A 56858-nucleotide genomic window follows, 5' to 3' on the forward strand; every position below is an offset into this window, starting at 1 on the left:
ATGCGTCCCATCTCTTCAAACCGGAGTTGCGGACCGCGATCCGCCCTTGCCGGTGAGTGGGGCTTCAATTCTCGGGTGAGCGCGTCCGCTCGCGGATACTCGGAAAGATTTTATTTTTTCCATTTTCAGCGTCTTCCCCTGCCGACCGGTTGGCCTGTTTCTGTTGGAAGATCATCAGGAATGCTTGCGCGATCTGCATTTGATGTTTTCAACGTTACCAGAACAGCAGGACCGGTAAATACGCACTTCGATGCAAGGTTGTGATGGGGCCGCGTTTTAGTCCGTACTCATTTCGGCGCCCTTCAGGCCGTGTTTCCCAGGGCGCGTACGCCTTTGTGCGGATGGGGGCGGTGTAGACCGTGCATCCCGCCGCATCTTGGGACCGGGCCGGATGGGGCTGCCGACGCCCCATGTCTCCTTCGCATCCGAAAGAACAGGCCCAAATGGTGCAAGTCAGGGTGCGATATGCTCTGACCAATGGAAAGATCAGAGAGACCAAGCGCTGCGCTTCAGGATGTGCACCACCCGAACCCCTCCGGAATACACGGGGTTCGATGGGAAATATTTCAAATAGGAGGTAAAGACCAAGGCCGACTTGGCTAATTCTGCGCGGGATTGACGTTGACGGTGGACAGGGTGCAGTGCAGCATCAGGTTCGAATAATGGGTCGGGAGACATCCTTCATGGCATCGTACGGGACGGCGGCTCCATCACCCCATGGCGGCGCACACGCTCCCGGACCGGCAAACGGGCACCGGGGCATCGCGGCCCTTCTTCTCGACGAAAGCCCGTTGACCCGCGAATGCCTGTCCGCCGGTCTCAGCCTGCGTGATCCGTCCCTCCAGGTGCGGACCGCGGCGTCCCTGGACGAGGCGAGGACGATCCTTGCCGCCGGAACCCCTCCCGCCGTCGTGCTGTGCAACGTCGCCAGCCTGACCCCGCCCGGGGGCAGCGTCCTGGCGACGCTGCGCGGTCTTGCCGGGGCCTTCGGCGGAACGCCGTTGGTCGTGCTGACCGATGGGGAGGAGACGGATCTGCCGCGGGAGGCCAGCCGGTTGGGCGTGCGGGGGTGCCTGCCGACCAGCGTCGGCCTCGCCGTCGCCCGCGAGGCGGTCCGTCTGGTGGCCGGCGGCGGGACCTTCTTCCCCTCCCCCTTCCTGAACCGCCCGCTGCATCATGGCGAGGCCGTGGAGGACGACCCGCCCGCGCCGACCGGCGGGGCGGCGCTGACCGCGCGCCAGCGCGGCGTGCTGCAACGGCTTCGCGAGGGGAAATCGAACCGCGTCATCGCGCAGGAACTGGGGATCAGCGAGAACACGGCGAAGGTCCATGTCCGCGGCATCCTGCGGGCGCTGGGCGCCGCCAACCGCGCCGAGGCCGTGCGCAAGGCGTGGCAGCCGGCCGAACCGTCCGCCCGGGAGTCGATCAGCGGGAGTCGGGATCAGGGTCCGGATCTGGACTGACCGTCCCGCCGCCGTGGATCAGCCGCAGGGCAGCGATCACCTCGGCCAGCGGCATCCGTCCGCTCAGCACCCCACGCAGCCCGAGACGCGCCGCGGCGGCGGCCACCGCCGCGCCGGGCCGGTCGGCGAGAACCGCCACGGGGGGATGAGGACCACCACCGGACAGCGCGTCCAGCAGGTGGCCGACCCCGCCTTTCGCCGGGTCGGCGCGCCCGATGCTGACCAGGACCACGTCGGCGCCGCGCAGGGCGGCGGGAAGGTCGGCCAGCGCCGTGGTGCTGCGCTGGTGGCTCACCGCCACGTCCGGCGCGAAGGCGGTGATCGCCGCGGCGAGGCTTTCGCCGAACAGCGCGCGGTCGTCGATCAGCAGCACGGCGATCGGTGCCCGCCCGCCGGTCCGCGCATCGGAACGGGGAGGACGGGCACCGCCCCGCGCGCCGGCGGGCGCACGGGGCATGAAGTCTCGACGGATGCCGGCCAGCGCGTCCAACCCGAACATGGCTGTGTCTTTCGGAATCGGGAGATCCCAGCCGGCTCCCCGCGCCGGGCCGCCATCGCCGGAGCGGGGACGGCCCGGTCAGGGCACCGCTGCGTGGCCGGAGTGCACGGGCACCGCGCCCGCGTCAATCCGCCAGGTCGGAAGCGGCGGCCGCAAGCTGTCCGGAGAAGGGCAGGACACAGGCGTCGCCCGCGAAGCTGTTGCTGAGCAGCATCGCCTCCGCCGCCTTGCGCCGCTTCGCCGCGTCGGGCCGCACATCGCGCCGGCCAACGGATCCGTAATGGAACCCCGCAGCCGCCATGGCCGCCGGGTCGTAGACGTTGCGCAGATCGACCATCACCGGGCGGCGCATCAGGCCGCGGACGCGGCCCAGATCCAGCGCGCGGAACTCGTTCCATTCCGTCAGGATGGCGACGCAGTCGGCCTCGGCGAGCGGGGCGTAGGCGTCGTCGTGCCAGACCACGCCGGGCAGCAGATGGCGCCCCTCCTCCATGCCGGCGGGGTCGTAGGCGTGAACCGTGGCGCCGGCCTGCTGAAGCAGCGGGATGATCTCCAGGCTCGCCGCCTCGCGCATGTCGTTGGTGTCGGGCTTGAAGGTGATGCCCAGCACGGCGATCCTCTTGCCCGCCGCGTCCGATCCGCAGGCCTGGAGAATCCGCGCGGCCATCAGCCGCTTGCGCGCCCGGTTCACGTCCACCACCGTTTCGATCAGCCGGACCGGCGCGCCGTGCTGCCGCCCGGTGCGCACCAGCGCCTCGGTGTCCTTGGGGAAGCAGGAGCCGCCGAAGCCCGGCCCGGCGTTCAGGAACGGCCGCCCGATGCGCCCGTCCAGCCCCATGCCCGCCGCCACGTCCTGCACGTCGGCCCCCACCCGTTCGCACAGGTCGGCCACCTCGTTGATGAAGGTGATCTTGAAGGCCAGGAAGGCGTTGGCCGAGTATTTGGTCAGCTCCGCCGTCTCGATGCCGGTATGCACGAAGGGCGTCCCGGCGCGGATCAGCGGCTGGTAGAGAGCGTCCATCACCGCCCGCGCGCGGTCAGAATCGGCACCGATCACCACGCGGTCGGGCTGCATGAAGTCGCCGATGGCCGAGCCTTCGCGCAGGAATTCCGGATTGGACACCACGTCGAACTCGGCGCGCGGGTTGATGTCCCGCACGATGGCGGCGACTTGGCGGCCAGTGCCGACCGGCACCGTCGATTTGGTCACGATGACCGTGTAGCGGGTCATCGTCCGCGCGATCTCCGCCGCCGCCGCGTGAACGTAGGTCAGGTCGGCCCCGCCGTCGCCGGGTCGGGAGGGGGTTCCGACCGCGATCAGCACCACGTCGGCCCCCTCCATGGCGACCGCGAGGTCGGACGTGAAGGACAGACGCTCCGCCGCCATGTTGCGCGCCACAAGGACGTCCAGGCCGGGTTCGTAGATGGGGATCTCGCCGCCCCTCAGGCGCCGGATTTTCGATTCATCCTTGTCCACACAGCACACGTCGATGCCGAATTCGGCAAAGCAGGCGCCGGACACGAGACCGACATAGCCGGTCCCCACAACAGCGATCCGCATCATTCCACTCCTGTTGCTTGATGGCGTTGCCGAAGCCATCCCTGGCCGGCTCGAAGGTTGGCCGGCTTGAAAAATGACCGTCAGGCCACGGCGCGCTCCGCCATGCCGCTTGATTGGCCGCTCGATTGGACATCGTCCCGGCCGTTCTCGCGCAGCGCCCAGCGCACGGTTTCCGCCAGCCCCTGCTCCAGACGCGTGCGCGGCGTCCAGCCGAGCACCGCCCCGGCGTAGGCCACGTCCGCCTGCACGCTGCGCTGCTCGCCCGGACGTTCGGGGTGGTAGAGCACGGGATGGTCGGCCCGCGTGCGCCCCAGGGCCCCCAGCGCGAGGTCGGCCAGTTCGCTGATGCTGGTCTGCCGCCCGCTGCCGAGGTTGAAGATCCTGCCGTGGCTGGCCGGGTTGTCGAGCGCGCCGACCCAGGCGTCCACCACGTCGTCGATGAAGACGAAATCGCGGGTCTGCTTGCCGTCGCCATAGATGCGGATCGGCTCGCCGCGGATGATGTTGCCCAGGAAGATGCCCAGCACCCCCTGGTAGGGGTTGTCCACCGCCTGCCGCGGCCCGTAGACGTTGTACATGCGGAAGGAGGTGACGGCCAGACCGCCCGGCAGGTCGGGCCGCTCCGCCGTCAGATGCACGTAGCGCTCGCCCGCGTATTTCGTCACCCCGTAGTAGGACACCGGGGAACAGGGCGTGTCCTCCGGCGTCGGCACCACCGCGGCGTTGCCGTAGGCGCTCATCGAGCTGGCGTAGAGCAGGCGCTTCACCCCGCGCTCGACGCACTGCTGGAGGACGTTCACCGTCCCCTCCACGTTGGTGCGCAGGTCACCGACCGGGTTGCTGAAGGCGCGGATGATCGACACCTGCCCGGCGATGTGGATCACCGCGTCGGGCACCTCCTCGAACGCCGCGTCGAGGTCGGCGGGGTTGGTGACGTCGCCGCGGATGTAGCGCACCTCCGCCGGCACGTTGGAGCGCAGCCCGGTGGACTCGTTGTCGATCACCGTCACCCGATGGCCGAGCGACACGAGGCGGTGCGTGATGTGGGAGCCGATGAATCCGGCCCCGCCCGTTACAAGCACGTTCATTGGTTCCTCCACCGCACAGGGGTCGGGTTACGCGCTGAGGGCGATGCGGCCCGGTTCGAGCTGGGTCTGGTCCGTGGGCAGGCCGTTCTGCGCGAGGTAGCGTTCCGCCCAGTCCCACAGGCGGCGGATGCCGGTGTCGCGGTCGACCTGCGGGCGCCAGCCGAGGACCTGCTCGGCCTTGCGGATGTCGCTGACGTAGCAGGGCTGGTCGCCGGGCCGCCAGTCGGAGAAATCGGCCTCCACCGGCGCGCCGCGCAGGGTGGACAGCATCTCCCCGAACTCGCGCCAGACCGAGATGGTGTTCTCTGGACCACCGCCGATGTTGAAGACCTGCCCGCGGCTGACCTCGATCTTCTCGGTGGCGAGGCGGAAGGCGCGCACGAGGTCCTCGACGAACAGCACGTCGCGCACCTGCATGCCGTCGCCGTAGATGTGGATGGGCCGCCCGCTCAGCGCCGAGATGATGAAATGCGCGACCCAGCCCTGGTCCTCGTTGCCGAACTGGCGCGGGCCGTAGATGCAGCTCATCCGGAAGACGACGGTCGGCAGGTCGTAGATGCGGGCGTAGTCGCGCACATACTGGTCCGCCGCCCCCTTGGAGCAGCCGTAGGGCGAATGGAAGTCCAGCGGCTCCGCCTCCGAGACGCCGAGCGGACGGTCGACAAAGCGGTAGCGGCTGCCGGTCTGCTCCACCGCCACATGCTCCAGCCCGCCATAGACCTTGTTGGTCGAGGTGAAGACCACCTTCGGCGGAGTCTTCATGCGGCGCGCCGCCTCCAGCACGTTGAAGGTGCCGAGCGCGTTGATGTCGAAGTCGGTGCGCGGATCGTCCAGCGACGAGGTCACCGCGACCTGCCCGGCGAGGTGATAGACCTCCTCCGCCCCGGCCATGCAGGCTTTGACGGCGGCGAAATCGCGCACGTCGGCCTTCATGAAGGTCAGGCGGGAGCCGGCGTTGAGGGTTTGCAGCCACGCCGCGTTCCGCTCGCTGCCCGGCCGCAGCAGGGCGTCCAGGACGACGACGTCGCGCCCGTCCTCCAGCAGGTTCTTGACCAGATTGCAGCCGACGAAGCCGGCCCCGCCGGTCACGAGCGTTTTGCCTTCCATAGGTGTCTTCTCCATTGCTGCGGCTTTTACCGGTTGGGCAGGGGGTGTTTGGCAGGGGTTCAGGCGGCCTTGAGGACGGCGGCGCCCGACGGGCGGCGGACCACCGCCTCGTAGAGCCGGTGGGTGTCGGCGGCGGCGGCGGCCCAGTCGAAGCGCTGGGTGGCGCGCAGGCGGCCGTGGCGGCCCATCCGTGCCCGCCGCTCGGGGTCGGCGGCCAGCTGCTCGACGGCGGCGCGCAGGGCCAGCGGGTCGCCCGGCTCGACGATCACCGCGCAGCCGTCGTCAACCTGATGGGGGATGCCGCCGACCCGGGTCGTCACCACCGGGACACCGAAGGCCATCGCCTCCAGGATCACGTTGGGGAAGGTGTCGGCCAGGGTCGGGAAGACGAACAGGTCGGAGCGGCGGAACATGGCGGCGACCTCCGCCTCGGCCAGATTGCCGGTGAGGTGGATGGTCTGGCCCGGCCCGCAGCGGCGCTGGTACGCCTCGTAATCGACGAAGTCCCGCTTCTCGCCGCCGACGATCAGGCGGAACGGCATCGACAGCCCCACGAAGGCGTCGAGCAGCACGCCCAGCCCCTTGTTGGCCGTGTGGTTGGCCAGGAAGAAGGCGGTGAACGGGCCGCCGTCCTCCTCCCGCTCGGGGATGCCGAACTTGCGGTGGATGTCCTGGTCCGCCGCGGTCGGCGTCCCCCATTCGGTCGGTCGGTCGACGCCATAGGGAATGACGGCGATGTCGTCCCCCGTGAAGCCGAAGCCGCGGACGATGGGCAGGTCGACGGGCGAGATCGCGCAGATCGCCGCGGCGTTGCGGACGACGTAGCGGACCGGGCGGTCGATCAGCAGGTCCCAGGCCAGCCGCCGCGCCGCGTCCATGCGCCGGAAGGCCGCCGGGTTGCCGATCTCCACAAAGCCGTGGGTGGACACCACGTAGGGCACGCCCTTCGCCACGCAGGCGCGGGCCACCCGCATCATCTCCAGCGCCGGGATCGGGTTGTGGATGTGCACCAGATCGTAGGAGCCGTGGCGGATCAGCGCCGGGATGCTCGACTGGTAGAACAGGGTCTTCGCACGGTTGGGCAGCATGGAATCGAGCCCGGCGAAGGGGCTGGAGGTCCGCACCTCGATGCGCTCGCCCGGCTTGCTCAGATCCATCGGGACCCGGCTCGCCATGCCCATGTTCGCGATGTCGATGCGGTCGTGCGCCTGCAGCGCGACGCTCAGCTTCTCCGCCGCCTTGCTGGCGCCGCTGACCGCCAGATGCGGCGGCACGACGATCGCCGACAGGATCTTCAGGCTCATTGCAGGAATCCCCGACTGTCATGGAAGCGCGGGCCGCATCGGTCGCGGTTCACGGCGCTGTTCCGAGGTCGTTCAGGAAAATCCGCCGATGCAAGGCCGTTTCATTTTAAAAACGGCACTCACAGACACAGCATCGGAGGCGTTTTCATTTTTAATAACGGCGCTTCTCTTTGGCAATCACCAAACAACCGTCGCGTCTAGCCAAATCGAAGCTCTCCTTTCGGACGGCGCGCCTGGCCGCTGCGGACCAGCGGCATCTGCACCGCCTGGCAGGCCAGCAGGAACAGGAAGGCCGGATTCAGCATGACGTAGCGCCGCCACAGCCGCCGCGGTTCGGTGGACAGCCGGAACAGCCATTCCAGGCCGTTGTTCTGCATCCACATCGGCGCCTGCGGCTGTTTCCCGGCGATGAAGTCGAAAGCGGCGCCGACCGCGATCAGCGGCATCGACAGCGCCGCCTTGTGCTCGTAGACCCAGGTCTCCTGGCGCGGGCAGCCCAGCCCGACGAAGACGATCCGCGCGCCGGACTCGATGATCTCACGGTCCACCGCCGCGCGCTCCTCGCTGCTCAGGGTGCGGAAGGCGGACGGGCGGGCGCCGGCGATGATCAGGCCGGGGAAGCGCTCCGTCAATGCCGCGGTCAGCGTGTCGAGCAGCGCCGCCGTGGCTCCGTAGAGGTAGATGGGCAGTCCCTTCGCCGCCGCCGCCGCGCAGGTGCGCAGCATCAGGTTCGGACCATAGACGCGGTCCGGCAGGGCGGCGCCGTGCAGCCGGTTCAGCGCCCAGCGCACCGGCTGGCCGTCCGGGGTCACGAGGTCGATGGCGTTCAGGCGGTAACGGTGCTCCGGATCGAGCGCCCCGGTCATCACCCCGTGTACGGCGAGCGCGCTGACCGCAAAGGGTTTTTGCTGTTCCGCCGCGTCGATGATGGCGCGCACGCCGGCCTCGTAATCGACGGCGTTGACATAGACGCCGAGCACTTCCTTTTTCCCATGGTCGATCATGCCACGGCCTCCACGCGCCAACGGCGCCGATTGCTGTCGTGAATGTCGGTGAGGATGTTGCGCACGTCGTGCCGGATGTCCCAGGACGGGTAATGGGAGCGGAACCGGTCGAGCGCGCTGACCCACCAGATGTGGTCGCCGATGCGGTTGGCCTCCTTGAAGGCCAGATCCATCGGGCGCCCGGTGATCTCCTCGCACAGCGCCACCGCCTCCAGGATGGAGCAGTTGCTCGCGCGTCCGCCGCCGATGTTGTAGACCTCGGCGCTGCGCGGCGCGTCGTGGAACGCCTGGAAGGCGGCGATCAGGTCGTTGCTGTGGATGTTGTCGCGAACCTGCTTGCCCTTGTAGCCGATCACGTCGTAGCGGGTGCCGGTGACGGCGCAGCGCATCAGATAGGCCAGGAAGCCGTGAAGCTGCGTCGGCGAATGGTTCGGCCCGGTCAGGCAACCGCCGCGGAAGCACACCGTCTTCATCCCGAAATAACGGCCATACTCCTGGACCAGCACGTCGGCCGCCACCTTGGAGGCGCCGAACAGGCTGTGCAGGGTGGCGTCGATCGACATGTCCTCGGCGATGCCGCCGGCGTAGCGGTGGGACGGGTCGATCTCGTAGCGCGTCTCCGTCTCGATCAGCGGCAGGCGGTTCGGCGTGTCGCCGTAGACCTTGTTGGTCGAGGTGAAGATGAACACCGCGTCCGGGCAATGGCGCCGCGCCGCCTCCAGCATGTTCAGCGTGCCGTTGGCGTTCACCGAGAAATCCATCTGGGGATCACGCGCCGCCCAATCGTGCGAGGGCTGGGCCGCCGTGTGGATGACCAGGGAGATGGCGGACCCATGCCGCTCGAACAGCGCGTCGATGGCCGCGGCGTCGCGGATGTCGATGGCGTGGTGGCGGTAGCGCTGGCGCAGCGTCTGCTCCAGGGTCTGGCGCTGCCACGCGGTCGAGGCCTCGTCGCCGAAGAAGATGCGCCGCATGTCGTTGTCGATGCCGACGACGTCCATTCCCAGCGCACCGAAATGCAGGCAACTCTCCGACCCGATCAATCCGCAGGAACCGGTGACAAGGGCGACGGACATGACGTCAAACTCCTTCGCGGTTTGTTTGTTGGTTCGGCAGGGGGGCTTCGTCAGTAGGCGTTGCGGTCCCAGAAAAGGAGGAGGGCGGTGCGCACCATGATCTCGGCGTCCAGCCCCAGGGACCAGTTGTCGACGTAGTAGAGGTCGTGCTCGACGCGGCGGGCGGCGGTGTGGAGGTTGTCGATCTCGCCGCGCAGCCCGTTCACCTGCGCCCAGCCGGTGATTCCGGGGCGGACGCGGTGGCGGCAGGCGTAGTTCTCCACCGCCTCGTGGTACAGCACGTCCCCGGCCTTCATGGCGACGGGATGGGGCCGCGGCCCGACGATGGACATGTCGCCGCGCAGCACGTTGAAGAGCTGCGGAAGCTCGTCGATGCTGGTGCGGCGCAGGAAGCGCCCGACACGCGTCACCCGCGGGTCGTTGCGCACCGTCCGCTGCGCGCCCGACTGGTCGCCGCGGTCGGTGTGCATCGTGCGGAACTTCCAGATCTCGAATTCCTCGTTGTTGAAGCCGAAGCGCTTCTGGCGGAACAGCACCGGGCCGGGGCTTTCCAGCTTGATCGCCGCCGCAGCCAGCAGCAGGACCGGCGCCAGGACCGCCAGGGCCGCGCCGCCGATCAGCAGATCCTCCGACCGCTTCAGCACGCCGCGCCAGCCGGCCAGCGGGTGATGGATGACGCCCAGCAGCGGAATGCCCGCCGTCGCATCGACCGACAGGCCGGCGGTGCGGGCGATCAGCCGGTGCGGCAGCAGGCGGACGTCCACCGCAAGGACGCGCAGCCGCTCCAGGATGTCGGTGATCTCGGCCTCGGCGCTCCAGGGCAGGGCCACCACCACGAGGTCGACGCGGTTCTTGCGCACCTGCTCGACCAGCCCGGCCACGCCCCCCAGCACCGGCACCCCGGCCAGCCGGGCGGTGGTCAGGGGTGGCGCGGCGACGGACGACGGCCGGTCCGCCCCGGTGGACACCGCGCCGATCACCTGATAGCCCGCCCCCTCCGTCCGCTGGAGGCGGTCCAGCCATTCGAAGGCCAGATCGTTGGTGCCGACCAGCAGGGTCCGCTGCCGCGACCCGCCGGCCAGATTCCAGTCGCGCGCCAACCGCAGGAACAAGGTGCGCAGCGCGGTCAGCCCGAACAGGCCGAGGCCGTACCACAGCCACAGCGTCCCCGCCGCCGCCGTGTCCAGCCGCCGCAGGTCCCCCGTCACGCCAAGCAGAAGGACGAGCACCAGGAAAGCCGCCGTCCAGGCCCCGAACAGCGGCCCCGCGTGCGCACCGATGGTCCGCCGCACCGCCTTGGGGCGCAGGTTGCGGTAGCAGCCCGCGCTGTAGAAGCACATCAGCGACAGCACCGCCAGCGGACCGACCGCCGCGTTGAAGACACCCGCCAAGGAGGTGACGGCACCCGTGAACAAGGCCGGATCAGCCGGGGCGGCCCGCAGCAAACGGGCGGCGATGCCCTCCGCCGCCAGCCCCGTCCCGACGACCATCAGCGCGTCCGCGGCGACCAGCCCGCACAGCAGGGCCGGGGCGGAGGCCGCGGCGGCAACCGGCGAGGCGGAGTCCGGCCGCGGGCCTTGGAAGGCCATCCCCACGCGCGCGCCGTAGTCCGGCTTCGCCGGGCTGTTTCGTGAAGGGAGTTCGAACATCCGCCGTTCCCTGTTGGCCCATTCCCTGCCGCCGCACCCCAGCGATGCGGCGGCGCTGCCGGCTGCCGTGCCGCGCTCAGAAATAGGTCTTGGCGAAATAGGCGATGGTGCGCTCCAGCCCCTCTTCGAGCGGCACGTGCGGCATCCATTTCAGGTAGGCGTGGGCCTTGGTGATGTCCGGCTTGCGCTGCCGCGGATCGTCCTGGGGCAGCGGGTGCCGCTCGATCCGCGAGCGTGAACCGGTCATCCGGATGACGGTCTCCGCCAGTTCCAGGATGGTGAACTCGCCGGGGTTGCCGAGGTTGATCGGGCCGGTCACCGTCCCGTCCGTTTCCATCAGCCGGTGCAGCCCCTCGACCAGATCGTCGACGTAGCAGAAGGATCGCGTCTGCGAGCCGTCGCCGTAGATGGTGATCGGGTCGCCCTTCAGCGCCTGGACGATGAAGTTCGACACCACGCGCCCGTCGTTCGGATTCATGCGCGGCCCGTAGGTGTTGAAGATGCGCGCCATCTTGATCGGGACCTTGTGCTGCCGGTTGTAGTCGAAGAACAGCGTCTCGGCGCAGCGCTTGCCCTCGTCGTAGCAGGCGCGCGGGCCGATGGGATTGACGTTGCCCCAGTAATCCTCGCGCTGCGGGTGGACGAAGGGATCGCCGTAGACCTCGCTGGTCGAGGCCTGGAGGATCGTCGCCTTCACCCGTTTGGCCAGCCCCAACATGTTGATGGCGCCGTGCACCGACGTCTTGGTCGTCTGCACCGGGTCGAACTGGTAATGCACCGGCGAGGCCGGGCAGGCGAGGTTGTAGATTTCGTCCACCTCGACATAGAGGGGGAAGGTGATGTCGTGGCGCACCGCCTCGAACTTCGGGTTGTCCAGCAGATGCGCAATATTCGAACGCGCTCCCGTGAAATAGTTGTCGACGCACAGGACCTCTTTCCCGGCGGCCAGAAGACGCTCGCACAGGTGCGATCCGATGAACCCGGCGCCACCTGTCACAAGAACGCGCTCAGTCGTGGACGTCATTGAGCCTCTCCATGGAGTTTGACCGGGGAATTCGACCGGACGGCGGCGGCACGCGGAGACACCGCGCCATCCCGCTGTCGCGAATATTTTAAAATCCGGAGACGAGGTGCGGCGCGCCACCATACGAATTGGACGGGTATTCCGTCTGTACGCGGGACTGCACGACCATGTCTGGAGTTGTTCGGCGTTTTGAAGCCAGAGCCGGCTCCGCTGCACCCGGCGAACTGTGACCGGCGCGGAGTTGACCGTCAAACACGCGGACGGGGTATCGGATATGATTATTTATGAGGGCCGCCGTCGTAAGCACAGCGACGGATGGGCCTTCTTTTTTTCAATTGTTGAGCGACGCCATTCACGGTACTCGAAGTCTGTCCGGCAACGGTTGCCGCAGCGGAACATCACGGACCATTTGGCCCCGCTCCTTAAAAAGCGGCCGAATTCTCAGTTATCTTCAAAGAAAACAAAAAGGCGCAGCGCGTCCTTTTGCAGCCATCCGCCACGCCCATCCCGGGCCGGACCGCCAGCCAGCAAGACGAAAGGGGCGACGACGTGAATTCTTCGATCGGCAAAGGCGGAACGCTTCCAGGCCACGAAGCGCACGCCAGCGTCCTTCCGGACAGTCTTCTGCAATCGGCCGCCGGGGAGTCCACCGACGTGCGCAGCCGGCAGGAGGCGACCGTTTTCGCCACGCTGGCCGTGCTGTGGCGGCGCAAGCTGCTGCTGCTCACCGTCATCCTGCTGGGGACGGCGACGATCACCTACGTCATGCAGTCGCTGAAGCCGATGTACCGGGCCACCGCGATGGTGCAGCTCGACTCCCGGCGGGTCGAACTGGCGGAGTTCAAGTCGGTGGTGTCCAACCTGACGCCCGAAGCGCCGGCGGTGCGCAGCGAGGTGTCCATCGTCGGTTCGCGCGCCCTGGCGGAGCGGGTGGTCGAAAAGCTGGGCCTGCTCAACGACCCTGAATTCAACCCGACGCTCAAGGCGCCGGACGGCGCGGACGAGCATTGGCTGAAGCGCGTCACCAGGGCCGGCGTCGGCGCGCTGCCGCCGGAAGGCAACGACGTCCTGCGCCGGATCGTGCAAGAGACGACCGCGCTGTTCCGCGCCGACGACGGGCCGGTCGCCCGCGACCCGGACCAGGCCCGCCTGCTGACCATCGACACGCTGCTGCGCCGGATCGAGGCGCGCAACGACGACCGCTCCTTCACCATCATCATCGAGGCGTCGTCGGTCGATCCCGCCAAGGCCGCGGCCATCGCCAACGCCTTCGGCCAAGCCTATCTGGACTACCGCACCGAGATGAACCGCGACATGACCGAGCGGGTCAACCAATGGCTCGGCGGGCGGCTCATCGAGGCGCGCGAGGCGGTGCGCGGCGCCGAGGAGGCCATCCGCGGTTTCCGCAAGGAGAACAGCCTGCTGGAGCTGCCGCCCGACGGGCGCAACATGGTCCAGCAGCAGATGAACGAGCTCGCCACACAGCTGACCGCGGCGCAGGCGCAGAAGGCGGCGGCCGAGGCGCGCGTGCGCCAAGCCCGCGACCAGACCGCCGCCAACAACGCCGCGGCGATCCCGGAGGTGCTGGCCTCCCCGCTGATCCAGAAGCTGCGCGAGGCCGAGGCGATGCTGGAGCGCCGGCTGGCCGAGCTTCAGCAGGTCTATGGCGACAAGCACCAGGACATCGTGAATCTGCGCCGCGGCATCGGCGAGCTGAAGGCGCGCATCCGCGACGAGGTCGGCAAGATCCAGAAGGGACTGGACGCCGATCTGGAGGTCGCGCGCATCCGCGAGGCCACCTTGCTGAAGAGCATCGCCGACCTGCAGGAACAGCAGAAGGGCATCGAGGCGACCGGCATCCAGCTCCGCGACCTGGAACGCTCCGCCGACGCGCACCGCACGCTCTACCGCAGCCTCGCCGAACGCTACGAGCAGACGATGGCGCTGAAGAACACCGGCGCGCTGGACGCGCATCTCAGCGCCCCCGCCCTGCCGCCGATCCGCCCGGCCTTCCCGCAGCTCCGCATGTCGCTGGGCGTCGGGCTGGTCGGCTCCACGGCGCTGGCGGTGGCGCTGGTGCTGCTGCTGGAACGGCTCAGCTCCGGCCTGCGCACGCCGGCCCAGGTGGAGCGGGCGACCGGCGTGCCCTGCCTCGGCATGGTCCCGTCGCTTCCCCGCAACGAGGCGACCTGGAACCTGCCCCTGTACCCTGAAAATCGGCCCGACAGCCGCCGCGCCCGCGAGATCGGCGCTTTCCGCGAGGCGATCCAGACCGTCCGCACCATGGCCTGCATGCCGCGCAAGCGGGGGACGCCGCCCAAGGTGCTGCTCGTCACCTCCTCCCTTCCCAAGGAAGGCAAATCGGTGCTGGCGGCCAATCTGGCGCGGTCGCTGGCCGGGTTGGGGCTGAACACGCTGCTGATCGACGCGGATTTCCGCCGCCCCTCCATCGCGACGCTGCTGGGCTACCAGCCGCAGGGCAGCGTCGCCGATCTGCTGGACGGCCGTGTCGGCATCGACGACCTGATCCACCAGGAAACCACCAACCTCGGCGTCCTGGGCAACACCGTCGGCACGCCCGACGCGCACGACCGCATCAGCTCCCAGGCGATGAGCGACCTGATCGCGTGGGCGCGCCACAATTACGACGTGGTGGTGATCGACTCCGCCCCGGTGATGCTGTTCTCCGACGCGCTGGCCCTGTCCTTCCTGGCCGACAGCGTGATTTACGTCGTCCGCTGGCAGCACACCCCGCTCGACACCGTGACGGCCGGCTTCAACAAGCTGAAGTCGGTCGACAGCGCGGTCGGCGGCGTCGTGCTGTCGCGCGTCGTCGCGTCCAAGCACGTCAAGTACGGCCACAAGGACGACGCCTACTACTACGCCCTGCACGCGCCCGCGCGGCATTGACGCGCCGATGATCGGCGCCCACGCGACGGCAATCCCAAAAGCGAGGATTCCATGACCAACGCCGAGTTCCCGCGGCTCGCCATCATCGGCTGCGGCAGCATCGTGAGCCATCACCTGTTGCCGGCGCTGCTCCGCCTGGGCTGGCGGCCGAGCGTGCTCGTCGATCCGACGCCGGAGCGGCTGGAGGCGGTGCAGGCCCTGCTCGGCCGCAACCGCGCCCCCGTCGCCGTGGCCGACTGGCGGGAGGCGGCGGACCAGTTCGACGCGGCGCTGGTGGCGGCCCCTCCGATGGTCCACGCGCCGGTCGGCCAAAGCCTGCTGGAGGCCGGCAAGCACGTCTTCATGGAAAAGCCCCTGGCCGTCACGCTGGCCGACGCCGAGCGCATGGTGCACACCGCGGAAGCGAGCCAACGGGTGCTCGCGGTCGGTCTGATGCGCCGCTACGTCAACGGTGTGCGCTGGCTGAAGGCGCTGGTGGACTCCGGCCAGCTTGGCCGCATCCTGCGCTTCGAGGCGCGGGAGGGTTTCGTCTACAACTGGGGCATCAGTTCCCCGTCGATGCTGCGCCGCGACGGGGCGGGCGGCGGCGTCCTGCTGGACACCGGGTCGCACACGCTGGACCTGCTGCTGTGGTGGTTCGGGGAGGCGACGGAGGTCGATTACAGCGACGACAGCCACGGCGGGCTGGAATCCGACTGCCGGCTGTCCCTGACCATGGCGTCCGGCGCCACCGGAACGCTGGAGCTGAGCCGCACCCGCGCCCTGCGCAACACCATCCGCGTCTACGGCACCAAGGGCAGCGTCGAGGTCCATCTCTACGAGAACCAGATCGCGTCGGACGTGCCGCAGATCCTCGATTTCGTCCATGACGGCTTCTCCGCCAACCACATCCCGCCGCAGATCTTCGGCGACCTGTTCCAGGCGGAGCTGAGGGACTTCGCCGATGCCATCCGCGACGGCCGCCCGGCCACCGTCGGCGGGCGCGAGGCCCTGCCCTCCACCGCCTTGATCGAGCGCTGCTACGCCAGCCGCAAGCCGCTGATCCTGCCCTGGGTGGACGGAAACGCAGCGGCGTCACCCCGCACCGAAGGCCCCACCGTGGTGGTGACCGGCGCCGCCGGCTTCATCGGCGGGCGGCTGGTCGAGCGGTTGTGCCTGGAGCATGGCGCCAAGGTCCGCTGCATCGTCCGCGACATCGCGCAAGCGGTGCGTCTGGCCCGCTTCCCGGTGGAGATCATCCGCGCCGACCTGCTGGACCGCGAGGCCATCGGCAAGGCGGTGGCCGGCGCCGACTGGGTCTTCCACTGCGCCTACGACGTGCGCTCGCGCCGCCAGAACATCGACGGGATGACCGCGCTGATCGACGCCAGCCTCGCCAACAGGGTGGAGAGTTTCGTCCATCTCAGCACCTTCTCGGTCTACGAACCGCTGCCCGACGGCCCGCTGTCGGAGGAGACGCGCGACGGCGACCGGACCTGGAGCTACGTCCAGAACAAGCTCGACCTTGAAGCCATGGTGCTCGACGCGGCGCACAAGCGCGGCCTGCCGGGGGTGGTGCTCCAGCCCTCCATTGTCTATGGCCCCTTCTGCAAGCCCTGGACGAACGCCCCCGCCGAGATGCTGCTGAGCGGCACCGTGGTGCTGCCGCAGGAGAGCGGCCTGTGCAACGCCGTCTACATCGACGATCTGGTGGACGCGATGATCGCGGCGACCCGCAGCCCGCAAGCCATCGGGGAGCGCTTCGTGATCTCCGGCCCCGACGCCCCGCCCTGGGCCGCCGTCTTCGGGCGCTTTCAGGAGGCGCTGGGCGTGGACAGCCTGCGCTTCCAGCCCGCCGAGGCCATCCGCAAGGAGATGAAGAGTCTGCGGCGCGACATCGCCATGGTGCTTCAGGACCCTAAGAAGATCATTCAGATCATCGTGCGCTGGCGCCCGGCCCGCCGGCTGCTCCAGGGCGGGTTCGACAGCCTGCCGCCGAGGCTGCGCCATCTCGTGATGGTCCATTACTTCCTCAAGAAGAAGGCCAGCCGCAACCAGCTCTGGCTGCCCGACGCGCAGAAGCTGGCGCTCTATCAGGCCAAGGCGCTCATCGACCTGACCAAGGCGCGGCGCCTGCTCGGCTACGCGCCGCGCTTCCCCTTCGAGGACGGCATGGCGCTGACCGCGGACTATCTGCGCTGGGCCTACCGCGACGTGCCGCGCACCGCCCCGGCCGCCAATCGGCCCGCCAACGAGGACCGGCATCCCCTGCCCGCTTCCACCGAGACGACGCGGGTCGGCAACGCATGACAATGATCCCGGCCTCGCTGGTCCGCAGCTTCTGGACCCTTGCCGACCAGGGCGTGGTCAGCCTGGGCATGTTCGCCATCAACATCCAACTCGCTCGGACCTTCCCGTCGGAGGAATACGGGACCTTCGTCTTCTTCCTGTCGGTGCTGCTGGCGCTTCAGGTCGTCAATGTCAGCCTGATCCAGTACCCGCTGTCGGTGGAAGGCGCGGTGCTGGACCGCGCCGAACGCCGGACCCTGGCGGGCCGCGCCGTCCTGATGACCGCCGGCTCGATCCTGCCGCTGTCCGGCATCGTGGCGCTGGTCGGCTATGGGCTGGGCATGCCGGACCTGGTCGGCCCCGCCGTGCTCTACTTCATCGTCTGGCAGGTGCAGGAGATCGGGCGGCGCGGGCTGATGTCCGGGCTGAAGCACGACAAGGCGCTGTGGGGCGACAGCGTCACCTACCTGGGCCAGATCGCCGTGCTGAACCTGATGGCGCTGGGCGGCCACCTGACGCTGGAGCGGGTGTTCATCGCCATGACCGGTCCGGCGCTGGCCGGGGCGGTCGTCCATTTTGCGATCCTGCGCCCGCGCTTCGACGGCCTGTCCGATTTGCCGGCGGTAATCCGCCGCTTCTGGTCGATCGGGCATTGGGCGCTCGCCAACAACCTGTTCCTGATGCTGCGGGTGCAGAGCCTCGTCTGGCTGATGGCGGCGATGGACGGCATGGCGTCAACCGCGGCGTTCCAGGCGGTGGTCAATCTGGTGAACATCGCCAACCCGATCATCATCGGCATGGGCAACCTCGTCCCGCAGATCGCCGCGCGCGGGCGCAGCACCCTGGCGTCCGGCACCGGCGGGCTCCATCCGGACGAGCAGGCGTGGCTGGCGATCCGCGGTTACGTCGTCATCGGGGCGGCGCCGCTGCTGGTCTATTACAGCCTCGGCCTGCTGATCCCCGACCAGATGCTGCACATCGTCTACGGCGCCATGTCGCCCTACGCCGACCAGGAATGGCCGCTGCGCCTGCTCTCCATCGGGGCGCTCAGCGGCTATCTGGCGGAGATGGTCTGCAGCTACTTCTACGGCGTGCAGCGCAGCCAGTTCGCGCTGGTGGTGAACGTCACCGGAACGCTGGCGGTGTTCGCGGTGGTCGGCCCGCTGGCCGCGATGTACGGCGTCGCCGGGGTGTGCATGGCCCTGCTGTTCTCCAGCCTGCTGCGCGTCGGCGCCGCCCACTATTACCTCTCCAAGACGAGGACCGCCCATGTCGCCCGCTGACGGCAGCGCCGCGTTCGCGGTGGAAGAGGCGCCGCTGCGCCCGCTCGACCTCCGGCACGTCGTGATCCAGCCGGCCATCGCCCACCCCTCTTCGGCGAACGGGCTGCACAATGTGGTGCGCAGCCTGATCGCCGAGCAGCGGGCCATGGGCGACGACGCGCGGCTGTGCCTGTTCTCCGACGATCCCGACGCCCTGACCGGCATCCCGGCGGATTGCCCGGCGCAGCGTTTCCCCCTCGGCGGGCCGCGGCTGTCGGGGCGGTCGCTGACCATCGCGGACGCGACTCTCGACCGCCTGCTCGACGGCGCCGGGCCGGACACGGTGGTGCACATCCACGGCGCGGTGAAGCCGCTGTTCGCGGCGCTCGCCCGCGGGCTGCACCGGCGCGGCGTCGCCTATGGCGTGACGCTGCACGGCCAGTGCTCGCACGTCTACGACGTCGCGGGCCGGGTGCGACGCCGCCTGCCCGCCGCGTGGCTGCGCGTCTTTGACGGCCCGGCCTTCGCCCGCGCCCGCTTCGTCCACGCCATCACCGAAGAGGAGGCCGCCATCGTCCGCCGGGTGGCCCCCGGCGCCGCCATCCGCCTTCTGCCCAACACCGCCTGGTCGGCGCGGCGCGGCGGGCTCCCCGCCGCCGTTCCGCGCGCGGCACCGGACGGCGACCGCCTGACCTTCGGCTATTGCGCGCGCTACGAGATCGACCACAAGGGCGTGGACCTGCTGATCGACGGCTTCGCCGCCTACCGCCGCGCCGGCGGACGCGGGGCACTGGAACTGGCGGGGTCCGGCCCCGCCCGCGCCGAACTGGAACGGCGGGCACAGGCCCACGGCCTCGGCACCCACATCCGCATCCACGGCCCGATCTTCGGGGCGGAGAAGGCGGCGATGATGGCCGGCTGGCACCACTTCGTCCTGACCTCGCGCTACGACGTCATGCCGACCGGCTGCCTGGAGGCCGCCCTGTCCGGCCTGCCGCTGATCGTGACGCGGGAGACCGGCCTCGTCCCCTATGTGGAGGGCCACGGCGCCGGTTTCGGCGTGTCGGCCCTGACGGCGGAAGCGGTGGCCGACGCGCTGGCGCGGGCCGAGCGCACCGGCCCTGGCGCGTGGCAGACCATGGCGGCCAACGCCCACCGCATGGTGGTGGCGATCGGCGACTGGGGGCGGATCGCGGCACGGCTGCGCGCCGCCGCCTACGGACGCCCGTCATGAGCGCCGTCCTCGCCTCGCCAAGGCGCAGCGGGACCCGCGCCGCGGACCATTACCTGACCTTCCTGATGGTCGTCCTGCTGGGCTATTCCCTGGCCGGGCGCGGCTTCGCCTACATCGGGGCGCCGCCGCTGTTCATCGGGGAGGTGCTGCTGCTCACCGGTCTGCTGGTCATGCTGCGCATCGGCGGGGTCTTCGCCACGGTCTCCAGCCTGCCGGGGACGCTTCTGGCGATCCTGATCGTCTGGGTGCTGGCGCGCACGCTGCCCTACTTCGGCACCTACAGCTTCGACGCGCTGCGCGACAGCGTGATCGTGATGTACGGGCTGCTCGCCTTCGTCGTCATCGCCCTGCTGTACGACGAGCCGGAGCGGCTGCGCCGCCTCGTGCTGGCCTATGGCGGCTTCGCGGTGTTCTTCGTCACGGTGATGCCGGTCGTCTACCCGCTGTTCCAGCTTCTGAACGCTCAGATCCCCACTTGGCCGCGCTACGGCGTCCCCTTCATCAGCCTGCGCCCCGGCGAGGTCGGCGTGCATTTCGCGGGCGTCGCCCTGTTCGTGTTGCTGGGCTTCCGCCGCCTGAACCCGCTGCATCTGGCGATGCTGGTGTTCGGCATGGCGCTGGTCGCCGCGCACAGCCGCGGCGGGATGCTCGCCATCGTCGTGCCGCTGGCCATCGCGCTGGCCCTGGTGCCGCGCAGCCGGCAGCTCGCCCCGCTGCTGGGCATCGCCGGGGTCACCGTCATCGTGGCGCTGGTGCTGAACCTGGAGATCGAGGTGTCCTCGCGGAAGTTGTCGGTCGACCAGCTCGTCACCAACGTGACGAGCATCCTGGGCACCACCGACACCGCCACGCTCGACGGCACCAAACAGTGGCGCATCATGTGGTGGGACAAGATCATCGGCTACACCGTGCAGGGCGACCATTTCTGGGACGGCAAGGGCTTCGGCATCAATCTGGCGGACGACGACGGGTTCCAGGTGGTCGACGCCGAGGACGGGCAGGTGCTGCGCAGCCCGCACAACGCCCACATGACGATCCTCGCCCGCGCCGGGGTGCCCGGCTTCGCGCTGTGGGCGGCGCTGCTGGGAAGCTGGTCGGTCTTTATGATGCGCGCCTTCCTGCTGGCCCGCCGCAACGGCGACCGCGCCTGGGCGCGGCTGTTCGTCTTCGTCTTCTGCTACTGGCTGTCCATCGTCATCAACGCCTCCTTCGACGTGACGCTGGAGGGGCCGATGCTGGGCATCTGGTTCTGGGTGCTGTTCGGCGTCGGCATCGCCGCCGGCCTGATCTACCGCAACGAACTCGAAAACCGGTCCCCGCTGCCGCATCGATTGAGGGAGGATGGACGATGAGCAAACCGTTCGCCGACGGGTCCGCCAATGCCGGGAAGTCGGTTCTTCTGGTGGCCTTCGCCTGCGAGCCGGACAGCGGGTCGGAATCCGCCAACGGCTGGAACTGGGGCGAGGGGCTGAAGCGCTCTGGCTGCCGCGTGACGGTGGTGACGCAGGGGCGCCTGCGCCCAAAGATCCTGGGCAAGATCGAACGCGGCGAGACCGCCTTCGAACCGGACGACTTCGTGTACATCGACCGCCCCGACACCATGGCGCACCACGACAGCAAGACGCGGTTCCAGCTGTCCTACATCGCGTGGCAATGGCGCTGCCGGGCGGTGGTGAAGGAACTGGTGCGCCAGCGGCCCTTCGACATCATCCACAACGTGACCATCGGCGGCATCCGCTTCCCCGCCTTCTGCGGCGGGCTGGCGCCCCTGTCGGTGATCGGCCCGGTCGGCGGCGGGGAGCGCGCGCCCTGGCCGCTGATCCGCCCGCTGGGCTGGAAGGCCATCGCGACGGAGCTGGTCCGCGACGCCGCCATCGCCATGACGCGCATCGATCCCTTCCTGCGCCTGACCTACCGGCGCTACAACCTGATCTATGTGAAGACCCATGAGAGCCGCCATGTCCTGCCCGCCGGGGACCGCCACAAGGCGCGCCAGCATTTCGGCTGCTCCCTCCCGCCCGAGCGTTTCGTGCCGATGAAGGCTCAAACCGGCGGCGATGCCGGAGCGCCGCTGAAGCTGCGCTTCTCGGGCCGCTTCCTCTACTGGAAGGGTGGCTACTACGCGTTGGCGGCGCTGGCCAGGGCACTCGAGAAGGGGGCGCGGGCACGGCTTCAGATGATCGGCAGCGGTCCGCAGTCGGAGGAGTGGAAGACTCTCGCCGACCGGCTGGGCATCGCCGAACATGTCGATTTCGTCGAATGGCTGTCGCAGCCCGACTATATGGAGGTGCTGCGAAGCTCCGACGCGCTGCTGTTCCCCAGCCTGCACGACTCCGCCGCCAACGTCATCATGGAGGCGCTGGCCAACGCGCAGCCGGTGATCTGCCTCGATCTCGGCGGTTCGGGAATCATGATCGATTCCTCCTGCGGCTTCGCCGTTCCCTGCCGCGGGCGCGCGGCGGCGGAGGTGATCGACGGGCTGGCCGACGCCATCGTGACCTTGGACCGGGACCGCCCGCGCCTGCGCGCCATGAGCCGGGCCGCCCACGCCCGCGCCCAGGATTTCGCGAGCTGCCGCATCACCCCCGACCTCTACACGCCGGCGACGGCGTGAGAGCCGTCTGGAGACGGTCAGGCCGGTGGCGCCTCATGTGGCGTTTCGGGTGGCGTTGCGGGCGGCGCCTGGAAAACCTCGCCGGACGCGCTTCGCACCCGAGCCAGATGACGCGCCAACGCCCTTGACGCGGCATGGCCTGTCGTTGCCGCCGCCCTCGCCTCGGCCGTGCGGAAAAACTCCTGCACGGCCTCGACCACCTGCCCGGCTCCGGCACCCAGCCCGTACCACATCGGAAGACGCAGCAGCCTTGCGGAGAGATCGGTCGTCACGGACAACGCCCCCATGGCGCGCGCGTAACGCCGGCCGGCCGGCGCGCTGTGCAGCGGCACGTAATGGAACGGCGCCTGGATTCCCTTGGTCCGGAGATGGGCGATCAGCGCATCGCGCTCACCGGCCGTGCGCGCCAGGACGTAATACAGATGGGCGTTGTGCCGACACTCGGCCGGGATCAGCGGACGGCGCAACAGGCCGCGGTCCTCCAACGGGGCCAAGGCCTCGTGATAGGCGTTCCACAGGGCATGGCGCTCCGCGTCCAGCCGCTCGGCGTTCTCGAATTGCGCGAGAAGAAACGCCGCCAGCAGGTCGGAGGGAAGATAGGACGAGCCGACGTCCACCCAGGTGTATTTGTTGACCTCGCCACGGAGGAAGCGGGAGCGGTTCGTGCCCTTCTCGCGGATGATTTCGGCGCGGGTGATCAGATCCGGATCGTTGACGACCAGGGCGCCGCCCTCGCCGGAGATCAGGTTCTTGGTTTCGTGGAAGGAGAAGGCCGACAAGGCGCCGAAGGTGCCGAGCGGACGGCCGCGGTAGGCGGCCATCAGCGCCTGGGCGGCGTCCTCGATCACCGCCAGACCATGCCGGGCGGCGATGGCGCCGATCACGTCCATGTCGCAGGCGACGCCGGCGTAATGCACCACGCAGATGGCGCGGGTGCGGGGCGTGATCGCCGCCTCGATCAGGCGCTCGTCGATGTTCAGCGTGTCCGGCCGAATGTCCACGAAGACAGGCACCGCTCCGCGCAGCACGAAGGCGTTCGCGGTGGACACGAAGGTGAAGGAGGGCATGATGACCTCATCCCCCGGACCGACGTCGGTCAGAAGGGCGGCCATCTCCAGCGCCGCCGTGCAGGAATGGGTCAGCAAGGCCTGCGGCGCGCCGAGCCGCCGCTCCAGCCACGCGTGGCAGCGCTTGGTGAACGCCCCGTCTCCGGAAAGGTGCGCCCGCTCCAGGGATTGGCGGATGTATTCCAATTCGTTGCCGGCCAACGTGGGGCGGTTGAAGCCAATCCTCATGTCGCTCATCAGCATCACCTCGCGCTCGGGCCCGCCGGTGCACGCCCTGAGTCGAGGAGCGAGCGCGGCGGAAGGGGCGCGGCTGAGCGCCCTTTACCGCTCGCCCGCGCAAGGGCCCAGCGATCCGTGTTTCCTGGATGGCTTGTTGACAGCGTTCCTATGTGTCGGTCGAGATTGCCCGCCGCGCGCCGTCTTGACGCGATTGCGCCAACCGCGGCGGGCCAACGACACACAATCGAACCGGGAAAATCCGTCTATCGAGCCGATGATATCAAAGCGGCCTTTCCAGGACACGTAGCTAGATTGAATGATGGTGATGCGCTCACCCAACCGAGACTCAATCGGGACGATGCGTAATACCAACGGCGGGTGAACGGCCCCAAGGAGGGGCGGTCCATGGTCGGCTGGACCGCCCCTCGCCGTTGCGGTCGCGTCAGGCCGCGTGGCTCAGCAGCGACGGGTCGATGTGGTCGAACAGCGGGTCATAGCCGGCCTCGACCGGCAGGGCCCCGTGCAGGCTGTTTGCCGCCGCGACCGCGTCGGCCACGACCGCCGGAGCGGCCGCCGCCTGCTGGGCCGCGACGTGGCTCCACACGCTGTCCGTCCCGGCGTCGAGCGCCAGCGCCGTGGCCTCGCCGACCGGGGTGGCCGAGGGGAAGAAGCTCTTGTCGGCGTCCACCACCAGCGTTCCGTTCCACCACAGGCCGGCCTGGCCCTTGACCACGTCCTTGCCGTCCAGCGCCCCCTTGTCGTAGGTGACGTTGCCGTCGGTGGGCAGGACGGACTTGCCGTTGATGGTGACCGTGTTGACGAACAGGCTGCGGTCCTGCCCGTTGACCACGGCGTCGTTGTCGTACTGGATCTGCACCTTGTGCGCCTGATCGGCGCTCAGGCTGGTGGTGAAGCTGTAGTCCTTCGCCGTGGTGCCGGCCATGCCCTCGCCGACCTTCTGGCCGTCGACCAGCAGGTTGAAATGGGCGTTCACCCCGCCGGCCGCGGCGCCGGAGGCGTTGACGGTGATCGTCGTCGTGCTGGGACCGCTCTGCGGCAGCGAGCCGCCGGCGGGGAATTCCTTGGCCGGGGCGTCGACCACCAGCGTGCCGCCCCACCACATCGACGACTGGCCCTTGACCACGTCCTTGCCGTCCAAGGCCCCCTTATCGTAGCTGACGACGCTGTCGGTCGGGTTGTGGGCGGTGCCGTTGATGGTGATCTTGTTGACGAACAGGTTGCGGTCCTGCCCGTTCACGAAGCCGTCGTTGTCGTACTGGATCTGCACCTTGTGCGGCTGCCCGGCGGTCAGGCTGGTGGTGAAGCTGTAGTCCTTCGCCGCCGTGCCGACCGTGGCGTCGCCGATGGCCTTGCCGTCCACCAGCACCTTGAAATGCGCGTTCACCCCGCCCGCGGCGGCGCCGGAGGCGTTGACCTTGATCGTCGTGACGCTGGCCGTCGGCGTGGTCGGGACGGTCGGCGTGGTCGTCGTCGTGTCCACCGCGAAGCCGGCGGACGCCCCCGCCTTGCCCGCGTTGCCGGCAAGGTCGGTGTAGCTTCCGGCCTTCACCGCCACGTTGGCGTCGGTGATCTTCGTGTTGGTCGAGGGCGTGAAGACGGCGGTGTAGGTGGAGGCGTCCACCGTCTTGACGCCGCTCAGCGTGCCGCCCTTCACCGTGGTGTCGGCCAGCGCGAAGTCCTTCACCGCCTCGCTGAAGGCGAAGGTGACGAGGGGCGCCTCGCCCTTGGTCACGCTGCTGTCGGCGATGCTCACCTTGACGGTGGGCGGCGTGGTGTCCGTGGGCGTCGGGGCCGGCGGCGCGGTGGGCGTGACCGTCGTCCAGCCGGCGGTCGAGGGGTAGGCCTGGGACAGAGTCGAATGCTCGTCCTGCGTGGTCGCGTTCATGTAGGCGGACCAGCTGTCGCCCTCCGGAAAGTCGCCCCAGCGCCAGCGGTCGCCGTCCGGCATGTAGTAGGTGTTGTTGTCCCACACGTTGCCGCCGTTCAGCATGCCGGCCTCGTTGTAATCGGCGACGCCGCCCGACTGGCCGTTGCCGTCCTTCGAGACGATGATGTTGTCGTGGATCTTGTTGTTGGTCGTTTTCCAGGTCCCGAACTCGCCGGCGCCGCGGTCCTGCTGGATCATCACGATGCTGTTGGCGCCCTTGACTCCGGTGATGTCGATCTTGTTGCCGTAGGCCTCGACGTTCTGCGAGTTCTGGATCTGGATCGACCCGCCCCACAGCCAGCCCTCGGCCTGCGGCTTGGCGCCGTTGCCGACCATCACGTTGTTGCGGATGATCGCGTCGTAGCTGATCTCGTGGGTGATGCCGCCGCCGCTGTTGTTCACGAGGACGTTGTTCTCGTACAGCGTCCCGACATTGTCGATGTCGGTCCACAGGCCGAAGCCGGTGTTGTCGTGGGAGTAGTTGCCGCGGACCACCAGATCGGTGGTGTAGGCGAACTTGGTGCCGCCGCCCTCCCAGAACACGTCGATGCCCGACCAGGCGCCGTTGCGCGCGATCTCGTTGCCTTCGACCAGGATCTTGGCGCCCGAACCGCCCAGCCCCATCTCGCCGTTGTCATGGACGTAGTTGCCGATGAACTTGCTGCCGTCCTGCGCCGTGGCGCCGACCGCGTAGTTCAGCCGCAGCTCGTTGTTCTGGATGGTCCAGTTGACGTCGCCCTGGATGGCGCCTTCCTGCGCCGGCGGGGTGTATTTCTCGATGACGAGGTTCTTGACCGTCACGCCGTCCGCGGAGCCGCCGAAGGCGTGGGCGGTCGTCCCGGCCTCCACCTTGTGCCCCGCCGGGTTGTCGCCCAGGTAGATCCGGTCGGCGTTGTAGTCGAAGTAGAAGGTTCCCGCCTTCAGCTTCGACAGCGCGTCCACCGGCGTCAGCGGCTTGTCGTCGACATAGACGGTCTCCGGAAAGCCGGCGCGCATCGCGCCGGGCGTCGCCTCGTCCGTCGCGCGACGCTCGCCCTGCTGCGTCTGCCCGCCGACCATCCAGCGCCCGGCGCTGTCCTGGGTGAAGCCGGTCAGCAGCTTCGACCCGTTCAGCACGGCGCCCTCGGCCCCGATGAAGGTCTGGTTGTCCTTGGGGGTGATCGACTGGAGACGGTACTCGCCCGGCTGCAACCAGAAGGTCGCGCCAGCGGGAGCGCCATTGACGATGGACTGGATGTTGGCCCCGGGTGCTATGACGATCGCACCAGCGGGGGCCGTCAGCGTCTTCGGTCCGTACAGGTTGGCCATGTGTCAATTCTCTCTTACGATGTTGTCTTCTGGTATGAGTTCGTCGGCGTTTTCGCCTTTAGGCATAGACCACTACTACCAATTTGGATGAATCGCCCGGCGGGGCATTTTTGTGAGATTCCCGGCTTCCTTTGCGAAGACTCCGGGAAGTCCCTGTTTTTCAAAAAGGAATCTTCCGATTATCAAAAAGGCGGAAAAGAGAATGGGAATTTTTGCTTGCGGCCTCTTGCGCGCGCGCAAGCGCCGCGTCATCCGCTGGATGACGACGCAATTTCTGGAGGGAATCAGAAACGCGGAAGGATCAGTCGGTGCCGAACTGGCGGTCGATCCACTCGCTCACCGCCACCGGATCGAAACGCAGGTCGAGCGGGATGCCGGCGATGGCGGCGCGGCAATGCTCGATGAAGGCGCGCTCCGCCCGATTCATCTTCGAGGCGGGATTCCACAGCAGATGGATGTCCACCGGCGCCACCCCCTCCTCCGGCGGCAGCGGCCAGAGCAGGCCGTCGCGCACGTCGCGCTCCGCCACATGGCGCGGCAGCGGCCCGATCCCCAGCCCCACCGAGATCATCCGCCGCACCTCGTCCAGATTGACCGAGGCGCCGACGATCCGGCTCTCGATCCCCTCCTGGGCGCGGAAGACGGCCAGCGGCGACAGCACCCCGCCGATCTGGTCGGAGGTGAAGGAGACGAACCCCTCGCTGCGCAGGTCGCTCAACGTCAGGCCGGTGCGGCCGAACAGATGGTGCCGCGGCCCGCAATAGAGACGGTAGATCTGGCGTGCGAACAGAGCGTGCTCGACCAACGGCGGCGGCTCCCGCATCAGGCAGAGGCCGAGCGAGCCGGTCTTCTGCTGGATCGCCATGTGGACGTCGGCGCTCGCCATCACGTCCAGCCGGAAGGTCACCTGCGGATGGGTGGCGTGGAAGCGCTCCAGAATGGCGTCGAACAGCAGCGACTGGATCCGGCTGGCCAGCAGGATTCGGATGTGGCCGGAAATCTCCTCGCGGATGTCGCGCATCAGAACGGCGAAGCGGGAGATGTTGCCGTAGATCTCCAGCACCTCGGCGTAGATGATCTCGCCCGCCTCGGTCACCCGGAAGCGGCCCTGCCCGCGTTCGATCAGGCTGCGGCCGATCTGGTCCTCCAGCCGCTTCAGGGCCTGGGACACCGCCGGCTGGGTCAGCCCCAGGCGCTGCGCCGCACGGGTCAGCCCCTGCTCCTGCACGATCACCATGAAGGTGCGCAGCAGGTTCCAGTCGAGCTGGTGGCCGAGCCGCTCCAGATCGCGCGCCGTCATCGGGGGAAAACCCATCGCCATAAATCCTGCTTATGTCGGCAATGAGGATTATCGATTTGGCGGAGGATGAGAAGCTGAATTGTAATACGCCGGTCGTCAGCGGTCGATCCCCGGCTTCGCCCAATCGGGCAAATCCGGTGGTCCTAGTCCGAAAGTCGAAATCGCCCCGGTTTCTTTCCGGAGATTTGCCGACCCATAAGGACGACTGCGCGGCGGAGTGGTAAGAACGGAGTCGTCATGCCCGCATCCCACGAGGGTGGGCGGAGCATTGCAGCCGTGGACCGGGATGCGATCCTGGGCGCGGTCGCGACGCTGCGCGAGGATGGAGTGCGCCTGCTGTCCGATCTGGTCCGGAGCCCCAGCCTGCTGGGGCAGGAAGGCCCGGCGCAGGACCTGATGGAACGGATCTTCCGGGACATGGGCCTGGAGGTGGACCGCTTCGCCATCGACGAAGAGGCGTTGAAGGCGCAGCCCGGCTGGTCCCCCTCGCTGATCTCCTACGAAGGGCGCGAGAACGTCGTCGGCGTCCACAAGCCCCGGCGCGCGACCGGCAAGTCGCTGATCCTGAACGGCCACATCGACGTGGTGCCGACCGGGCCGGAGGAGCTGTGGTCCGCCCCGCCCTTCGAGCCGGTGGTCCGCGACGGCCGCCTCTACGGGCGCGGCGCCGGCGACATGAAGGCCGGCATCGCCGCCTACGTCATGGCCTTCAAGGCGCTGCAAAGCCTGGGCGTCCAGCCCGCCGCCCCGGTCTATCTCCAGTCGGTGGTGGAGGAGGAATGCACCGGCAACGGCGCGCTCGCCTGCGTCGCCCGCGGCTACAAGGCCGACGCCGCGGTGATCCCGGAGCCCTTCAACCACACGCTCCAGATCGCCCAGGTCGGCGTGATCCGCTGCGAGCTGGAGGTGACCGGCCGCCCCGCCCATGTGCTGGACACCGGCGCCGGTCTGAACGCCATCGAGGCGGCCTTCCGCGTGCTCAAGCATCTGAAGGCGCTGGAGTCGGCCTGGAACCACCCCGACGGGCGGCATCCCGCCTACGCGCACCACCACCACCCCTACAACCTGAACGTCGGGCACATCGACGGCGGCGAATGGGCGTCCTCCGTGCCCACCCGCTGCCGGATGGAGCTGCGCTTCGGTTTCCCGCCCGGCCGCGCCGCCGCCGAGGTCAGCGCCGAGATCGAGCGCGCGGTGGCCGAGGCCTGCCGCGGCGACTCCGACCTCAAAGGCATCGACGCCCGCGTCATCTTCCGCGGCTTCCAGGCCGAGGGCTGCACGCTGGACCCCGATCACCCGATGCTGGAGGCGCTGGACGCCGCGCACCGGTCGATCTTCGGAACCCCGGCGCCGAAGCTGGCCCAAACCTGCACCACCGACGTCCGCAACTTCGTCTTGTACGGCGACACGCCGGCGACCTGCTACGGCCCGGAGGCGGAACGCATCCACGGCATCGACGAGTCGGTCTCGCTCGACAGCGTGGCGAAGGTGACCGCCGTGCTCGCCCTGTTCATGGCCGACTGGTGCGGCCTTGAAACCATCGATCCATAACGGTCGCGTGACGAGAACCAAACAATAAGGGGGCTTCAGACATGAGCAATCGTTTGCGTCACTTTCGTCAAACCCTGACCGCCGCGGCGCTGGCCGCCGCCTTGGCGGCGCCGCTGGCGCTGACCGTGCCCGGCGTCGCCGCGGCGCAGGAGCGCGGCGGCACGATGAACATCATCGTCCAGCCCGAGCCGCCGATCCTGGTGCTGGGCCTCAACCAGCAGGGTCCGACGCAGACGGTCGCCGGCAAGATCTACCAGGGCCTGCTGACCTTCGGCTTCGACCTGAAGCCGCAGCCGGAACTGGCGGAAAGCTGGGAAGTCTCGCCCGACGGCAAGGTCTACACCTTCAAGCTGGTGAAGAACGCCAAGTGGCACGATGGCAAGCCCTTCACCGCCCACGACGTGGTCTTCTCCACCTCCAAGCTGCTGATGGAGACCCACCCGCGCGCGCGCGCCACCTTCTCCAAGTGCGAGAAGATCGAGGCGCTGGACGACTACACCGTCCAGTTCACGCTGAAGGAGCCGTTCGGCCCGTTCCTTCAGGCCTTCGAGGTGTCGTCGGCCCCGATGATGCCGAAGCACATCTATGAAGGCACCGACTTCAAGGCCAACCCGGCCAACGCCACCCCGATCGGCACCGGCCCCTTCAAGTTCAAGGAGTGGAACAAGGGCTCCTACATCCACCTCGTCCGCAACGACGAGTATTGGAAGGCCGGCAAGCCCTACCTGGACGACATCTATTTCCGCGTGATCCCCGACGCCGCCTCGCGCGCCGTCGCCGTGGAGCAGGGCACCGTCCAGCAGACCCAGTTCAACGACATCGAGACCTTCGACGTCCCGCGCCTGAAGGGTCTGCCCAACGTCGAGATGACGACCAAGGGCTACGAATTCTTCGCGCCGCTGTCCTGGATCGAGATCAACACGCGCAACAAGCCGCTGGACGACAAGCGCTTCCGGCAGGCGATGATGCACGCCATCGACCGCAAGTTCATCCGCGACAAGATCTGGTTCGGCCTCGGCCGCCCGGCCACCGGCCCGGTGAACTCGGTCACCCGCTTCTTCGAGCCGAACGTCAAGAAGTACGACTTCGACCCGAAGAAGGCCGAGGCGCTGCTTGAGGAGGCCGGCTACAAGAAGGGCGCCGACGGCACCCGCGCCAAGGTCCGCCTGCTCGTCATGCCCTACGGCGAGACCTGGACCCGTCTCGGCGAGTATGTGAAGCAGGCGATGAAGCGCGTCGGCGTCGACGTGACGCTGGAGACCACCGACGCCGCCGGCTGGGTCAACCGCGTGTCCAACTGGGACTACGACCTGAGCTTCAACTTCGTCTACCAGTACGGCGACCCGGCGCTCGGCGTCACGCGCACCTACGTCTCGGACAACATCCGCAAGGGCGTGATGTTCTCCAACACCATGGGCTACTCCAACCCCGAGGTGGACAAGCTGTTCGCCCAGGCCGCCCAGACCAACAAGGACGAGGAGCGTCAGCAGCTCTACTCCGCCGCCCAGAAGATCCTGGTCGAGGACGTGCCGGTCGCCTGGCTGCTGGAAATGGAGTTCCCGACCTTCGTGGACAAGCGCTTCAAGAACGCCGTCACGACCGCCATCGGCGTGAACGAGAGCTACGACAGCGTCTACATGGTCAAGAAGTAAGGGCGCGCTTGCCCCCTCCCCATCCCTCCCCCGCTTCGCGGGAGAGGGGGCGGAATTCCCTCCACCGCCGAAGGCGGGGGAGGGTTAGGGAGGGGGCACCCGTCGCCGCAGGAGTGCTTTCCATGCCCCGCATCGCCCTATTCATCTCACAGAGGCTGGTGAAGGCGGTCTTCGTCATTCTGGCGATCGCCGTGTTCAACTTCTTCCTGGTCCACGCAGCGCCCGGCGATCCCGCCGCGGTGATGGCGGGCGAGGCCGGGGCCGCCGATGCCAAGTTCGTCGAACAGCTCCGCCAGCAGTTCGGCCTCGACCGCCCCCTGTACGAGCAGCTCGGCACCTACATGTCCAAGGTCGTGCAGGCCGACCTCGGCTACTCCTACCGCCAGCAGCGCCCCGTCTTCGACCTGCTGATGGACCGCCTGCCCGTCACCCTGTCGCTGACGCTGACCGCCTTCGTGCTGGCCCTGCTGGGCGGCATCGCGCTCGGCACGCTGGCGGCGATGCGCGCCGGCACCTGGTCGGACACCGCCATCACCGTGGTCGGGCTGACCGCCTACGCGACGCCGATCTTCTGGATCGGCCTGATGCTGATCCTTCTCTTCTCGGTCAATCTCGGCTGGCTGCCCGCCTTCGGCACGGAGAGCATCGGCGCCGGCTACACCGGCTGGGACGCCTTCCTCGACCGGGCCCGGCACCTCGTGCTGCCGGTGACCACGCTCGGCCTCTTCTACATGGCCGTCTACACCCGGCTGACCCGCGCCTCGATCCTGGAGGTGCGCGACATGGACTTCGTCAAGACGGCGCGGGCCAAAGGCCTGCCGGAATGGCGCATCGTGTCGGTGCACATCCTGCGCAACGCCATCCTGCCCGTCATCACGGTGGCGGGGTTCCAGGCCGGTCACCTGATCGGCGGCTCCATCCTGATCGAGACCGTCTTCGCGCTCCCCGGCATCGGGCGCCTCGCCTTCGAGGCCGTGTTGCAGCGTGACTATCAGGTCCTGCTCGGCATCTTCCTTCTGACCTCGGTGGTGGTGGTGGTGTTCAACCTGCTGACCGACCTGATCTATTCCCTCGTCGATCCGCGCATCGAGGTGGCGCCATGACCGCCGCAACCATCGCCCCCGCCCGCAAGGGCTCGGGCTTCTGGGGCGCCTTCGCCCGCAACAAGGGCGCGGTGATCGGACTGGCCTTCCTGACCCTGATCGTCCTGATGGCGGCCTTCGCCGACGTGCTGTACCCGGACAGCCCGTGGGACATGACCGCGATGCCCTTCCAGCCGCCGCTGTCGGAGGACGCGCTGCTCGGCTCCGACACGCTGGGCCGCGACATCGCGGCGGGCATCGCCCACGGGGCGCGGGTGTCGCTGCTGATCGGGCTGACCTCGACCGCCGTCGCCGTGCTGATCGGCGTGTTCCTGGGGGCCGTCTCCGGCTTCTACGGCGGGCGCGTCGACGATCTGGTCATGCGCTTCACCGAGCTGTTCCAGACCATCCCGAACTTCGTTCTGGCCGTGGTGCTGGTGGCGATCTTCACGCCCTCGCTGACCTCCATCGTGCTGGCCATCGCCATCGTCTCCTGGCCGCCGCTGGCCCGCCTGGCGCGCGGCGAGTTCATGAGCCTGCGCTCGCGCGAGTTCGTGCACGCCGCGGTGACCACCGGCCAGTCGAACATGACGATCATCTGGCGCCAGATCCTGCCCAACAGCCTGTCCCCGATCATCGTGTCGGCCTCGCTGATGGTGGCGACGGCGATCCTGCTGGAGAGCTCCCTCTCCTTCCTCGGGCTCGGCGATCCGAACCTGATGAGCTGGGGCTACATGGTGGGGGCCGCCCGCACGGTGATCCGTCAGGCCTGGTGGATGAGCTTCTTCCCCGGCATCGCGATCCTTCTGACCGTGCTTGCCCTCAACCTCGTGGGTGAGGGGCTGAACGACGCGCTGAATCCCAAGCTGGCGCGAAAGGGCCGTTCCTGATGACCGAGACGCCTCTCCTCGACGTCCGCAACCTGACCATCGACCTGCCGCGCGGCGCCGACCGGCCGCACGCGGTCCAGGACCTGACCTTCACGCTGGAGCCCGGGGAAATCCTCTGCGTGGTCGGCGAGTCCGGATCGGGCAAGTCGATGACCGCGCACGCCGTGCTGGGCCTGCTGCCCAAGGCGGTGAAAGTCTCCTCCGGCGAGATCCGCCACCAGGGCACCAACGTGTTCAGCCTGCCGGAGCGCGACCAGCGCGCGCTCCGCGGCGGCCGCATCGCCATGATCTTCCAGGAGCCGATGACGGCGCTGAACCCGCTGATGCGGGTCGGCGACCAGATCGACGAGGTCCTGTGCTACCACACCACGCTCGACCGCGCCGCCCGCCGGGCCCGCGTGGTGGAGCTTCTCGCCTCGGTCGGCCTGCCGGAGCCGGACCATCTGCGCCGCAGCTACCCGTTCCGCCTGTCGGGCGGCCAGCGCCAGCGCGTGATGATCGCCATGGCGCTGGCGGTGGAGCCGGACATCCTGATCGCCGACGAGCCGACGACCGCGCTCGACGTCACAACCCAGAAGCAGATCCTGGAGCTGATCCAGGACATCCAGGCCAAGCGCCGCATGGGCGTGATGTTCATCACCCACGACTTCGGCGTGGTGGCGGAGATCGCCCACCGCGTGGCGGTGATGCAGCGGGGCCAGATCGTCGAGATCGGCACCGCCGAGGAGGTGCTGAACCGGCCGCAGCATCCCTACACCCGCCAGCTCATCGCCGCCGTCCCGCACCTGATCGAGCACCGCGAGGACTTCACCCGCGCGCGTCAGCCGGTGCTGACGGCGGAGAAGGTGTGCAAGACCTTCCACCTCGGCGGCGGCTTCTTCACGCCGGGGCGTAAGGTGGTGGCGGGCGACGACCTGTCGCTGACCATCCACCAGGGCGAGACGGTCGGGCTGGTCGGCGAGTCCGGCTCCGGCAAATCGACGCTCGGCCGCTCCATCGTCGGGCTGATCAAGCCGGATTCGGGCAGGATCCTGTTCGAGGGCGTCGATCTGCTGTCGCTGTCGCGCCCGGCCTTCCGGCCCTACCGGCGGCACGTGCAGATGGTCTTCCAGGACCCCTACGCCTCGCTGAACCCGCGCCACACCGTGGGCGACATCATCACCCAGGGGCCGGTGGCCTTCGGCGAGGACCGCCACAAGGCGCTGGAGAAGGCGAAGGCGCTGCTCAAGCTCGTCGGGCTCGACGCCTCGGCGGCGGAGCGTTTCCCGCACGAGTTCTCCGGCGGGCAGCGCCAGCGCATCTCCATCGCCCGCGCCCTGGCGCTGGAGCCGAAGCTGCTGATCGCCGACGAGCCGGTGTCGGCGCTCGACGTGTCGGTGCAGGCCCAGGTGCTCGACCTTCTGGAGGATCTGCGGCACCGGCTGAACCTGTCGATGCTGTTCATCACCCACGACCTGCGCATCGCCGCCCAGATCTGCGACACCATCGCGGTCATGCAGAAGGGCCGCATCGTCGAGATCGGCCCGGCGAAGGAGGTGTTCGGCAACCCGCAGCACGCCTATACCCGCACCCTCCTGGACGCCATCCCCGGCAAGGGTTGGACCATCCCGGAGGACGTGGTTCCGGTGACGCGGCGGTCGTCCGCCCTGCGCACCAGCGCCTGACGGGGCGGGCATGAAGGTCGCCGTCATCGGGGCCGGGGCGGTCGGCGGTCTGATCGCCGCGCGGCTGACCGCCGCCGGCCTGCCGGCCGCGTTGGTCGCCCGGCGGCGGACGCTCGACACGCTGCGGCGCGACGGGCTGACCGTCGAAGGCCCGTCGGGCCGTCCGGTGACGGTGCGGCCCGAGGTGACCGACGACACGCTGGCCCTCGGCCCGCAGGACGTGGTGGTGCTGGCGGTGCCCGCGCCGCTGCTGACCGACGTGCTGGACCTGCTTCTTCCCCTGCTGGGGCCGAAGACGCGGCTGGTGCCGGTGGTCGGCGGCATCCCCTGGTGGTACCCGGCGGACGGGTCTCTCGGCGGCCCCCTGACGGCGGTCGATCCGAAGGGGCTGCTGTCGGACGCCATCCCGGCGGATCGCATCGTCGGCGCCGTCGCCCGCGTGGCGGTGGAGCGGCGGACCCCCGGCTACCTGCGGCATCTCGGCGGGCTGCGGCTCGCCCTCGGCCCGGTGGCCGGAAACGAGAGCGCAAAGGATTTGGCGGCCCTGTTCGGGGCGGGCGGCTTCAACGCGCTGGCCGTGCCGGACATCCGGACGGAGGTGTGGACGGCGCTGCTGGCGCCCTTCGCTTTCGGCCTGCTCGGCCTCGCGACCGGCAAGACGGCGCAGGAGATCGCCCACGACGACGCGCTCCAGCCCAGCTTCGCCGCGGTGGTGGAGGAGGTGCTGGCCCTGTCGGCGGCGCTCGGCCATCCGGCGACGGCCAAGGTCGAGGATGTGTGGACGATGGCCCAGCATCCGGGCCGCATCCGGCCGGCGCTGCGCGCCGACGTGGCTGCGGGCCGGCGGGCGGAGATCGAGGCGGTGCTGGACGCGCCGCTGGAATTGGCAAAACGGGCGGGGCTGAGCCTGCCCACGGTGACCGGGCTGCTGACCGCGGTTCGCGCCGACACTCGACAATAATTCGGAATTGGGATCGGGATAGGGACCATGTCTGACCTGCGCATCGACGGCGACCGCCTGTGGCGGACCCTGATGGACCTCGCGACGATCGGTGCGACGCCGAAGGGCGGCCTGTGCCGGCTGGCGCTGACCGACCTCGACCGGGAGGGCCGCGACCTCTTCGTGCGCTGGTGCGAGGAGGCCGGCTGCACCGTGACGGTGGACGAGGTGGGCAACATCTTCGCCCGCCGCCCGGGCCGCAGCCCCGACCGTCCCGCGGTCTGCATGGGCAGCCACCTGGACACCCAGCCGACCGGCGGCCGCTTCGACGGCATCTACGGCGTGCTGGCCGGGCTGGAGGTCATCCGCAGCTTCAACGACCAGGGCATCGAGACGGACGCCCCCATCGACCTGATCGTCTGGACCAACGAGGAGGGGGCGCGCTTCTCCCCGCCGATGCTGGGCTCCGGCGTGGCGATGGGCGTCTTCACGCTCGACCATGTGCTGGACATCCGCGACACCGACGGCGTCCGCCTCGGCGACGAGCTGGCGCGCATCGGCTACAAGGGCGAGGTCCCGGTCACCGGCCACGCCATGGGCGCCTATTTCGAGGCGCACATCGAGCAGGGCCCGGTGCTGGAGGCCGAGGAGGTCGAGATCGGGGTGGTGACCGGCGCGCAGGGCCAGCGCTGGTACGAGGCGACGGTGACCGGCCGCGAATCCCACGCCGGGCCGACGCCCATGCGCCTGCGCCGCGACGCTTTGGCGGGTGCGGCCGTGATGATGGAGGCGGTGGAGGCCATCGCGCTGGAGGTCGGCGGCGACGCCTGCTCGACCATCGGGCGCGTCCAGGTCCATCCGGACTCCCGCAACGTCATTCCGGGCCGCGTCTGGTTCACCATCGACCTGCGCAACCCCGATCCCGACGCGCTGGCCCGCATGGACACGCTGCTGCGCGAGCGGCTGGCCGCCATCGCGGACAAGCGCGGCCTGACGCTGGAACTGGCCGACTTCTGGGCCTTCCCGACCACGCCCTTCGCGCCGGAGCTGGTCGGCCACGTCCGCCACTCGGTGGAGCGGCGCGGCCTCAGCCATCGCGACATCGTGTCCGGGGCCGGCCATGACGCGGTCTATGTCGCGCGCAAGGTGCCGACGGCGATGATCTTCATCCCCTGCGAGAACGGCCTCAGCCACAACGAGGCGGAGAACATCAAGCCCGAACACGCCGCGTCCGGCTGCGCGGTGCTGGCCGACGCGGTGTTGGCCGCGGCTGGGTAACATCCGTCTTTTCCCCCTCTCCCCTCTGGGGAGAGGGCCGGGGTGAGGGGGTTGCGCTTTTGCCGAGCGTGCCGCAATGCGCGCCCCCCTCACCCTAACCCTCTCCCCAGAGGGGAGAGGGAAAACACATCACTCCGGGAGCCTGTCCATGCGCTACGTCTTTGCCGAGGCCCAGTTGCGCCATCGTCCGCCGACCTTCCTGGTGCGCGGCCAGCCGAAGCCCTCGCCGGAGAAGGCGGAACGGGCGGAGGCGCTCGTCGGCTCCCTGCGGGCGCGCGGCGCGACGGTGGAGGAGCCGCCGTCCTACGGCGCCGGCCCGCGCGCGGCGGTCCATTCCGCCGATTACCTGCGATTCCTGGAGACCGCTCACGCCCGCTGGTCGGCCCTGCCCGACGCGTCGGAGGTCATCGTCCCCAACGTCCACCGCAACACCGACATGGCCGAATATCCCACGGGCATCGTCGGTCAGGCCGGCTGGCACATGGCGGACACCGCCTGTCCGATCGGCGCGGGCACCTGGGAGGCGGTCTGCGGCGGCAGCGACACGGCGGTCCATGCGGCGCTGATGGTGGCGAGCGGTCAAGAGCGCGCGGCCTACGCCCTGTGCCGCCCGCCGGGGCACCACGCGTCCCGCGACATGGCCGGGGGCTTCTGCTACATCAACAACGCCGCCGTCGCCGCCCAGGCGATGCTGCCGGTGCTGGCACAGCGGGGCCGCGCGCCGCGCGTCGCCGTCTTCGACGTGGACGTCCATCACGGCAACGGCACCCAGGCGATCTTCTACGAGCGCGACGACGTGCTGGTCGTGTCGATCCACGGCGATCCCAACAACTTCTACCCCTGGTTCGCCGGCTACGCGCACGAGCGCGGCAAGGGCCGCGGTCTGGGCAGCAACCTGAACATCCCCCTGCCCATGGGCACGGAGGAGTCCACCTTCCTCGACGCGGTGGACGGGGCGCTGACCCACATCGCCGCCTTCGGGCCGGAGGCGCTGGTGCTGTCGCTGGGCTTCGACACCTACGTCGGCGACCCGCTGGCCTTCTTCAAGGTGACGACGCCGGGCTTCGCCGCGCTGGGCCGCAAGATCGCCGGCACCGGCCTGCCCACCGTGGTCGTGCAGGAGGGCGGTTACGATTGCGACGCGCTGGCGGTGAATCTCGCCAGCTTCCTGGACGGTTTCGAAGGTGGGCTCACGGAGGCGGTACGATGAGCGGCGTAAAAATCCCGGGCGCGGAAATCCTGGTTCGGACGCTGATGGCGAACGGCGTCGACACCTGCTTCGCCAACCCCGGCACGTCGGAGTTGCACGCGCTGGCCGCCTTCGACAGCATGCCCGGCGCGCGCTGCGTGCCCACGCTGTTCGAAGGGGTGGCGACGGGTGCCGCGGACGGCTACGCCCGCATGACCGACCGCCCGGCGGCGACGCTGCTGCATCTCGGGCCGGGACTGGCGAACGGTCTCGCGAACCTGCACAACGCCCGGCGCGCTTGCGTGCCGATGGTCAACATCGTCGGCGACCACGCGACGTGGCACCGCGGCGTCGACGCGCCGCTGACCTCCGACGTGGAAGGCTTGGCGAAGCCCATGTCGGCCTGGGTGCGCACGGTGCCGGACGCGGCCTCAGTGGCCACCGACACGGCGGAGGCCATCCGCGCCGCCCTGACCCCTCCCTGCGGCGTGTCCACCCTGATCCTGCCGTCGGACTCCTCCTGGGACGACACGGCTTCGGTGGAGCCGATCGTCGTCGAACCGCCGGCCCCCGCCGGCCCGGACGCCGAGGCGCTGCGCGCCGCCGCCGACGCCCTGCGCGGCGGGGAGCGGGTGGTGGTCCTACTCAATGGCCGCGCCACGCGGGCGGAAGGGCTGGCCCTGGCCGGGCAAATCGCCGCCGCGACCGGCGCCAAACTCTACGCACACACCGGCGCTACCCGCATCGAGCGGGGGGCAGGCCGCGTGACGGTGGAGCGCTTCCCCTACCCCATCGACCTCGGCATCGCCGCGCTGGCCGGGGCGAAGCACGTCGTCCTGATCGGCTCGGGCGAGCCGGTCGGCTTCTTCGGCTACCCCGACAAGCCCAGCCGCCTGGCGCCGGAGGACTGCCGCATCCACACCGTCGCCCCGCCGGGCGCGGACGCCCTCGCCGCCCTGCGCTGGCTGGCCGATGCGTTGGGCGCCGCCGGGACGCCGGTTCCGGTGCAGCCGCTCGCACCGCCCTCCCCGGCGACCGGCGCTCTCACCGCCGACAGCGTCGGGCAGTCCCTGGCGGCCCTGCTGCCGGAGGGCGCCATCGTGGTGGACGAGGGGATTTCCTCCAGCCCGATGGTCTACACGGCCTGCGCCGGGGCGCGCCCGCACGACTGGCTGACCATCACCGGCGGGGCCATCGGCATCGGCATGCCGCTGGCGCTCGGTGCCGCCATCGCCTGCCCCGACCGCAAGGTGGTGACCGTCCAGGCGGACGGCAGCGGCATGTACACGCTCCAGGCCCTGTGGAGCCAAGCGCGCGAGCGGGCCGACGTGGTGACCATCATCTTCGCCAACCGCCGCTACGGCATCCTGCAATGGGAGCTGGGCAACCTCGGTTTCCGGGACATGGGGCCGAACGCCCGCAACTGCACCGAGTTGGGCCGTCCGGACCTCGACTGGGTGGCGTTCGCCCGCGGCATGGGGGTGGAGGGCGGACAGGCCACCGACGCGGACAGCTTCAACCGCCTGCTGACGACCGCCTTCGCCCGCAAGGGTCCCTTCCTGATCGAAGCGGTGATCTGACGAACAACAACACATCCCCTCGCCCCCTCAAGGGGCGCGGGGAACAAGGGAGGAAACCATGACCACGCCCAAGAAGAGCGCGCGGAAAGTCATCATCACCTGCGCGGTCACCGGCTCCATCCACACGCCCAGCATGTCGCCGCACTTGCCGGTGACGCCGGATCAGATCGCGGCGGAGGCCATCGCCGCGGTGGAGGCCGGGGCGGCCATCGTCCACCTGCACGCCCGCGACCCGGACACCGGCCGTCCCACCCAGGACCCGGAGCTGTTCCAGCGCTTCCTGCCGCGCATCAAGCAGGCGACGAAGGCCGTGGTGAACATCACCACCGGCGGCAGCGCCGCCATGACGGTGGAGGACCGGCTGCGCCCCGCCGCGCAGTTCCAGCCGGAAGTCGCGTCGCTCAACATGGGCTCGATGAATTTCGGCCTGTTTCCCATGCTGAACCGCTTCAGCGCGTTCCAGCACGATTGGGAGCGCACCTATCTGGAGAACAGCCGCGACCTCGTCTTCAAGAACACCTTCAAGGACATCGAGCACATCCTGAAGACCTGCTCCGGCAACGGGACGCGCTTCGAGTTCGAGTGCTACGACATCTCCCACCTCTACACGCTGGCCCATTTCCTGGACCGCAAGCTGGTGACGCCGCCGCTGTTCGTGCAGTCGGTGTTCGGCATCCTGGGCGGCATCGGCCCGCATCCGGAGGACGTGATGCACATGAAGCGCACCGCCGACCGGCTGTTCGGCGACCAGTATGTGTGGTCGGTGCTGGGCGCCGGGCGCAACCAGATGCCCATCGCCACGCAGTCGCTGGCCCTGGGCGGCAACGTGCGCGTCGGGCTGGAGGACAATCTGTGGGCCGGTCCGGGCCGGCTCGCCACCTCCAACGCCGAGCAGGTCGCCATGGTCCGCAAGCTGATCGAGGGGCTGGCCCTTGAGGTCGCCACGCCGGACGAGGCCCGCGCCATGCTGTCGTTGAAGGGTGGCGACGCGGTGACGTTCTAGGACATATGAAATTCCCTCTCCCCAGAGGGGAGAGGGAAAATTAAGGCCGTCTTGATCGCTCCCGACCACCCCACACCCGGAATCCCATGCCATGATAAGCCGCGCTCGGGCGCTGGATCTGTCGCTGGTGGGTCTCATCAGCGTCTGCTGGGGCCTGAACTGGCCCGCCGTCAAGATCATCCTCACCCAGATCCAGCCCTGGACGCTGCGCAGCCTGGGCTTCGCCGTGGGAGCGGCGGTGCTGTTCGCCTACGCCCGGTCGCGCGGGGAATCGCTGGCCGTGCCGCGCGGGCAGCGCTGGCCGCTGGCCGCCGTCGCCCTGCTGAACATGGCAGGCTTCAACATCTGCTCCGCCTTCGGGCAGATGAACATGGCGACCTCGGGCGCCGCCATCATCGCCTACACCATGCCGGCCTGGGCGACGCTGCTGGCCATCCCGATCCTGGGCGAGCGTCCGGGGCCGCGCCAGTGGATGGGGCTGGCCTGCGGGCTGACGGGTCTGGCCGTTCTGCTCGGCCCCGATCTGCTGCGGCTGGGCGCCCTGCCGCTCGGCCCCGCCTTCATGCTGACCGGCGCGCTGAGCTGGGCACTGGGCAACGTCCTCATCAAGCGGACGGCCTGGACCATGGGGCCGAACGCCATCACCGGCTGGCAGTTCGCCATTTCCCTGCCGGTGGTGCTGCCCTTCGCCCTGGCGATGGACCCCGCCCCGACGTTGGCGCTGGAGCCCCGCGTGCTGGTCGCGCTGGTCTTCCACATCCTGGTGGCGATGGTCGGCGGCTATCTGCTGTGGTTCGCCATCGTGCGGCGGCTGAGCGTCGCGCAGGCCTCGGTCAGCTCGCTGATCGTGCCGGTGATCGGCGTGACCGGCGCCATCGTCGTGCTGGGCGAGACGCCGCCGCTGCGCACTTACGCCGCGCTGGCGCTGATCCTCTGCGCCGTCCTGCTGGTCGTCATGGTTCGCGACAAGCGGCCCGTGCCCACCCCGGCGCCGGTCACGGCGGAGCCGCGGGGGGCAGGTTCTCCCTGAAGATGACCTCGATGCGCGGCGGCTCCACGCCGTGCATCGCCTCCCGGCCCGCGCGCAGGTTGGCGAAGACGGCCGCGCAGCTCATCAGGGCGCTGCGCGGGTCCTGGGTGATCACCGCCTCCATCGTGCCGTCGATCAGCAGCGCGCGCGTCTCCGGCGTGAAGCCGTGGCCGATGAAGACGACCTCGCGCTCCCGCCGCGCCTCCTTCAGCGCGCGGGCCACGCCCTCGGCGCCGCCGCCGATGGTGTAGATGCCCGCAAGGTCGGGGTGGTGGCTGAGCAGCGTCCGCGTCTGCCGGTAGCTCTTGGCCTCGTCGTCGTGGGCCTCGCGCAGCCCCACCACCTCGATGGCCGGCGCCATCTCCTTCAGGACGTTGAGGAATCCCAGCTCGCGGTCCTCGTGCGCGCGGTAGCTGAGGCTGCCGGCGATCATCGCGACCTTGCCCGCCCGCCCGCCGAGGAAGCGCGCGAACAGGTAGCCCGCCGTCCGCCCCGCCGCCCGGTTGTCGAGCCCGACATAGGCGGCCCGCCGGCAGTTCTGCACGTCGGAAATCAGCGTCACCGTCGGCACGTTGCGCGCCGCCAGCTCGTTCACCGCCTCACGCACCGCGGGATGCTCCAGCGCCATGAAGGCCACCCCGTCGACCTTGCGCCAGTGCTGGAGCAGGCTGCGCGCCAGCAGGTCGGGGTTGAAGCTCTTGATGAATTCAACCTGCGCGCGGATGCCCAGCGGGGCCAGCGCCGCCTCCGACTGGCGGATGAGCTGGCCGAGCCGCGTCAGGTAGCGGTTCGTCCCGTCCGGCAGCAGGAAGGCCAGGCGCACCGGCTTCGGCCCCAGCGCCGCGCCGAGGTCCGATTCCGGGATGTAGTCCAGCTCCGCGGCGGCCTTCATCACGCGCTGCACGGTCGCCGGGCGCACGCCGGGGCGGTGGTTCAGCACGCGGTCCACGGTGGCCGTCGAGACGCCGGACAGCCGCGCGATGTCGGCGATCCGCGGCAGACCACGCGAATGTTCAGGGGAGTGTTCGAGGGGCGCGGCGACGGCGTCCGCATCATCCTGCATCACGGTTCAAAACCCTCCGATCCCATCAAATCACATCATCATTCGCGTTTGACACCGGCCATTCGCGCACATACCGTCCAACCAACAATCACCGTCGAACATCAAACTACATCAACGTTTCCTGGGAGGAAAGCATGAACCCGCTGTCGCGCCGCACGATGCTCAAGGGGCTGGCCGCCACTCCGGCGGCCGGGATGGTTGCCGGGTTGGCCGCGGGGGCCGGCACAGCCACCCTGATCGGCGCGCCGCGCATCGCCCGCGCCGCCGAGTTCGATTTCAAGTACGGCAACAACCTGCCGCTGACCCACCCGCTGAACGTCCGCTCGCACGAGGCGGCGGAGCGCATCCGCCGCGAGACCAACGGCCGCGTCGACATCCAGATCTTCCCGAACAACCAGCTCGGCGGCGACACCGACATGCTGTCGCAGGTGCGCAGCGGCGGCATCACCTTCTTCACGCCGTCGGCGCTGGTCATCGCCACGCTGGTCCCGGTGGCCGCCATCAACGCCGTCGGCTTCGCCTTCGCCGACTACGGGCAGGTGTGGTCCGCCATGGACGGCAAGCTGGGCGAGCATGTGCGCGGCGCCATCTCCAAGGTCGGCCTGCACGCCTTCGAGAAGATGTGGGACAACGGCTTCCGCCAGATGACCAGCGGGGCCAAGCCGATCCAGACCGCCGCCGACATGGACGGGCTGAAGATCCGCGTGCCGGTCAGCCCGCTCAGCATCGCCATGTTCAAGTCGCTGTCCGCCGCCCCGGCCAGCCTCCAGTTCTCGGAGGTCTATTCCTCCCTCCAGACGCGCATCGTCGACGCGCAGGAGAACCCGCTGCCGATCATCCAGGTCGCCAAGCTGTACGAGGTGCAGAAGTACTGCGCCCTGTCCAACCACATCTGGGACGGCTTCTGGTTCATCGCCAACGGGCGCGCGTGGCGCGGCCTGCCCCCCGACCTGCAGAAGATCGTCTCCACCGCGATCAACGACGCCGGCGTCCAGCAGCGCGAGGACATCAAGGCGCTGAACCAGTCGGTGCAGGCCGACCTCCAGTCCAAGGGCCTGACCTTCAACCAGCCCTCCCCCGACAGCTTCCGCGCCAAGCTCCGCGACAGCGGCTTCTACGGCGAATGGAAGGGCCGCTTCGGCGACGAGGCCTGGGCGCTGCTGGAAGGCGCCGTCGGCAAGCTCGCCTAACGAACGGCTGTGGACAACACGGGAAGGGAGGGTGCGGCTTTGTCTCACCACGCGACGGCGCTCGACGAGGGCGGCGCCATGCCAGGGGCCGCGTCCGGCGGTTCCTGGACCGATCGGCTGGACCGCGGCCTCGCCGCGACGGTGGAGGGCGTGGCCGCCCTCATCGTTCTGGCCGAGATCGCCATCCTGCTGGCCGGGGTGACGGCGCGCTACGTCTTCCACGCGCCGCTGGTGTGGTCGGACGAGCTGGCCTCCATCCTCTTCCTGTGGCTGTCCATGCTGGGCGCCGTGGTGGCGCTGCGCCGCGGCGAGCACATGCGGATGACCGGTCTGGTCAGCCGCGTCGGCCCGACGCCGCGCGCCCTGCTGGAGACGCTGGCAATCACGGCCCCCATCGCCTTCCTGGCGATGATCCTGCACCCCGCCCTGGACTACGCCATGGAGGAGCAGTTCATCGTCACCCCGGCGCTGGAGATCAGCAACGCCTGGCGCGCGGCGGCCCTGCCGACCGGGCTGGGGCTGATGGCCGTGGTGGCGCTGATCCGGCTGATGCGGCTGCGCAACCTCCGGATCACGCTCGCGGCGGTGGCCCTGACGGCGGCGGTGACCGTGGCCTTCTGGCTGGCCGGTCCGGCGCTGAAGCCGCTGGGGCAGGCCAACCTCGTCATCTTCTTCGTCGGCGTGGTCGCCGCCTGCGTGTTCGGCGGTGTGCCCATCGCCTTCTCCTTCGCGCTGGCCACCTTCGGCTATCTGGCGCTGACCACCTCGACCCCGCTGCTCGTCATGGTCGGGCGGCTGGACGAGGGCATGTCGCACCTGATCCTGCTGGCGGTGCCGCTGTTCGTCTTCCTCGGCCTGCTGATCGAGATGACCGGCATGGCCCGCGCCATGATCCAGTTCCTCGCCAGCCTGCTCGGCCATGTCCGCGGCGGCCTGTCCTACGTGCTGATCGGGGCGATGTATCTGGTGTCGGGCATTTCCGGCTCGAAGATCGCCGACATGGCGGCCATCGCGCCGGTGCTGTTCCCGGAGATGAAGAAGCGCGGCGCCCCTCCCGGCGACCTCGTCGCCCTGCTGTCGGCCACCGGCGCGCAGACCGAGACCATCCCGCCCTCCATCGTCCTCATCACCATCGGCTCGGTCACCGGCGTGTCCATCGCGGCGCTGTTCGCGGGCGGCCTGCTGCCGGCGGTGGTGCTGGGTGCGGCGCTCTGCGCCGTCGTCTGGTGGCGCTACCGCCATGAGGACCTGAGCCACATCCGCCGCCCGCCGGCGTCGGAGATCGCCCGGCTGGCCGTGGCCGCCCTGCCGGCCATCCTGCTGCCCTTCGTCATCCGCGCCGCGGTGGTGGAAGGTGTGGCGACGGCGACCGAGGTGTCGACCATCGGCATCGCCTACTCCACCCTCATGGGCCTGCTGGTCTACCGCCAGTTCGACTGGGCGCGGCTGAAGCCGATGCTGATCGAGACGGCGTCGCTGACCGGGGCGATCATCTTCATCGTCGGCTGTGCCACCGCCATGGCCTGGGGTCTGACGCAGTCCGGCTTCTCCCGCGCGCTGGCCCTGTGGATGGCCGACATCCCCGGCGGCGGCTACGGCTTCCTCGCCATCTCCATCGTCGCCTTTATCATCCTGGGCAGCGTTCTGGAGGGCATCCCCGCCATCGTCCTGTTCGGCCCGCTGCTGTTCCCCATCGCCCGCGACGCCGGGGTGCACGAGGTGCATTACGCGATGGTCGTGATCTTCGCCATGGGCATCGGCCTGTTCGCCCCGCCCTTCGGCGTCGGCTACTACGGCGCCTGCGCCATCAGCAAGGTCAGTCCGGACGAAGGTCTGAAGCACATCTGGGGCTACGTCGCCGCCCTTCTCGTGGGCCTGATCGTGGTCGCCGCCATTCCGTGGATTTCCACCGGCTTCCTTCCCTACTGAAGTCTTGCCGGTCCCCCCATAACGATAAAATCAGGAGTTCCTTCATGAGCCGATTCTTCGGCCAGATCCGGCAGGCTGGCTACGTCGTCGACGACATCGAAGCCGCCATGGATTACTGGAGCCGCACCCTGGGCATCGGCCCGTGGTTCTACAACGAGCGGGTTCCGATCAAGAACTACACCTACCGCGGGGAGCGGTACGAGGTTCACAACTCGGTGGCGCTCGCCAACTCCGGGCCGCTGCAGATGGAGCTGATCCAGACCCGCAACGACGCGCCGTCGATGTACCGCGACTTCCTGAAGGCGGGCCGCACCGGGCTCCAGCACGTCGCCTACTGGACCGAGAACTACGACGCCGACCTGGAGCGGCTGACCGGCCAAGGCTTCAAGCCGGTGATGAGCGGCGAGGTCGGCGAGAAGGGCCGCTTCGTCTATTTCGACACCGAATACCACCCCGGCACGGTGATCGAGCTGTCGGAGGTTGCCGGGCCGAAGGGCAAGATGTTCGACCTGATCCGCAACGCCTCCCTCGACTGGGACGGCCGCGATCCGGTCCGGCCCTTCCCCGACCTCAGCCGCCTGTGAGTCTCGCCATGCGCTCCGACCGCTTCGAGGCGACCTATCTGATCGAGACCCCGCTGGACCCCGCCAAGGTGGCGGAGGTCATGGCCGGGGAGCAGTCCTGCGGCACCTTCACCCGCGTCCACGGCGAGACGGACGACCTGCGCGCCCGCGCCCGCGCCGTGGTGGAACGGCTGGAGGAGCTGGAACCCGCCTCCTCCCCCAGCCTGCCGAACACGTGGCTGGAACGGCAGAAGCGGCCGGGACCATGGCGGCGTGCCCGCGTCACCATCAGCTTCCCCACCGGCAACGTCGGCGCCAACCTGCCGACGCTGGCCGCGACGGTGGCCGGCAACCTGTTCGACCTGGGCGAGGTCACCGGCCTGCGGCTCGACTCCGTGCGCCTGCCCGCCGCGTACCGCAAACAGTTCGACGCGCCGCGGCACGGCGTGGCCGGCACGCGGCGGCTGACCGGGGTGGAGCGCGGGGCGCTGGTCGGCTCCATCATCAAGCCGAACCTCGGCCTGTCGGCGGAGGAAACCGGCGAGCTGGTCGGCACGCTCTGCGCCGCCGGGCTGGACTTCATCAAGGACGACGAGATCTGCGCCGATCCGGTCCACGCCCCGCTGGCCCAGCGCGTGCCGGCGGTGATGGACCGGGTGCGCCGCCACCAGGACCGCACCGGCAAGCACGTCATGGTCGCCTTCAACATCAGCGACGAGACGGACGCCATGCGCCGCCACGCCGATCTGGTGGAGCGCGAGGGCGGCAGCTGCGTGATGGTCAGCCTGAACTGGTGCGGCTTCTCCGCCGTGCAGACTCTGCGCCGGCACAGCGGGCTGGTGCTGCACGGCCACCGCAACGGCTTCGGCGCCCTGTCGCGCCACCCCCGCCTGGGCATCGGCTTCGACGCCTACCAGACGCTGTGGCGGCTCGCCGGGGTGGACCACATGCACGTCCACGGCCTTCAGGGCAAGTTCGCTCAGCCCGACGCGGAGGTCATCGACGGCGCGAAGTCCTGCCTCGCGCCGCTGGCCGAGGGCTGCGACGACGCGGTGATGCCGGCCTTCTCCTCCGGCCAGTGGGCGGGAACCGTCCCCGTCACCTGGGACGCGGTGGGGACGGACGATCTGCTGTTCATGTCCGGCGGCGGCATCATGGCCCATCCGGATGGCCCCGCCGCCGGCGTGACGAGCATCCGCCAGGCCTGGGCGGCGGTGCGCGAGGGCGTCACCCTGTCGGACGCCGCCGCGACCCGGCCGGAGCTGAAGCGCGCCCTGGAGTTCTTCGGAGCCTCCAAGTGACGAGCCATCCGCCGCCCCGGCTGGGCTGGTACGGGGACGACTTCACCGGGGCCACCGACACGCTGGCCACGCTGGCGAAGGCCGGGCAGCGGGCGCTGCTGCTTCTGGAGATTCCCGACGCGGAGCGGCTGGCCGGCCTCGGCCCGCTGGACGCGCTGGGGATCGCCGGGGCGTCGCGCACCATGGACCCGGAGTCCCTGCGGGCGGAGCTGGAGCCGGTGGGGCGCTTCTTCGCCGGGCTCGGCGTGCCGGTGATGCACTACAAGTGCTGCTCGACCTTCGACAGCGCGCCGCGGGTGGGCAGCATCGGGGCGGCGGTGGCGGCCCTGCGGCCCTTCTTCCCCAACCGCTTCCTGCCAGTGGTCGGCGGCCAGCCGAACATCGGGCGCTATTGCCTGTTCAGCACGCTGTTCGCCGCGGCGGGCACCGGCGGGACGGTCCACCGCATCGACCGCCACCCGACCATGAAAGCCCATCCGGTGACGCCGATGACGGAGGCCGACCTGCGCCTCCACCTCTCCGCGCAGGGGCTGGAGGGCATGGGCGCCCTGCACTACCCGGATTACGGGTTGGACGCCGGGGCGCTGGACGAGAAGCTCGACCGGATGGTGTTGGGTGGCGCACCCGCCGTCCTTCTGGACATCGCCTGGGCGGAGGATCTGGCGCCCGTCGGGCGACTGATCTGGGAGCGGGCGCGGCGCTCGCCCCTGCTGGCGGTCGGGCCGAGCGGCGTGGTCCAGGCGCTGGCCACCCAATGGGCGCGCGACGGGACGGTCGGCGACGCGCCCCTGGCCCCGGCGGAGGGGCCGGTCTTCGTGCTGGCCGGCAGCCTGTCGCCGGTTACCCGCCGGCAGATCGCTGCGGCGAACTCCTTCCACCGGATGCCGGCGGACGCCGGCGCCCTGTGTCGCGATCCCGCCTACCGCGAGCGGCTGCGGAGCGAGATCGCCGGCCTGCTGGGCCAGGGCCGGAACGTGCTGGTGTGGACCGCCCCGGCGGAGGGCGAGACGCCCGACACCGCCCAGTCCGCCGCCATCGCCGACGCCACCGCGGATTTCGTCGCCTCGGTCGCCCGCGCGGTGCCGCTGCGCCGTATGGGCATCGCCGGGGGCGACACCTCCAGCAAGGCGGTGAAGGCGCTGGGCCTGTGGGGCCTGTCCTACCGGACGGCGCTCAGCCCCGGCGTGACGGTCAGCCTGACCCACAGCGCGCACCCGCCCACCGACGGCACCGAGCTGATGCTCAAGGGCGGGCAGATGGGGTCGGAGGACCTGTTCGAACGGCTGGTGCAGGGAGGGTGAGCATCCCTGCACCCCCTCCGCCCCCATGCATCCACCGAGGCGTCCACCGAGGCGTCCACCGAGGTCTCCGCAATGGCCCCTAGGTAGTCTTACGTACGCAAAGCCCCTTAGGTACAAGACCGAACTGCACAGGGTACCTCGCAGCGCATAACTTCGGCTCATCGAGCGGTTGCCCCACAGGGACGGGCCGCTTCCACGAACGCCGAGGGGCCCGACATGCACGCTCACACCGCCATCGCCGCCCAGCCGACGCGCGTTCCGCACGGTCATCAGGCCGCCGTGATGGCGATGCCGCGTGTCGCCCCCTCCCGTCCCGCCGCCGGTTTCGCCGCCAACGACATCGACCCGCTGGCCGCCATCGCCCAGTTCCGGGTGTTCGACCGCGAGCAGTCCATCTTCGCCGAGGGCGAGGCCGCCGACGCCGTCTTCCGGGTGGTCGACGGCATGATCCGCCTCTACAAGCTGCTGCCGGACGGGCGCCGCCAGATCATCGGTTTCCTCCAGGCCGGCGACATGGTCGGGCTGGCCTTCGCCGACCGCTACCTCTACTCGGCCGAGGCGATCACCGCCTCCACCGTCCAGCGCATCCCGCGCTGCCAGCTCGACGCCCTGCTCGACGCCCAGCCCGCCCTGGCCCGCCGGCTGCTGTCGGTCACCACCTCCGAGCTGGTGGCGGCGCAGGACCAGATGCTGCTGCTGGGCCGCAAGTCGGCGCTGGAGAAGCTGGCGAGCTTCCTGCTGGCGCTCAGCCGCCGGGCCGGTGCCGGCCGGGCCATCGCCCTGCCGATGAGCCGTTGCGACATCGCCGACCATCTCGGTCTGACCACGGAAACCGTGTCCCGCGGCTTCACCAAGCTGAAGACCTCGCGCCTGATCCGCATCCTGGACGGCGGCCGGGTCGAGCTGCTGGACGCGGAAGCCCTGGCCGAGCTGGCCGAGTGCGCTTGAACCACGGCGCCTGATCCCCAGCGTTCCGATCCCCCTCCGCAATCTGGGGAAATCCATTCGGCCGGCCGCAACGTACCCCTTACTCCCTTTGCGTTGCACTGTCAGGCCGAACCATGGAGTCCGTTCCCCACATCCTCGTCGCCGAGGATGAGCGCCTCGAAGCCCTGGCCCTTGCCGACACGCTGGAAGGCCAGGGACTGCGCGTCACGCTGACCCACAACGGGTTGGAAGCCATCACCGCGCTGGAAAGCGGTCCGGCGTCGCTGCTGATGACCGACCTGCGCATGCCGGTGATGGATGGCAACGAACTGATTCGCCGGACGCGGGCGCGGCGGCCCGCCCTGCCGGTGATCGTCATGACCGCCGACAGCGGCGCCCTTTGGCACCCCGAGTCCGACCGCCTGCGCGTTCTGCACAAGCCCTTCAGCTTCCAGGCGGCGATCGGCGCCGTCCGCGCCATGCTCGACCGGGTCGGGACGACCGGATAGGACCGGGCGTCAGCCCTATTCGCCGACGTCGTCCTTGGGGGCGGCGTTGCGGGGCGGCGGCTCGATCACCGGGCCGACCTTCACGCTGCGGGCGGACAGCGGCACGATGTCGCCGACCGGCATGTAGGAGCCATCGGCCAGTTGCTGCGCCGGCTCCCACCGGCCCTCGACCTTGATCCAGCGGTAGATGTTGTTGCTGCTCATGTCGTCACCAAGAAATTTGGAAAGACGAAAGGGGCGGCGTTGCCGCCGCCCCTTCATCCGATACAAGGATCGTCCTTGCGGAAGGCTTACTCGGCCTTGCCGTTGACGGCGTCCTTGAGGGCCTTGCCGGCGGAGAACTTCGGCGCCTTGGAGGCGGCGATCTTGATCTCCGCACCGGTCTGCGGGTTGCGGCCCGTGCGCTCGCCGCGCTCGGCGATCTCGAACTGGCCGAAGCCCGGCAGCTTGACCGTCTCCCCCTTGACCAGCGCGTCCTGCAGGCTTTCCAGAACCGCATCCAGCGCCTTGCCGGCGTCGGCCTTGGTGCCGCCCAGCTTGCCGGCGATCGCGTCGATGAGATCGGCCTTCGTCATTCCCTACTCCCCTTGTTCATGGAGGAACCCCAGCATTCTCCAGGGCTCCAGGCGCTTCTGACCTACTCCGCCCCGCGTCCGCGCGCAAGCCAATCCCGTGGCGATTTTTTCCCCCGGAGCGGATTAAGCCACGGCATGATCCGTATGCCGAGTGTGAAGAACCAATCCGGGACGGTGATGAAAGACGAGCTGGGACAGCATTTGGACGTTCTGCGGCGCTACGCCCTGGTCCTGATGCGCGACCCCGACCAGGCGGAGGACCTCGTCCAGGAGGCGCTCGTCAAGGCCATCGAGGGGGCGTCGTCCTTCACGGACGGGCGCGACCTGCGCAAGTGGCTGCTCGCCATCGTCCACAACACGTTCGTGGACCGCTGGCGGCGCCAGCAGGCCGAACGCCAAGCGACCGGCGAGCTCAGTTCGATGGCGGAGGAAGGCTCCCCGCCCGCGCAGTTGAGCCACGTCCATCTCGGCCAGACCATCGCGGCCCTGATGACCTTGCCGGTCGAACAGCGGGAGGCCCTGGTGCTGGTGGCGCTCGACGGCATGTCCTACCGGGACGCCGCGGAGTGCCTGGGCATCCCCGTGGGCACCCTGATGTCCCGTCTGGGCCGTGCGCGCGACGCGCTGCGGGCCAAGACGGGTGGCGGGCGCCAGCCGGCGTCAGACCAGTCCGACCGAACTCCATCAGACCGGGTCCAGCGCCCCCCGTTGCGCGTGGTGAAATGACGATGAACGAACCGATCAGCGACATCGACCTGAACGCCTATGTGGACGGCGAGCTTGACGCGCAACGCCGCATCGAGGTGGAAGCCTATCTGGAGGCCAACCCGGAGGAGGCCGCCCGCGTCATGCACGACATGCGGGTGCGCGACGAGATCCGCCTGTTCATCGCCGGCCCGGCCGTGGAAAAGGCGGAGCCGGAGATGGCCGCGCCCGAACCGGTTGCTTCCCCGGCTCCCGCCGCGGCCCAGCCGGCTGTCGGCGCCGGCGCGCCGCTGCCGCGTCGCAAGCAGTGGGGCGCGCTGTGGCGCCGCCCGGCGGCGGAGCTGATGAACCGGGCGCGGGCGCGCGCCGCCAACGGCTCAGGCCGCGGGCGGCGGGCCGTCGCGGCTCTCTGCCTCGTCGGGCTCGGCTGGACGGCGCACAGCGCGGTGTCGTCCCTGTCGGTCAACCCCGTCGCAACGGCCCACGCGGCCACCCACTACATCACCATCGCGGCGCAGACCCACCAGCAGGCGCTGCACAGCGGAATCGACTTCAAGCCCTTCGCCGACGCCGCCCAATCCCTGGTCAACCGGCTCGCCCCCGCCAACCCGGAGGTCGCGGTGCCGATCCCGCAGCTCGACATCGGGCAGGCGCCGGACGGGCTGCGCACGGTGGCCTGGGACGGCGGAGTCGCGGTGCAGGCGGCCTACCGCCACGGCGGGTCGCAGTTGATCACGCTGTTCGCCAGCGAGGTCGACCGCTTCGCCGTCACCGAACCCCAGGCGGAGCGCATCGGCAACGTCTCGGTCGCCTACTGGCAGGTCGGGACGACGGTCTACGCGCTGTGCGGCGAGCAGTCGGAAAAGGAAATCCTGGCCCACGCCCGCGACGCCCGCATGGCGTGGTTCTGATCCAAGCGCGCTGAACGACAAGCCTCTGAACGATAAGCATCCGAAGGACATGGTGAGACAATGAGCGGACCCTTCTACGGCAACCAATTCGGCAGCGCAGCGCCGGCCTATGGCGCGGCGTTCGACGAGGGCCTGCGCAAGCACATGCTGCGGGTCTACAATTTCATGATGCTCGGCCTTGGCGTGACCGGTCTGGTGGCGCTGTTCGTGGCGAGCACGCCGGCGCTGTACGTGCCGATCTTCACGACCCCGCTGAAGTGGGTGGTGATGCTGGCGCCGCTGGCCTTCATCATGGTGCTGTCCTTCCGCTTCCACGCGATGTCGGCGACCGCGTTGCAGGGGCTGTTCTGGGCCTTCTGCGCGGTGATGGGCGTGTCGATGGCGTCGATCTTCCTGGTCTTTACCGGGGCCAGCGTGGCGCGGGTGTTCTTCATCACCGCGGCGATGTTCGCGGCGATGAGCCTGTGGGGCTACACCACCAAGGCCGACCTGTCGAAGATGGGCTCGTTCCTGATGATGGGCCTGATCGGCATCGTCATCGCCAGCCTCGTCAACATCTTCGTCGGCTCCAGCGCGCTGCAGTTCGCCATCTCGGTGATCGGCGTGGTGATCTTCACCGGCCTGACCGCCTACGACACCCAGCGCATCAAGGAAGAATACGCCGAGGGCCATGGCCACGAGGGCAACACCAAGCTCGCCGTCATGGGCGCCCTCTCGCTCTACCTCAACTTCATCAACCTCTTCCAGATGCTCCTCCAGCTCATGGGCAACCGCGAGGAGTAAGGCGCGCTTCCATCCGGCGCACCGCCTGCCAGAAAGGGCCGGCCGCTTCCCGCGGCCGGCCCTTTTCTTTCTTACGGCTTGCCCGTTGCCGGCGCGGCGTCCGGCTTGGGCGGATACTCCACCGACACGATGTGCAGGGAGTTGTTCGGGAAGGAGCAGGCCGCGTCCGGCGCCACCTGGGATGCCGGATCGAAGGCGTAGGGACGGGGGGAGCGGCCAGCCGTCGCCCCGCTCCTCCCTCCAGCCGCCCCGGCCGCCGCCGTCTGCACGCCCGGCCCGGTCACCCGCGACGTCCAGGGCGCCCCGGTGAAGACACCCGGCGTCGATTCCTCCGCCCACAGCCACAGCACGCGGGTGCCCACCGGCTGTGGCTGCGTGAAGGAGTGCAGCACCCGCTCGCAGGTCTCCCGGTCCATGTTGTGGATCGCCCGTTCGACCACCGTGTTCTCCGTCCGGGGCGTCCATCGCGACAGCAGCAGCGAGCCGAGGGCCACGCTGACCGCCACCCCGCCCAGCGAGCAGGCGACCACCAGCCGGAAACTGCCGTCGTCCTTTGCCATTCCGTGACTCCGCCGTCGATTGCCCATGCCCCCTCCGCCGACACGCCTCGTTCCCCTGCCCCGCTCGGCACTGTCCCACACGGCAAGGCCGGCCCGGAACGCCGAAAAGGGGACCACGCGCGTGGTCCCCTTCCGGTCGATCCGCTGAGGCGGAGGTTACGGGCTGGCCGCCGCCGTGACCGGACCCGTGCCCTGCTGGGCGGCGAGTTCGGCGTTGCGAGCATGGTGCTTGCGCAGCATGGGCCGCAGGACGGTGATGGCGCAGACCGCCGCGAACAGATCCATGGTGGCGCAGATGTAGAGCACGGTCGCCCAGGTGCCGGTGGCTTCCATCAGCAGGTTGCCCAGCGGGACCAGGAGGGCCGCGATGCCCTTGGCGCAGTACAGCACGCCGTAGATCTTCGCCGCATGCTTGGTGCCGAAGGTGTCCGCCGAGGTCGCGCTGAACAGGCTGTACACTTCGCCCCAGGCCAGGAACACCATGCCCGACAGGATCAGGAACATGATCGGGTCGTGGCCGAAGCGGCTGAGCATCAGGATGCCGATGCCTTCGAAGGTGAAGGCGATGAACATCGTCGCTTCACGGCCGATGTGGTCGGAGATGAAGCCGAACAGCGGACGGGAGATGCCGTTCATCACGCGGTCGAGCATCAGCGCGAAGGGCAGAGCCGCCATGGTGATGCCGAACAGGCTGATCGGGGCTTCCTTCACGCCCAGATCGTGGGCGATCACGCCGAGCTGGGCCACCGCCATCAGACCGCCCGACACGGTGCAGATGAACATGACCATCATGACCCAGAAGACCGGCGTCTGCAGCGCTTCCTTCAGCGTGTAGTCGCGGCGGGACTGCAGGACCTTGGTCGAGGACTTCACCTGATCCTTCTGCGGGGCGCGCAGGAAGAAGGCAGCGGCGATGATGATCGTGCCCTGCAGCAGGCCGAACCAGAAGAAGGCCGCCTGATAGCCCGAGGAGTGGATCATGTTGGCGATCGGCAGGATGGTCAGGGCCGAGCCGGCGCCGTAGCCGCCCGCGGTCAGGCCGACGGCGAGGCCGCGCTTGTCCGGGAACCACTTGATGGCGCTGTTGACGCAGGTGGCGTAGACGCAGCCGACGCCGACGCCGCCGATGGCCGAGCCGACATAGAGCATGCCAAGCGAGCCGGCGTAGCTGTCGATGATCCAGGAAAGGCCGGTCATCACGCCGCCGAAGGCGACGATGACGCGGGGGCCGTAACGGTCGATGAAGTAGCCTTCGATGGGGGTCAGCCAGGTCTGGACGACGACGAAGACGGTGAAGGCGGTCTGGATCGAAGCGCGGGTCCAGCCATGGGTGGCCTGGATTTCCGGCACGAACAGCGTCCAGGCATACTGGATGTTGGCCGCGGCCACCATACAGACGATGCCGACGACGATCTGCATCCAACGCGCGCCTTCGGAAATGGGCGCCTGCTTGCCGCCAGGCGGTGCAGCGATGGACTGACTCATTACTCTTCCTCCCCAATGCGGTGATCGAACACTCAACTCAGCCGGGCGGGGCCGATGGTTGTTGTCGCATTGCCTTTCTTTGGGGCTTGCGTGCCCTTCGCATCTTGGCAGGAGCACCACCGCCACCGTTGGGAGAGGCTTGGTGTTCCGCATTTCGTACTTGGTATACCACACAATCAGCGGAACACAACATCCGTTTCAGGAATCACAGCACAATTAATCCTCGCTGTCGCAACTATCGTTGAAGGTATGCGCTGCGCAAGGCCAGCATCAGCGACACTTCACTTTCGTACTATGACTTCGAAATAACAAAAAAAAGGCCGCGCCAAAGCAGGCGCGGCCTCTGATTGAGTTCGCTTCACTTACGATCACAACAGTGGAGAAGCCGTTACACCAAGAACGGCTGTTCCAATCTTACAGAACTTCAGATCATCAGCAACCTCGTCGTCGATCTAATCTGCATGCCCTGTACGAATCGGAAATAAACAATCCGGAGACCCAAATCACACCAAGGCCGTCCGACCTCCTTATCCCCTCTTCACTCAGTTTACGGTCCGGCGCGCCGCTTAATCCCGTACCCCCTCAAAAAAAAGTTCGGCTGGCAAATTATTCGCTCCAGCGACCATCGATGAGGCGTTGGAGCCGTCGCGCCGGCGGTGTCTTCCGTCCTGAGTCCGGCCGCGTGGAACAGAAGGCGTGCGCAACCTGTTGTTGGGGGCGTCCGACCGCCTTTCCGGCTGCCGGCAACGCCACCGCCCGCCATAAACGGGAGCCGCCATGAACCGCCGCCAATCCCAGGGCCCGTTACCGGACCCCGTCCGCTTCCCAGCACGCCCCGCCGCCAACCCGCCCCTGCCCGATCCCGGCGCAAAGCGGCGGGAGATCGCCATGTTCCTGATCCTGGCGGTGGTGATCTGGCCGATCCTGTCGGTCGCCATTGTGGGCGGCTACGGCTTCCTGGTCTGGATGTCGCAACTCATCATGGGTCCGCCCGGTCCGCCCCCGGTCTGAGGGGGCGACGCCATGGCCGATGACCACGTCGACTTGGGGCGGCGAGGCTTTCTGCGCGGACAGCGCCGCGCCGCGCCGGCGCCGCTGCGCCCGCCCTGGTCCCGCGCGGACCGCTTCACCGATCTGTGCACGCGCTGCGGCGCCTGTGCCGAGGCCTGCCCGGAGGGGATCGTCCGCCGGGGCGACGGCGGCTTTCCGGAAATCGATTTCCGACGCGGTGAATGCAGCTTCTGCGCCGCCTGCGCCGACGCCTGCCCAGAAGCGGTCTTCGACCGCGCCGC

48 protein-coding genes (1 of these 48 cut by a window edge) are annotated in these 56858 nt (G+C 69.0%); 30 read left to right on the top strand and 18 right to left on the bottom strand.

Features of this window, described 5'->3' with window-relative positions:
• The first annotated feature begins 683 nt into the window (after positions 1–683).
• Positions 684–1463 carry a response regulator transcription factor gene (locus tag FBZ83_RS07840; RefSeq protein WP_145681921.1) on the top strand — a complete coding sequence of 260 codons (780 nt, stop codon included), beginning with the start codon at positions 684–686 and terminating at the stop codon, positions 1461–1463.
• On the opposite strand, the gene FBZ83_RS07845 is transcribed toward FBZ83_RS07840, so the two are convergent.
• The 10 genes from FBZ83_RS07845 to FBZ83_RS31370 form a co-directional block, all read right to left on the bottom strand.
• A complete protein-coding gene (locus FBZ83_RS07845) occupies positions 1426–1962 on the bottom strand; it encodes a response regulator transcription factor (RefSeq protein WP_145681922.1) in 537 nt (178 codons plus the stop codon). The two genes, FBZ83_RS07840 and FBZ83_RS07845, sit on opposite strands and share 38 nt — an antisense overlap.
• Before the next feature lie 124 nt (positions 1963–2086).
• Entirely contained in the window at positions 2087–3523 is a 1437-nt protein-coding gene (locus tag FBZ83_RS07850; protein ID WP_145681923.1) for a UDP-glucose dehydrogenase family protein, read from the bottom strand.
• Between the two features lie 80 nt (positions 3524–3603).
• Positions 3604–4611, bottom strand: coding sequence for an SDR family NAD(P)-dependent oxidoreductase (locus FBZ83_RS07855; RefSeq protein ID WP_145681924.1), 1008 nt, complete (start codon positions 4609–4611; stop codon positions 3604–3606).
• Between the two features lie 27 nt (positions 4612–4638).
• Entirely contained in the window at positions 4639–5718 is a 1080-nt protein-coding gene (locus tag FBZ83_RS07860; RefSeq protein ID WP_145681925.1) for an SDR family NAD(P)-dependent oxidoreductase, read from the bottom strand.
• A gap of 59 nt (positions 5719–5777) precedes the next feature.
• A complete protein-coding gene (locus FBZ83_RS07865; protein WP_145681926.1) occupies positions 5778–7022 on the bottom strand; it encodes a glycosyltransferase family 4 protein in 1245 nt (414 codons plus the stop codon).
• Between the two features lie 197 nt (positions 7023–7219).
• On the bottom strand, positions 7220–8026 hold the full coding sequence (locus FBZ83_RS07870) for a WecB/TagA/CpsF family glycosyltransferase (RefSeq protein WP_145681927.1): 807 nt from the start codon (positions 8024–8026) through the stop codon (positions 7220–7222).
• Complete coding sequence (locus FBZ83_RS07875) at positions 8023–9102, bottom strand: NAD-dependent epimerase/dehydratase family protein (protein ID WP_145681928.1); 1080 nt, start codon at positions 9100–9102, stop codon at positions 8023–8025. The genes FBZ83_RS07870 and FBZ83_RS07875 overlap by 4 nt, the downstream gene beginning before the upstream one ends.
• Positions 9103–9152: 50 nt before the next feature.
• On the bottom strand, positions 9153–10751 hold the full coding sequence (locus FBZ83_RS07880; RefSeq protein ID WP_145681929.1) for an undecaprenyl-phosphate glucose phosphotransferase: 1599 nt from the start codon (positions 10749–10751) through the stop codon (positions 9153–9155).
• 76 nt (positions 10752–10827) lie between these two features.
• Positions 10828–11775: a UDP-glucuronic acid decarboxylase family protein gene (locus FBZ83_RS07885; protein WP_145681930.1), complete on the bottom strand. Its 948-nt coding sequence runs from the start codon at positions 11773–11775 to the stop codon at positions 10828–10830.
• 441 nt (positions 11776–12216) lie between these two features.
• Entirely contained in the window at positions 12217–12375 is a 159-nt protein-coding gene (locus FBZ83_RS31370) for a hypothetical protein (RefSeq protein WP_186466002.1), read from the bottom strand.
• Positions 12376–12429: 54 nt separating this feature from the next.
• Here FBZ83_RS31370 and FBZ83_RS07890 point away from each other — a divergent pair, with 54 nt between their 5' ends.
• From FBZ83_RS07890 to FBZ83_RS07915, 6 genes are read left to right on the top strand one after another with little or no spacing between them, the layout of a single operon-like run.
• Positions 12430–14685 (top strand): GumC family protein, encoded by a 2256-nt coding sequence (locus tag FBZ83_RS07890; protein ID WP_145681931.1) that lies wholly within the window; start codon positions 12430–12432, stop codon positions 14683–14685.
• 51 nt (positions 14686–14736) lie between these two features.
• Positions 14737–16974: an NAD-dependent epimerase/dehydratase family protein gene (locus FBZ83_RS07895; RefSeq protein ID WP_145681932.1), complete on the top strand. Its 2238-nt coding sequence runs from the start codon at positions 14737–14739 to the stop codon at positions 16972–16974.
• Positions 16971–18236: a lipopolysaccharide biosynthesis protein gene (locus FBZ83_RS07900; RefSeq protein WP_145681933.1), complete on the top strand. Its 1266-nt coding sequence runs from the start codon at positions 16971–16973 to the stop codon at positions 18234–18236. Before FBZ83_RS07895 ends, FBZ83_RS07900 begins: the two co-directional genes overlap by 4 nt.
• Positions 18223–19449, top strand: coding sequence for a glycosyltransferase family 4 protein (locus tag FBZ83_RS07905; RefSeq protein WP_145681934.1), 1227 nt, complete (start codon positions 18223–18225; stop codon positions 19447–19449). Before FBZ83_RS07900 ends, FBZ83_RS07905 begins: the two co-directional genes overlap by 14 nt.
• Positions 19446–20801, top strand: a complete 1356-nt coding sequence (locus FBZ83_RS07910; protein ID WP_145681935.1) for an O-antigen ligase family protein — start codon at positions 19446–19448, stop codon at positions 20799–20801. Before FBZ83_RS07905 ends, FBZ83_RS07910 begins: the two co-directional genes overlap by 4 nt.
• Positions 20798–22063, top strand: a complete 1266-nt coding sequence (locus tag FBZ83_RS07915) for a glycosyltransferase family 4 protein (RefSeq protein WP_145681936.1) — start codon at positions 20798–20800, stop codon at positions 22061–22063. The genes FBZ83_RS07910 and FBZ83_RS07915 overlap by 4 nt, the downstream gene beginning before the upstream one ends.
• Before the next feature lie 17 nt (positions 22064–22080).
• On the opposite strand, the gene rffA is transcribed toward FBZ83_RS07915, so the two are convergent.
• The 3 genes from rffA to FBZ83_RS07935 form a co-directional block, all read right to left on the bottom strand.
• On the bottom strand, positions 22081–23367 hold the full coding sequence (gene rffA, locus FBZ83_RS07920; protein WP_186466003.1) for a dTDP-4-amino-4,6-dideoxygalactose transaminase: 1287 nt from the start codon (positions 23365–23367) through the stop codon (positions 22081–22083).
• Between the two features lie 424 nt (positions 23368–23791).
• The gene (locus FBZ83_RS07930) at positions 23792–26605 is read right to left on the bottom strand and encodes a carbohydrate-binding domain-containing protein (RefSeq protein WP_145681938.1); all 2814 of its coding nucleotides are present in this window, start codon (positions 26603–26605) and stop codon (positions 23792–23794) included.
• A gap of 301 nt (positions 26606–26906) precedes the next feature.
• Positions 26907–27920 carry a LysR family transcriptional regulator gene (locus tag FBZ83_RS07935; RefSeq protein WP_247888210.1) on the bottom strand — a complete coding sequence of 338 codons (1014 nt, stop codon included), beginning with the start codon at positions 27918–27920 and terminating at the stop codon, positions 26907–26909.
• Between the two features lie 261 nt (positions 27921–28181).
• On the opposite strand from FBZ83_RS07935, the gene FBZ83_RS07940 reads away from it, so the two are divergent.
• The 11 genes from FBZ83_RS07940 to FBZ83_RS07990 all read left to right on the top strand — a co-directional run bounded on the left by FBZ83_RS07940 (position 28182) and on the right by FBZ83_RS07990 (position 41764).
• Entirely contained in the window at positions 28182–29456 is a 1275-nt protein-coding gene (locus tag FBZ83_RS07940; protein WP_145682150.1) for a M20 family metallopeptidase, read from the top strand.
• 41 nt (positions 29457–29497) lie between these two features.
• Positions 29498–31108 carry an ABC transporter substrate-binding protein gene (locus tag FBZ83_RS07945; protein WP_145681939.1) on the top strand — a complete coding sequence of 537 codons (1611 nt, stop codon included), beginning with the start codon at positions 29498–29500 and terminating at the stop codon, positions 31106–31108.
• Positions 31109–31230: 122 nt separating this feature from the next.
• Positions 31231–32211: an ABC transporter permease gene (locus tag FBZ83_RS07950; RefSeq protein ID WP_145681940.1), complete on the top strand. Its 981-nt coding sequence runs from the start codon at positions 31231–31233 to the stop codon at positions 32209–32211.
• Positions 32208–33080: an ABC transporter permease gene (locus tag FBZ83_RS07955; RefSeq protein ID WP_145681941.1), complete on the top strand. Its 873-nt coding sequence runs from the start codon at positions 32208–32210 to the stop codon at positions 33078–33080. Before FBZ83_RS07950 ends, FBZ83_RS07955 begins: the two co-directional genes overlap by 4 nt.
• Complete coding sequence (locus tag FBZ83_RS07960) at positions 33080–34744, top strand: ABC transporter ATP-binding protein (protein ID WP_145681942.1); 1665 nt, start codon at positions 33080–33082, stop codon at positions 34742–34744. Before FBZ83_RS07955 ends, FBZ83_RS07960 begins: the two co-directional genes overlap by 1 nt.
• 10 nt (positions 34745–34754) lie before the next feature.
• Entirely contained in the window at positions 34755–35705 is a 951-nt protein-coding gene (locus FBZ83_RS07965) for a ketopantoate reductase family protein (protein ID WP_145681943.1), read from the top strand.
• Positions 35706–35732: 27 nt separating this feature from the next.
• On the top strand, positions 35733–36962 hold the full coding sequence (locus FBZ83_RS07970) for a Zn-dependent hydrolase (RefSeq protein ID WP_145681944.1): 1230 nt from the start codon (positions 35733–35735) through the stop codon (positions 36960–36962).
• 148 nt (positions 36963–37110) lie between these two features.
• The gene (locus tag FBZ83_RS07975; protein WP_145681945.1) at positions 37111–38172 is read left to right on the top strand and encodes a histone deacetylase family protein; all 1062 of its coding nucleotides are present in this window, start codon (positions 37111–37113) and stop codon (positions 38170–38172) included.
• The gene (locus tag FBZ83_RS07980) at positions 38169–39731 is read left to right on the top strand and encodes an acetolactate synthase large subunit (protein ID WP_145681946.1); all 1563 of its coding nucleotides are present in this window, start codon (positions 38169–38171) and stop codon (positions 39729–39731) included. The genes FBZ83_RS07975 and FBZ83_RS07980 overlap by 4 nt, the downstream gene beginning before the upstream one ends.
• Positions 39732–39789: 58 nt before the next feature.
• A complete protein-coding gene (locus FBZ83_RS07985) occupies positions 39790–40734 on the top strand; it encodes a 3-keto-5-aminohexanoate cleavage protein (protein WP_145681947.1) in 945 nt (314 codons plus the stop codon).
• A 91-nt stretch (positions 40735–40825) separates the two neighbouring features.
• A complete protein-coding gene (locus tag FBZ83_RS07990) occupies positions 40826–41764 on the top strand; it encodes a DMT family transporter (protein WP_145681948.1) in 939 nt (312 codons plus the stop codon).
• Here FBZ83_RS07990 and FBZ83_RS07995 read toward each other — a convergent pair.
• Positions 41730–42827 (bottom strand): LacI family DNA-binding transcriptional regulator, encoded by a 1098-nt coding sequence (locus FBZ83_RS07995; RefSeq protein WP_211101640.1) that lies wholly within the window; start codon positions 42825–42827, stop codon positions 41730–41732. The two genes, FBZ83_RS07990 and FBZ83_RS07995, sit on opposite strands and share 35 nt — an antisense overlap.
• A gap of 134 nt (positions 42828–42961) precedes the next feature.
• Here FBZ83_RS07995 and FBZ83_RS08000 point away from each other — a divergent pair, with 134 nt between their 5' ends.
• From FBZ83_RS08000 to FBZ83_RS08030, 7 genes are all read left to right on the top strand, one after another.
• A complete protein-coding gene (locus FBZ83_RS08000; protein ID WP_145681949.1) occupies positions 42962–44017 on the top strand; it encodes a TRAP transporter substrate-binding protein in 1056 nt (351 codons plus the stop codon).
• A gap of 39 nt (positions 44018–44056) precedes the next feature.
• Positions 44057–45946, top strand: coding sequence for a TRAP transporter large permease subunit (locus FBZ83_RS08005; RefSeq protein WP_247888211.1), 1890 nt, complete (start codon positions 44057–44059; stop codon positions 45944–45946).
• A gap of 44 nt (positions 45947–45990) precedes the next feature.
• A complete protein-coding gene (locus tag FBZ83_RS08010; RefSeq protein WP_035679790.1) occupies positions 45991–46530 on the top strand; it encodes a VOC family protein in 540 nt (179 codons plus the stop codon).
• 8 nt (positions 46531–46538) lie between these two features.
• Positions 46539–47810, top strand: coding sequence for a ribulose-bisphosphate carboxylase large subunit family protein (locus FBZ83_RS08015; protein WP_145681950.1), 1272 nt, complete (start codon positions 46539–46541; stop codon positions 47808–47810).
• Positions 47807–49111: a four-carbon acid sugar kinase family protein gene (locus FBZ83_RS08020; RefSeq protein ID WP_145681951.1), complete on the top strand. Its 1305-nt coding sequence runs from the start codon at positions 47807–47809 to the stop codon at positions 49109–49111. Before FBZ83_RS08015 ends, FBZ83_RS08020 begins: the two co-directional genes overlap by 4 nt.
• Positions 49112–49327: 216 nt before the next feature.
• Positions 49328–50059: a helix-turn-helix domain-containing protein gene (locus tag FBZ83_RS08025; protein WP_145681952.1), complete on the top strand. Its 732-nt coding sequence runs from the start codon at positions 49328–49330 to the stop codon at positions 50057–50059.
• 113 nt (positions 50060–50172) lie between these two features.
• Entirely contained in the window at positions 50173–50547 is a 375-nt protein-coding gene (locus FBZ83_RS08030; protein ID WP_137105902.1) for a response regulator, read from the top strand.
• 15 nt (positions 50548–50562) lie between these two features.
• On the opposite strand, the gene FBZ83_RS08035 is transcribed toward FBZ83_RS08030, so the two are convergent.
• Entirely contained in the window at positions 50563–50751 is a 189-nt protein-coding gene (locus tag FBZ83_RS08035) for a hypothetical protein (RefSeq protein WP_145681953.1), read from the bottom strand.
• 86 nt (positions 50752–50837) lie between these two features.
• Positions 50838–51122: an HU family DNA-binding protein gene (locus FBZ83_RS08040; RefSeq protein WP_014241890.1), complete on the bottom strand. Its 285-nt coding sequence runs from the start codon at positions 51120–51122 to the stop codon at positions 50838–50840.
• A gap of 177 nt (positions 51123–51299) precedes the next feature.
• Here FBZ83_RS08040 and FBZ83_RS08045 point away from each other — a divergent pair, with 177 nt between their 5' ends.
• From FBZ83_RS08045 to FBZ83_RS08055, 3 genes are read left to right on the top strand one after another with little or no spacing between them, the layout of a single operon-like run.
• A complete protein-coding gene (locus tag FBZ83_RS08045; RefSeq protein WP_035683374.1) occupies positions 51300–51848 on the top strand; it encodes a sigma-70 family RNA polymerase sigma factor in 549 nt (182 codons plus the stop codon).
• 2 nt (positions 51849–51850) lie between these two features.
• A complete protein-coding gene (locus tag FBZ83_RS08050; RefSeq protein ID WP_145681954.1) occupies positions 51851–52738 on the top strand; it encodes an anti-sigma factor family protein in 888 nt (295 codons plus the stop codon).
• A 60-nt stretch (positions 52739–52798) separates the two neighbouring features.
• The gene (locus FBZ83_RS08055) at positions 52799–53521 is read left to right on the top strand and encodes a Bax inhibitor-1/YccA family protein (protein ID WP_109139186.1); all 723 of its coding nucleotides are present in this window, start codon (positions 52799–52801) and stop codon (positions 53519–53521) included.
• Positions 53522–53592: 71 nt separating this feature from the next.
• Here the strand turns inward: FBZ83_RS08055 and FBZ83_RS08060 are convergent, their stop codons facing one another.
• Positions 53593–54081 carry a hypothetical protein gene (locus FBZ83_RS08060; RefSeq protein WP_145681955.1) on the bottom strand — a complete coding sequence of 163 codons (489 nt, stop codon included), beginning with the start codon at positions 54079–54081 and terminating at the stop codon, positions 53593–53595.
• Positions 54082–54237: 156 nt separating this feature from the next.
• The gene (gene oxlT, locus FBZ83_RS08065) at positions 54238–55566 is read right to left on the bottom strand and encodes an oxalate/formate MFS antiporter (RefSeq protein WP_137105898.1); all 1329 of its coding nucleotides are present in this window, start codon (positions 55564–55566) and stop codon (positions 54238–54240) included.
• 777 nt (positions 55567–56343) lie between these two features.
• On the opposite strand from oxlT, the gene napE reads away from it, so the two are divergent.
• Positions 56344–56577 carry a periplasmic nitrate reductase, NapE protein gene (gene napE, locus FBZ83_RS08070; protein ID WP_145681956.1) on the top strand — a complete coding sequence of 78 codons (234 nt, stop codon included), beginning with the start codon at positions 56344–56346 and terminating at the stop codon, positions 56575–56577.
• A gap of 12 nt (positions 56578–56589) precedes the next feature.
• Positions 56590–56858, top strand: partial view of a ferredoxin-type protein NapF gene (gene napF / locus FBZ83_RS08075; protein WP_145681957.1) — the 5' portion only. It continues 253 nt past the right edge of the window; the window shows 269 of its 522 coding nt (coding positions 1–269); the start codon lies at positions 56590–56592; its stop codon lies beyond the right edge, outside the window.

This window comes from Azospirillum brasilense (assembly GCF_007827815.1).
GTDB lineage: Bacteria > Pseudomonadota > Alphaproteobacteria > Azospirillales > Azospirillaceae > Azospirillum > Azospirillum brasilense_C.

What these genes read in the sequence shown, in the direction of transcription:
- FBZ83_RS07840 (WP_145681921.1), top strand. Translation starts at nt 684, where the DNA reads ATGGCATCGTACGGGACGGCGGCTCCATCACCCCATGGCGGCGCACAC.
- FBZ83_RS08035 (WP_145681953.1), bottom strand. Translation starts at nt 50,751, where the DNA reads ATGAGCAGCAACAACATCTACCGCTGGATCAAGGTCGAGGGCCGGTGG.
- FBZ83_RS07990 (WP_145681948.1), top strand. Translation starts at nt 40,826, where the DNA reads ATGATAAGCCGCGCTCGGGCGCTGGATCTGTCGCTGGTGGGTCTCATC.
- FBZ83_RS08030 (WP_137105902.1), top strand. Translation starts at nt 50,173, where the DNA reads ATGGAGTCCGTTCCCCACATCCTCGTCGCCGAGGATGAGCGCCTCGAA.
- FBZ83_RS07955 (WP_145681941.1), top strand. Translation starts at nt 32,208, where the DNA reads ATGACCGCCGCAACCATCGCCCCCGCCCGCAAGGGCTCGGGCTTCTGG.
- FBZ83_RS08015 (WP_145681950.1), top strand. Translation starts at nt 46,539, where the DNA reads ATGCGCTCCGACCGCTTCGAGGCGACCTATCTGATCGAGACCCCGCTG.
- FBZ83_RS07900 (WP_145681933.1), top strand. Translation starts at nt 16,971, where the DNA reads ATGACAATGATCCCGGCCTCGCTGGTCCGCAGCTTCTGGACCCTTGCC.
- FBZ83_RS08010 (WP_035679790.1), top strand. Translation starts at nt 45,991, where the DNA reads ATGAGCCGATTCTTCGGCCAGATCCGGCAGGCTGGCTACGTCGTCGAC.
- FBZ83_RS07910 (WP_145681935.1), top strand. Translation starts at nt 19,446, where the DNA reads ATGAGCGCCGTCCTCGCCTCGCCAAGGCGCAGCGGGACCCGCGCCGCG.
- FBZ83_RS07845 (WP_145681922.1), bottom strand. Translation starts at nt 1,962, where the DNA reads ATGTTCGGGTTGGACGCGCTGGCCGGCATCCGTCGAGACTTCATGCCC.
- FBZ83_RS08025 (WP_145681952.1), top strand. Translation starts at nt 49,328, where the DNA reads ATGCACGCTCACACCGCCATCGCCGCCCAGCCGACGCGCGTTCCGCAC.
- FBZ83_RS07865 (WP_145681926.1), bottom strand. Translation starts at nt 7,022, where the DNA reads ATGAGCCTGAAGATCCTGTCGGCGATCGTCGTGCCGCCGCATCTGGCG.
- FBZ83_RS08040 (WP_014241890.1), bottom strand. Translation starts at nt 51,122, where the DNA reads ATGACGAAGGCCGATCTCATCGACGCGATCGCCGGCAAGCTGGGCGGC.
- FBZ83_RS08045 (WP_035683374.1), top strand. Translation starts at nt 51,300, where the DNA reads ATGAAAGACGAGCTGGGACAGCATTTGGACGTTCTGCGGCGCTACGCC.
- FBZ83_RS07960 (WP_145681942.1), top strand. Translation starts at nt 33,080, where the DNA reads ATGACCGAGACGCCTCTCCTCGACGTCCGCAACCTGACCATCGACCTG.
- FBZ83_RS07880 (WP_145681929.1), bottom strand. Translation starts at nt 10,751, where the DNA reads ATGTTCGAACTCCCTTCACGAAACAGCCCGGCGAAGCCGGACTACGGC.
- FBZ83_RS07965 (WP_145681943.1), top strand. Translation starts at nt 34,755, where the DNA reads ATGAAGGTCGCCGTCATCGGGGCCGGGGCGGTCGGCGGTCTGATCGCC.
- oxlT (WP_137105898.1), bottom strand. Translation starts at nt 55,566, where the DNA reads ATGAGTCAGTCCATCGCTGCACCGCCTGGCGGCAAGCAGGCGCCCATT.
- FBZ83_RS07975 (WP_145681945.1), top strand. Translation starts at nt 37,111, where the DNA reads ATGCGCTACGTCTTTGCCGAGGCCCAGTTGCGCCATCGTCCGCCGACC.
- rffA (WP_186466003.1), bottom strand. Translation starts at nt 23,367, where the DNA reads ATGAGCGACATGAGGATTGGCTTCAACCGCCCCACGTTGGCCGGCAAC.
- FBZ83_RS07945 (WP_145681939.1), top strand. Translation starts at nt 29,498, where the DNA reads ATGAGCAATCGTTTGCGTCACTTTCGTCAAACCCTGACCGCCGCGGCG.
- FBZ83_RS08055 (WP_109139186.1), top strand. Translation starts at nt 52,799, where the DNA reads ATGAGCGGACCCTTCTACGGCAACCAATTCGGCAGCGCAGCGCCGGCC.
- FBZ83_RS07980 (WP_145681946.1), top strand. Translation starts at nt 38,169, where the DNA reads ATGAGCGGCGTAAAAATCCCGGGCGCGGAAATCCTGGTTCGGACGCTG.
- FBZ83_RS07950 (WP_145681940.1), top strand. Translation starts at nt 31,231, where the DNA reads ATGCCCCGCATCGCCCTATTCATCTCACAGAGGCTGGTGAAGGCGGTC.
- FBZ83_RS07850 (WP_145681923.1), bottom strand. Translation starts at nt 3,523, where the DNA reads ATGCGGATCGCTGTTGTGGGGACCGGCTATGTCGGTCTCGTGTCCGGC.
- FBZ83_RS07995 (WP_211101640.1), bottom strand. Translation starts at nt 42,827, where the DNA reads ATGCAGGATGATGCGGACGCCGTCGCCGCGCCCCTCGAACACTCCCCT.
- FBZ83_RS07935 (WP_247888210.1), bottom strand. Translation starts at nt 27,920, where the DNA reads ATGGGTTTTCCCCCGATGACGGCGCGCGATCTGGAGCGGCTCGGCCAC.
- FBZ83_RS07855 (WP_145681924.1), bottom strand. Translation starts at nt 4,611, where the DNA reads ATGAACGTGCTTGTAACGGGCGGGGCCGGATTCATCGGCTCCCACATC.
- FBZ83_RS08000 (WP_145681949.1), top strand. Translation starts at nt 42,962, where the DNA reads ATGAACCCGCTGTCGCGCCGCACGATGCTCAAGGGGCTGGCCGCCACT.
- FBZ83_RS07905 (WP_145681934.1), top strand. Translation starts at nt 18,223, where the DNA reads ATGTCGCCCGCTGACGGCAGCGCCGCGTTCGCGGTGGAAGAGGCGCCG.
- napE (WP_145681956.1), top strand. Translation starts at nt 56,344, where the DNA reads ATGAACCGCCGCCAATCCCAGGGCCCGTTACCGGACCCCGTCCGCTTC.
- FBZ83_RS07930 (WP_145681938.1), bottom strand. Translation starts at nt 26,605, where the DNA reads ATGGCCAACCTGTACGGACCGAAGACGCTGACGGCCCCCGCTGGTGCG.
- FBZ83_RS07860 (WP_145681925.1), bottom strand. Translation starts at nt 5,718, where the DNA reads ATGGAAGGCAAAACGCTCGTGACCGGCGGGGCCGGCTTCGTCGGCTGC.
- FBZ83_RS07895 (WP_145681932.1), top strand. Translation starts at nt 14,737, where the DNA reads ATGACCAACGCCGAGTTCCCGCGGCTCGCCATCATCGGCTGCGGCAGC.
- FBZ83_RS07970 (WP_145681944.1), top strand. Translation starts at nt 35,733, where the DNA reads ATGTCTGACCTGCGCATCGACGGCGACCGCCTGTGGCGGACCCTGATG.
- FBZ83_RS08050 (WP_145681954.1), top strand. Translation starts at nt 51,851, where the DNA reads ATGAACGAACCGATCAGCGACATCGACCTGAACGCCTATGTGGACGGC.
- FBZ83_RS07985 (WP_145681947.1), top strand. Translation starts at nt 39,790, where the DNA reads ATGACCACGCCCAAGAAGAGCGCGCGGAAAGTCATCATCACCTGCGCG.
- FBZ83_RS07875 (WP_145681928.1), bottom strand. Translation starts at nt 9,102, where the DNA reads ATGTCCGTCGCCCTTGTCACCGGTTCCTGCGGATTGATCGGGTCGGAG.
- FBZ83_RS08060 (WP_145681955.1), bottom strand. Translation starts at nt 54,081, where the DNA reads ATGGCAAAGGACGACGGCAGTTTCCGGCTGGTGGTCGCCTGCTCGCTG.
- FBZ83_RS07915 (WP_145681936.1), top strand. Translation starts at nt 20,798, where the DNA reads ATGAGCAAACCGTTCGCCGACGGGTCCGCCAATGCCGGGAAGTCGGTT.
- FBZ83_RS07885 (WP_145681930.1), bottom strand. Translation starts at nt 11,775, where the DNA reads ATGACGTCCACGACTGAGCGCGTTCTTGTGACAGGTGGCGCCGGGTTC.
- FBZ83_RS07870 (WP_145681927.1), bottom strand. Translation starts at nt 8,026, where the DNA reads ATGATCGACCATGGGAAAAAGGAAGTGCTCGGCGTCTATGTCAACGCC.